Below are 45,644 nucleotides of genomic sequence, written 5' to 3' on the forward strand. Positions count from 1 at the left end.
CTGGTTCCTGCACGAGATTGGTTCGTGCTCTGACTACGAGGTTGGTCCCTTCGAGCTCCCCAATAATCCTCGCTCACCGATCCGGAGGACCAGTTCCTACCGCGGTTTCCCCTCCGACAAACAACGCGAGCAGTATCGCAAGCAAGAGGAAGCCGAGGCACGCGCTCACTGGAACTAATCCTGCCCAAGAAAGGGCCGCAGTTTATATGAATAGGCGAACTTCTATTCTTGCACAGCAGGCGCTTTCAGTGCTACCTCCAAGAAAAGGAGATAGGCTTGTACATGTTTGGGTTCTTCATCTTCATGCTCATGGCATTCCCCGGCACAATGGGAAAGCTTGCGGCTGAGTTTGTCCATGAATTCGATAAGAAGCGCGCAGCTCTCCGAGAAGAGGACCAGGGGGAGGACGCATCTTGAGCACCAAAATCTACAACGGCTTCAAGCTCACCACGAGTGACTTTGCCGAAATCTACGAACTCGCCGAAACTTGGAGGGCCATCTTCATCGATGCCTGCCAGGTAAAGATCGAGAAACACGCAGCCCAGCGCATTGTTCGCCTGATCGACATGCCGGCTGCCCTTGCCCATGAACGACCGGACGGCGCTCAAAAGATGATTGAGGAGCGCAGCCACAGCAGCCCTCTTTCGAAGATCTGGTTCGACATCAGTGATGAAGTGCGTGAGAGCATGCACAAGGGCACTCGGGCACCGCTGGTAGACGTCGACGTGCGCTTGCATCTGTTCCCGTTCGAGGGGGCGGTCTACGGCATCCTGCATGCCGAAGGCTCTGACTTCAGGGAGAAGTTCTTCTCCCAAGAGCAGGTTGAGGACTTCAGCTACTGGAACAATACCGATCGCAATGAGGATGTTCCCGAACAAGAGTGGTCTGAGCGTGATCGTGTGTGGGATGGGATCTTCGATCGCCGCCGTCACCGGTCCTTCCTCGGAAACCATGGCTTCGAGATCAAGCTCACCGACGGCTATGCTCCCGTCTTCGATCCTGAACGCGTCGTCAGCTTTATTCCTTCACACGTCGACCGCTGCCGTGAGACTGCCGGGCATGTACTTGGCGACAAATGGTACACGGAATGGGTAGGTGACCGAGATCGCCAGAAGATGTCCGGCGGTGAGCTGATGGAAGGTATTTGGCAGGCCCAGTCCAAAGCCAAGACCGATGAGGGGAAGGCCGAGATCGAGGCCCTTGCCGAGCGTCTTCAGGACATCCTGCAGCCCGAGATCACTGTCGACGACATCCGGAGCTGGCCCGAAGTCGAATTCCCGACCGCGCCAGCCCCCTGAAATTCACAAAAGGAAGATTTCCATGACCAAAGTAATGACCCCCTCCAAGATCGGGCCGCGTGCGGTGACCAGCCTCCGGCAGACCGTGGTTCTGCCCGGTGAGCCAGTTCCAGAACCGGAGTTCTATAATACGCTGGCTCCCGGCGAGACCATGGACGTGACCTCGGGCTCTTGCCTCATCGTGCGCAATGGCGATGACCTCCAGGAGGTGCTGTTCCTCGAGGATGAGATCATCCGAGGTCCCCTGGCGTACGTGAACCACGGGGAACGCGATCACACGTATAGCGCGCGCAAGGCCGTCCAGAGAAGCAAAGGCGAGGCGCTCTTTATCGCCGCCGTTTTTGGCGTGATCACCTTGGTTCTGGTCGCCGGGGAACTGCTCTTCTCTTGGCCAGCAGACCTCAGCGTCCTCAGGAACCTGTCCGTTGTCTTTGTTGGCGCATTCTCGTGGATCGCCCTGTACATCGACCAGTACGCGAAACGCAGGCCCGCATCGGCCCTCCGGCGCAACTATCGTACCGGTCCCCTGACGGTGAAGTTCCCAGCGAACGCGCAGCCCGTCGACTAAGACCCACTGCTCGATTGAGATGGCAACAGGCTGGAAACCGTCGGCCTGCTGCCTTGCCCCGCGGACCAAGAGACCGCTGCAAGACAATCCGCTTACACGACTGCCTCAGGTGGTCCCGATCAACTCGGCAACGCTGCCGCACCAATTTTGAAAGATAGAATATTGCCCGAACTCAAGCTCCCTCCCCTCAAACAAACCCTCTTTGAGACTCAAAGGACCCCAATCATGCCCCATCGACAAGACCCCGCCCCGGGCGCCCCAAGCAACCTGTTCCATCACCGCGGCGCCGCAGAGGCGCTTGGCGTCACCACCGACGAACTCGAGAACATGTCCATGCGCGAGCTTTCCGACCGGTGCTACGACCTCGGGCTCGAGCCGGTTTTCAGGATCGGTGGCGGCGTCGACGTTGGCCTCACGATGAGAGCGGACCCCGAAGGTGACGTACACAAAAAGTAGAGAACTATGATCGCAAAGAGATCACTACCCCACGTTGTATTGCTTCGTTGCCCAACCGGGTCAGTCTGTGAGGTAGCCTAGTAGAGAGGATGGGATATCCCGAGAAGTGTGTAGAACTCTCCAGAGGTCTACAAAGTCCTCTTCTACATAGTAGAACGCCAGGTATCCGAAGCCTTGAACCGGCCATACTCGCAAACCTGGTCGGTCTAGCTCCCACCCGAACCTTGGTGAACCCGACTCCGGGTGTGTTGAGATATGAAGGCAGGCATCTTCGAATGCCTCGATGAATCTCAAAGCCACCTCGAGACCTGCCTCGCGCACGAGGTAGTCGACGGCATCCGCGGCATCTTGGTTGGCAGCCTGTCTAGGAATTAGGGTCTTCACACGGTCGGTCAAGTTTCCTTGCTCGCCGCCCGATGGGCCCGTGCTCGGAGGTTTTCGAAGGTTTTCGCCGTAATGGGTTCAGCTTGAGAGCTCTTGCGTCCTTCGTCAAGCAGGACACGGAGTGCCTGGCGATCCAGGTCGCGGCGGATAAGGTCGCGGATATATTCGCTCGACGTGCTGAACCCGCGCGCCTCAGTCTGGGCATCTACTGCGGAGCGCATGTCGTCGGGAAGAGAGATGTTCATGGTCGCCATGAGTTACATGGTCGTACCGATGGCATAATTTGTCAATATGGAGCCATATTCCCTCAGTTACCCGTGCCGAACCGTCTCAGGAAGCAGCTCAATGTAGAAGTAAGGCCACTGAATCCCGACTTCGGCTTCTGCCCCTCGTAGAAGGCCTCAATCTTGGCCATCTCGCGCTCGTAGGCCGGCCCCACGCCATCCTCGAGCGTTACCGGCTCATTGGGCAGGTTGAAGTCTGGCAGCGCCCATGGATCGGACATCTCGAACTTCTGCTGAGGGAGCCAGGCTTCGAAGTCTCGCACGCGTTCGAGCAGATCCACCGTCAGGCGATCCTCCATCAGTGCATAGAGCTCGTCGGGGATTATGCCATAGTACGCGCCGGCGATCCCGCCTGCGATGCATGCCATCGTGTCAGCGTCGCCGCCCATCGAAATCGCCAGACGGATTGCATCCTCATAGCTGTAGCTGTCCAGGAAGGCGATGATGGATTCAGGAACGGACTCCTGGCAGGAGACTCTGAATTCGTAGTCCTGCCTCATGTCCTCGATGCGGCGATCGAGATCGTAGCCGTATGTCTTTGATATCTTGCTTCTGCCAGCCCTCGAGAGCCATGCGGATGGCCACGGCCGTCGCCTGGGCCCCTCGAATTCCCTGCCAGTGATTGTGGGTCACCTCCGCGGTGCGCTGGGCGATCTCCGCCGCCTCCTTGATCGAGGACGCGAAATAGGCGGCCGGCGACACCCGCATGGCAGAGCCGTTGCCCCAACTCCCGTAGGGCCCAGCGTCTGGGTCACACAACCACCCGAGGAAATTCAGACCGTAGCCGCGCGTGAAGTAGTCCGTGCCGAGCTCGCGCAGAGCCTCGACAATTGGCTTGCCCCCATGGAGGTGATCGAAAACCGCCAGCGTGCAGACGGTGTCGTCCGTGAAGGTGTTATCTCCATGATCGAGCCTGATCGCCTCCGGGTCCTTGAGTGGGTCCCACTCGTATCGCGAGCCACAAATGTCCCCAATTATTGCACCGATCATGCCTACATCCTCTTCATCAGCCTCTTGGGAGCTGAGAGCGATATGTTCAGAGCGCGTTAACCCGGGCGACGACGTCCTCGTATATCAGTAACCAACAATTTTCAGAGTCTTCGATGCCCGTCATCTATCAGAAATGGATCACCAGAAAGCACCTCCAGGACAACCCGGATCAGCTCTACCTGTTCGGCGACAACCTCATCAAACGGGGCTACGGCGGCCAGGCCAAGCAGATGCGTGGGGAGCCAAACGCCGTGGGCATTCCAACCAAGAAGCTGCCCAGCATGGAGCCGGGGTCATTCCTCTCCGACGACGATTACGAAACCAACAAGGCGGCTATCCTGAAGGCTGTCGAACCTGTGGTGGAAGCTCTGCGTGACGGCCGAACCGTAGTCATGCCAGAGGCCGGTATAGGCACCTTCCTAGCCCGCCTAGATGAGGAAGCCCCCAGAACCGGGGAATTCCTGAAAAGGGTCATGGCCCGCATTGTGGCACTTGGCGAGGAACACGCTCCGCCGAGTGGTCCGAACCACAGGTAGTGGCCAAGCCCCATATAGCTTGATTGCTATGGAGGTTGCACTGCAGGGCGCGCTGGGCATTGACCTGGGGGTTCAGGAGTCTGGGGACTTTAAACGGTTCGCCCCGGATGCTCACGACGTTGGATTTTGACGATTTACCTCGCTTGCCACCGCTCTGCCATATCCCCCTCTACAGCACAAAGGATCTGAGATGGCACACCGATATAACCACGGCTTCGACATGAACATGGAGATCGCCTCCAACGAGGAAGACGCCTCCGATGTCACCGCAGAGCAGATCAGAGACATCCTGAAAAAACGCCTCGCGATGTCAGACGACGAGCTGATGACCCTCGTGAACAACTTCGACACCAAGGAACTGGAGCCGGGCGACAACGTCGACGCAGAGGTTCCTGCAGCACCCGCGCCGGCTGGACTCTGAAATGCTTCTGATCGGCAACCGAGAATATCCACATCCCGGCGTGCCAGACGATCTCCGGAACAGAATTCATCTGCGTCGACAAGCACGCTCACCTGACCATCTGACCAGTTGCGACCGGAACCTATACTTGCTAGGGTACTCTAAAGAATAAAGGCGAGCGCCATGCTCTTCATTGGAGACGTTCACGGGAAGTGGACGCGATACAGAGACCTGATCGACGGTCAGACCGATACAGTTCAGCTTGGGGACTTCATGGTCGGCTACAAGATGTCGAACCACGCCGCCGAAGCTCGAATCCTGGAGAGAATGGAGGACGGCAACCACCGCTTCATCCGAGGCAACCACGACAATCCGGCAGCCTGCAAAGCGACGAGCCGCTGGATCCCCGATGGTACGGTCGAGGGTGCCTACATGTTCATGGGAGGCGCCTATTCAATTGACCGGGCTGCCCTCATCGAGGGCGCGGATTGGTGGGCTGACGAGGAGCTCTCAACCGGAGAGCTTGGGGAAATGATCGACATCTACGAGGAGACCAAGCCCAGCATCATGGTCACCCACGATGCTCCCGAGAAGGTCGCCCGACAGCTCTTCTCTTTGCACCCCTCTGGCGTCAGCGCGAGCCGTACCCGGCGCGCTCTCGACATCATGCTCGATATCCACCGACCCGATGCCTGGGTCTTCGGTCACTGGCACAAAAGTCGGCGCCAAATCATCGAGGGCACCGAATTCATCTGCCTGCGTGAACTGGAGATCGCCAATGTTTAAGGTGACCGTCCACCGCAGCAACTGGCGCGCCTACAAAGCCTGTCCGGAGATCCGTCACCACATTCGCAAGCAATACGCCTGGGGTTTCGTGCAGAAGCTCCTCTGTGTGGTCGTTCTCCCCCTTCTTATCGTTCCGGTGAGCATCACGATCGTCGGCGAGCTGCTGAAAACCCCAACCGAGCGCTTGCTGGTCGGCACACTCGGGCTGGCAAGCCAAAAGAGACGGCACTGGAAATCCGAGGCCTACGAAGTTCTCTCGCTTGAGGAAATTCAGGAGCGCACCGGCAGGCGGAAGTCCAGCGCTTAAGCCTCTCCTCACTCTGAAGTCGCTCACCATGTCGATCAGTTCCCACGCGCATCTCCGCGGGAACTGATTTCCAGCTCTGGACAAATGCTCTATGAGTTCTCCTGATTTTTGCAGGAGAACCGGCCATCGACACTCTCACTGAAATTGCCAACGAGCTAGCTACCATGGACGTGGCCCAGCACCCGATCCACAGGTGCTATCAGGAATGGCAAGAAACCGGGACAGCGCCATGTGATCCAGTGGTTGCCTTGCGAGAGAACCAGCCGGAAGGCCGGGAGCACATCTACTACTTCATCAGCGAGTTCGGACTGCGTGACGCTTTGATCCCCCATTGGGGGTTCTGCTTCCCGCGGCCAGCCCTCATCGACTACCTCCTGGCCCACGGCCCTGTGCTCGAACTTGGGGCTGGCAAGGGCCTCGTCAGCAAGCTTGTGATGGCAGCAGGCGGGGACATTGTAGCAACCGACATCGCACCGTCGGCCCATCACGTGCTCGAACTCGATGCAGAAACCGCGGTAAAGCAGGACCAGGGGAAGTCTCTGATTTTTTGTTCGTGGCCGAGCTTGGCTGGAGACTGGTTCGGCGATGCCCTGCAGTTCATGCAGCCGGGCCAGAAGGTGGTCTTCATCGGAGAGCCGGGCTCGACCGCCTCGCACACATTCTTCGACCAGATTGGGCACACCCTAGTTCCCGAGCGATTGGAGAACTCCGAAGACTTCAATGTTCGGTTCCAGGGGCTCAACGACCGAGCACACCTGCTTCGCCGAGTGGAGTAGTTCTTGGGCGCCGAGCATATGGTGAAGCCCAGCGCCCGAGGATCGTCAGGTTACTTCGACCCGAGTAGCTTGAGACCACCCTCTGAGATCTCGCGAAGCGTGGTCTCGATGTTCTCCGGGGCCACAAACTTCGAAAGGGTCTTGGTGAGGTCGCGCAATTTCTCGGCGAAGGCCTCCAGAGCGGCTTCGTTGGCATCGGTTGCCTGCACGCAGGCGACGGTTTTGCCGTTGTTGTCGCGATAGACCTCCGGCCAGGCACTGATCCGCCACGGACTGCTAAATTCTCGGCGCACTTCGATCTCCCGCATCAGAACGCTGCCATCCAGCGTCACGCCGCGCCAGACATCCTGCCAAGAGAGCGTGCACCCTGCTCCAACGCCTCGACCATAAAGTCGGGCAGGATCGACTTTGACGAGGAACCAGCGCTCCCACTTGATCGCGAACCTCGCGTCGAGCTTGGCCAGCATTGCTTTCAAGCACAGGTCGAGGTCAGAGCCATACTCTTTCTCGCCTTCGCACTCGAGCTGGAACATGGTGGCCACAACCGGCCTGGGCGCCGTGTCGCTGTCCCCATACTTGGACTGCATGTAGACCACGATCTCGACCTTCTTGGTCACGATCCGACCATCTGCCTCCTGCTGCACGTCGTAGGGGAAAACAGCGATCTTCTTGCCCTTACCCGGGCTTTGCGAAATTGATCCGCGAGGCATGACTAATCCTTATTCATCCTTGCTGAAATCCTATCCTTTATCATATATACAAGCAACAGCATTTACCTGCCGCTAGTGGATCTCGCGGCTTGCTTCGGGTCGCGTACATTCACACGAATAGATTTCAGGATTTCTCATGACCATCGATTACCCCTTCCAAGATGTTCTCGCCGACCACGACGTTGGGCCCTTTCTCCGCCAATACATGATGGATGAGGACGGTGAGCCGGGCGATGACTGGCTGGACACTCTGGAGCAATGCATCGAACCGGTTCTCCGCGACTTCCTGACTCAAGCGTCGCTCACAGGCCAACTCTCGTCCACTCCCGACGACATTGGGGAATGGAACCCCTTCATTCAGTCATGGAACGAGTTCGTGGATGAGGGCGCCGGCAGCAAGAGTCCCGTTGAAATGGAGAACCGGCTCAACGAAATCATGGAGGTCCTGCGCATGCCGAGCGGGCCGATCTTCGGTCCTCTACACGGTGTCTGCCGAGACATGAGCGAATGCTCGGCCAGAATGATGCTCGCTGCTCACCTCAGGTCAGGTATCTTTACGATCGACGACAAGAAGCCTGACGAACCCGAACAGGCTCCCTACTGCCGCTTTGACTTCAAAGGCTGGAAGTCCGAGCCCCCAAAGCCGCTCGATCACTCTGAAGAGGCTTCCCAATGGTCTGAATTCGGAGAGCCCAACGAAATCATCCAAGACAGCGCCACCTTCCCCAGTGGGGACCTCATCATCGCTGACTACATCGACATCGACTTCCTGCTGGACCACATCGAGACGCACACCGTTCACGGTATCGATGGCATGGTGGCGACATCCGCTGTGACCCATAGAAGCGCAATCGTCCCCCTGGAGGGCGGTGGCTTCGCCATTGGGAATATTGAGAGTTCAGACGCCCCCTACATCGAGCAGGCGCACCAGGTGCTTATGGTCATTGATCGTCAGTCTCTCCGTGAGGTTCTGAAAACGGAGGACCCCACACTCACCGACGCCGACGCTCAACAGCTCATTGAAGACTTCCTGAGTGATAACCCCCGGGCTGTGATCTTCTCGGTCGAGCCAGGCGAGTACCACTTCTACAGAGGAGAGGACCCCTTCGAACTTCTGGGTGAGTACGCGATCGAGGATGGCCGTCTGGAGGGCATGGACCTGCATATGGTCGCCAGTCCCGAAGAGCTCGAGTTCACTCTCAAGGCCGCACAGGCGCCCGCGCTGGGCATGTCGTGAGACCTGCCGCAGGAATGTGACGCAGTCCGCATGAACATTTTCAGAGAATCCCACAGGAGAAAACGATGACCCAACCACGCGATGAGAAGAGCTACGCATTCCTGATGCCCTTTGGGCCAGATGGGGAGATGGCTGCCATGGATCTGCATGACACCCGGTGGAAGGTGGCGGTGGCACGCCCGAAAGAGGGCTCTACCACAGAGCGCGACCTGAGCGAGGTGCAGGAATTCGGTGACGCAGGTGAGGCCGCCCGGGCCTTCTTTGCTCTCATGGGTGAGGGGCTGCAAGGCGTCGTGGATTCCCCTAATCTTCGCGTCTATGCCAAGTCTCCCGAAAGCATCTTCGATGACATGACCGACGCCACGCATGAGGTCTGCGACGCAATCCCAGAAGAAGACCAACGAGATGACGACTGGGACAACACTGAGTTCACCGAACTGCGCGACGCGATGCAGGACATCCTGGAAGCCGCCAACAACTCCCCTGCGCCCTGAAAGGACCCAGCTAAATGAGCATTTTCAGAGAACGTCTGACGATCGCAAACACGCGCCCGTTCCTGCGTCATTTCCTGATGAAAGAGCGCGATGGGAATTGGGACTGGAACGCCACCCTCGCCGGGCCGATCAATTCCGCCCTTAAGGCCTACCTGAGAGACCTAAGGAAAGGAGCCGGTATGGCCCCGTGCCCAGACAGCGAGGGGCATCGCGTTCGTTTCATCGACCTTTGGAACCGCTTGGCCACCAACAGCTACCGCAAAGGCTGGATGTCGACACTTCCAGTCAAGGACGTCACCTACACATTGCCTGCACAGGACATCAAACACTTGGCAGAAGTGATCGGCGGCATTTCCAATGGGCCTATCGAAGGCCTGCGGAGGCATGTTCAACTGAACGGACCCGCTGCAAGCGAGGAAGAAGCCTATGAGGCCCTCGTGAGTGCACTCGAGCGTGGACAGTTCGACTTCTTCGATCCATCTGACTGCCGATGTGACGTGGATGCACAAAGGTACCGAGTGACCTTCGATGGCTGGGCCCCCACAGCACACGAATTCCGAAGCCGGGCGCCCATGGAGGCGATCCCGCCTGAAGTTGGAATGGCGGCGGTCCACGCAGAGGTCGAATTCCCCTCCGGACACTTGCTGATCACCGATGTCTTCGCGCTCAAGGAATTCGTGGACCGTGTGCGGCCGAACCGAACATCACATGTGTCCGCTGACCTGCCCCGTGCCAAGCACGCAAAGGAGCTGGCCGAAGAGGAAGGGATCGTGCACGTTTTTCACGAGTTCGGGCCCAACATTCTTCCCATGGACAACGGCGGCCTGAACTTCGTGCAGTTCTCTGAAGTTGATGATCACAGGATGGATCTCACTGACCGCCCAAATTCCGACACATGGGCCGTGAGCGTGATCGATCGCGAAACCTTCGTGAACATGCTGTTCGAGGACCGCGGATGCGAACGAGAGGTCGCTGAAGCAGCCGTGGACGCCTTCTTGGAGGAGCATCAGGACATCATCCACCGGCAGGTCGAGCCGGGCACCTATCATCTCTATTTCGGGACCAACGATGAGGTAAACCTCGATGCCTACGACATTGCAGGCGTCGATCAGGATGGACTCGAGGAGATCCTGATTTTGTCGCCAGAGCCACTTGAGCTGACACCAAAGGAAGACGGGCCGCTTGCTCCGAAGACCGGTCATGATGCTTCTCCGTGCCTCCAAATGTGAGACTTTTCGCTTACTAAAGGTCTGTGGTCGTCGTGGCCGCAGACCTCGCTTTAGCGGCCTGTCGGCAATGACAAATATCATCTTAAAGTTATATTGGAGCCACGAGTATCAGCAACCAAAGGTCCGAAGTGATGCGAGCGGTAGAACCCGTTCTCGATTTCCACGACCAAGTTCTTAACGATTTTCGGGACGCGTCATCGCCATGTGTGGAGGGCGCGTACTTTCTCATAGAGGAACTCGAGACCCAGGACCCTGACTTGGATGAGAAGTGTGGGCTACTTGACGATCGGTATGAGGTATACGCCTTGAAGGTCCCGAAGTGCTCAAGCCTCTCGCTTATCGTATCCCTTGACACTTCTCAGGAAGAACCTTGGCCATGCACTCTTCACGGCCTTGTCCGAAAACGCGCGGACGCCTGAGAGTAACGAAACACTTGAAACTCCTAGACCCAACTTGGGAGCCGAACGATGCCAAATAAGAGCTTTAAAGATGAAATCCTCACCCTCCGCTCAGATGTGGCCGCCTCTGTCAAAGAGAACGATGAAAAACGACGCCTTGCTCTCGCGCTTCGAGCTCTCCGCAAAGACAAGGGTCTCACTCAGAAGGATGTTGAGAAAAGATCCAACCTGAGCCAACCGGTCATTTCGAAATTGGAATCGCCAACGGGTGCACTTCCAAATTGGAGCACCGTAACGCGGTATGTGGAGGCTTGCGAAGGCCACATGCTGGTTGGGTTTTCCGCGCACAAATTTAATGAAGCCGCCTTCATTGAATCTCAAAAGGAAGATGGCGACACTGTCGTGGCGATGACGATCTAATGACTTCAGACGTTGCCCATTGGTGGTTGAACCTAGCCTCTCTTGTCGGGATTGCAGTTCTAGCAATCCCGACCTGGTCACTAAATGTTATGAAGAAGAAGCTTCAGAGGATCCGGGAGATTTTACCTGAAGAACCCGCTGCCTTCAAAGGCCAAGTCAAAGTCATCTTGGAAAAGAAGAGGGATCGTGAGGCGTCTGATTGGCGGTCTATTGACGAAAAATGCCTGATGTTCGGCTATCTCTTACTTTTTGCGAGCGCCTTCCTGCGCCTTCTTGTACCAATCTCCTAGAAATAGGAATAAGAAGACCGGGCCGTAACAAGGCGACGAAGGCCAGGACAGGGGGCACCGGTAATAAAGCTATACGGAAATAGCAGTCTGGGAGGAGAAAACAACCCCTCCCAGTCTATTATTGCGAGCTGGTCTTCTTGGTCAGCCCACCATGGGCGTTGATACCGTCAACGGTTGCGAGCACAGTCGCGAGGCGTTTCTGATCCGGCGGGTGGGTTCCCCAGAAGCTCAGGTTCCCGTCCTGATTGGTCTTTTCCTCGGGACGCGCAAAGAACCGCGCGCCTTTGACTGGGTCATAACCTGCAGCCTTGGTAATTGCGGTGCCGATCACGTCGCTCTCGAGCTCGTAGGTCTGCGAATAGGCCATGTTTCCTACGCCGGCCCCCACCGCCATCGTGTCCTGCAATACGCGCTGGTCGACACCGACGTTGCTGTAGGCCGCCAGGGCGCCAACCACCAGCGCACCGGCCATGGCCTGCTGCTGTTTCTTGTGCATGTGCTGGCCGATGTGGTGCCCCATCTCGTGGCCCATCACGAAGGCAAGCTCATCGGGGTTCCGCGCATCCTGGATCATCGGAAGCGTGAAGGCGACGATCGGGCGGCCGCTCTCAGTATAGGTCTGGTAGGCATTCCGCACGGGCATGTTCTGGTCGACCACGATGTTAATGTCGCAGTCGAACCCCGGGCGGTCCGCGGTCTCCTGTTTGCAGAAGCGTTCTGCGACCGGCTCAACCCGAGACACCACCTGGAGGAACTGGCGTAGGGCCGCGGCCTCGGATAGCCGTCCGCCAGCCTTTGCAGTCGCCGGGTTGTGCTCCTCGGCAAACATGCTGGCTGCCACCTGAGTGTGATTGGCCGAAGCCTCCGGCACGTTGTAGGTGGTCCCGCATGCAGACACCGCTGCCAGAAGACCAAACAACAGGCCTCCGCGCAGTGCCGTCTTGAAACTCCTCATCTTCACTTCACTCCCCTGATTGAACTCATATAGCCTGCCGTCCGCCTGGCCTCTCAGCTGTCTATAGCGAGGCAAGCAATCTTGCTGTGAAACAAGGTACTGAAAAGCGCTCACGTACAGAGTGTGGCTTAGCAGCACCAATCTTCGCATGATGACATTGTACCGCGCGCCAGGGCAGAATTGAAGAATTAATTCTGTGGAAACCGAGAAAGAATAGTCATGCGCGAATGCGCCATTTATTCTTTCACTCCCCCGCCCTCCTCCGCGCTCTTGCGGCAACAGCAGTCCTCTCTACGGTCGCTTCCAGTCGGAGGAGATGTTCTCGAGAAATCCCGAACTCTACAGCTGCGATCGATTTCAGCAAGCCTACCTCGATCGAGGCTGGCCCACAGGCGATAGCATCTCGGTCATCAAGAAAATCGACCGGATGGTGCGAAGCCGTTTCCGGTATCGCAGGGACCGCGGCGATAAATGGGACGCCCATCCAGAAGTGCTCCTGCAGTCGAAGAGCACCCTGAAGGGCGACTGTGACGACCAGGCAGCGACCACCGTTGCCATGGCGCTTTGCGCGGGCGTACCCAGGGACAAGCTCGGCTTCGTCATCACCTCGCCGGATTTCGACAACATCAGCACCACCGAGAACCACATTCTCGGCTTCTATAGGGACGATGACGGCAACTTCTGGAGGCTGGGGGACACCAAGTATGCGGTGACACCACTGAACAAGGGATTGGGCCGCATCAGTCACTGGATGTACCTCGACGCCCCCCACCACTGGGTTGTAAACGACCCTGCCAACCCAGTTCCCATTCACCTCCCGACCGTGGCCTACGAACCACAACTGTGATCTTAGAGAGACGCGGAAAGCCGATTGCGCGACGACGCTATTGATCCTCGTCCTCTCCGCATCCATTTTTGTCGTCGAAACGACACTGACTGGGTAACACTCTGATTTTTCGAAGGGGAACCGATCTTCGCCTGAAGCATTATTGGACCAGCGAAACCCTTCAAGTGGGCTCAGAATGAGCGCCACAAAGAGAGGTAACATGGCTGACGAGACGCAGACATTGTTCGCCGACATGGCGCTTGCGGCTTTCCTGGAGTCTCCCGCGCCCCAGATGGTGCTGGAGAACCGACACATCACTGACATCAACCACGCAGGCGCGAGACTATTCGGCTCTCCTCGTGAGGAGCTGCTTGGACGGCCGACGATGGATCTGCATCCAACAGTCGCCGGATATGACAGCCTTGGCGAGGCCTATGCAGAGTCCTTCCTCGCCGACAAGAAGAACTACTTTGAGGACGAGCGTCTCCTAAAGACACTCAAGGGTGAAACCTTCTGGGCGCGCATCCGTGGCAAACCTCTTGCCGACGAAAAAACGGTGTGGAGCATCGAGCGGGTTCAGGCTGTCGGCGTCAACCTTGACTGCTTGACGGATCGTGAGCATCAGGTCGTCCGGCAACTCGCCCGTGGTCTCACCTCAAAGCAGGCCGCTGAACAGCTCGGTTGCTCTCATCGAACCGTAGAAACCCATCGGGGACGGATCATGAAGAAGCTCGACGCAAGAAATATCGCCGAGCTCCTTCAAAAGATATCGGCCTGACCGGGTCATGACGGTGCGGGGGAGCCCACAGAGAGGTCTCGCTCGATCCCGAGCATTAATTCCCCCCACCCAGCATGCCACACAATCCCCTCCGGGGACGTCGGCTTGAAATTCAGATTGTGGGGATACTCGAGCATCATGGAGCGATGGCCCACCTCGAGACCGACACAGGCGTTGTCGAAGTTGTCCTCGACCCAGAGTGACGGTGCGTATTTCGCCAGGGCGTCGAACTTGCTGATATGACGTGGAAGGCACGTCAGTTCCGAGAAGACGTCACCGAACTCGTTGATCAGGTTCCATTCCCGGCGCTCGATGCACGCCACTTCATCCGAGCACGATGTGATGACGACAAGCTCATGGCCCTCAGCGGAGAGTTTGCGGATACCCTCGACGGCCCCTGGAACCGGCTCAAGCTCGCCGAATGCTTCCGTTTGCTCGTTGAAATGTCCGATCGTCGCACCGATCCGCGACTTATCGAGCCCGGTCCATGCCTGCATGTTCCAGCTTGCGGGGCGTTCCCCCTTGGTCGAGACACCATGGTGATCGAGAAGGTATTTCCTGTATCCAGCCGCCCAGTTCAGCAGAACGTCGTCACAATCGAATAGAATAGTAGCCATCAGGCCTCCTTAAGAACTCTCTGAAAAAGCTCCGCCCGCGACCGGAAGGTCTCGATGATTTCGTAGACGGAGTGACAATTGCTGAGGCGCACGCAGTCAAAGAGACGACCCGCTTGCTTGGCGCTGAGACACGTAGGCGCAAGTGCGGAAATGACATCGGACTTCAACGCCAGACGACGTAAAACTCGCATTTCATCACTGTCTTCGCGATGCCCAATGTAGGCCGCGAAGCTCCTCTTGAGCCGGACGCCTAGCATCCGCTCCAGAGACTGCTGAACGTTGCGTTCCCAGGTCGGGTCCGCCCATTCCTTCGTGTCTTCAATTTTATCCAATGTCGGGCACATGAATGCCGGCACCTCATACTTGTGAGATGCTTCTACAGGGCTACTCTTTCGACGACGTTAATCCTCAAAGGACAAGCTATGACGAAGCCTGGCACCTACTACCACGTGACAACGGCCGACAACCTCGAGAGCATTCAGGCGGCCGGCCTCGAGCCTCGCTTAGGTGAGCGCGCTCAGAAGTGGGAAGACGAGAAAGGCGTCTGGCTCTACGAAGACCTGGAGACCACGGAAGATGCCCTGACCAATTGGATGGGCGACGATCTGCCCGATGACCAGGACGTCGCCATCCTCGAGATCACCCTCGACGAGACCCAACGCGAAAACCTCACTCAGAAGGAAGACGAGTTCGATCTCCGGTACGACGGAGTGATCCCGCCCAGCGCCATCAAGGTGCACTCCATCGACCCCGCGGTTGTGCCCCCCAAACCCTAAGAGCACAGTTGCTCTCTACGAAAGATCGGAAATCTCGTTGAGCTCAATGAGCTCAACATATCTACCGTCAACTCTTATCCGGCCTTCAGATTCCAGCCCTCGAAGGCTGCGGCTTACTGTCTCCAATGTTAGTCCAAGGTAGTTCCCGATGGCTTGCCGAGACATGAGAGTATCCAACACCACCGCACCTCTACCAGCTCTGCTCCGGGCCGGCAGCTTGCTCTTCAAGAGAAGCAGATAGCTTGCTACGCGTTCTCGAGCGGACATTTTCCCCAAGACCGTCATCCATTGACGCATGGCACGAAGGTCGTCGCTTGCGCGCTCGAGGTACATAGATCTCAGTCCGACATTGCTCTCAACAAACCTAGAGAAGACGTCTGCGTCGAATGTGCAGACTTGGCAGTCCTGCACCGCCCGCAGTTCAGATGGCGCCTTGCCATTGTTGGAGCCACCGATGATGTCTCCGGGAAAATGGAGGGCCAAGATCTGAGTCCTTCCATCGCGCAACCTTCCAACACTCGCCGCAACGCCTGCTCCGATACAAACCACCGGCACAGAAGAGCTTCCCCTATCAACTATGATCCGCTCGGCCGAGACAATCTGAATTTTTCGACCTTGATACTCCCCAGGCCGGCGGCGAGCGAATGCGACCCTGCAAAGCGTCCTCGCCCCGACCAAGCACCGTGCGCACTCGCCGCTTTCCATCTCTATTCCAGCCACGCGGCTTCCCTTTTCAGTCTCACTGCGCCGCAGCACTCGAGCGGCATCAAGCAGTATAACCGACATCGGAGATTCATGAATTTCCATTTCGATTACTACGGCGTGCTCGGCAAGCTTGCGCTCCCGAACCTTCGTTCAGCGAAGGCGCCGCATTGTTCCGTTTCAGTAGTCGCTGACGCTGGAAGGGGGCTGTGGTATGATCCCTCAATTGGATGAGCGCATTTAGAGGGAGAGGTTTCAGATGTCGGACCAAAACCAGTCTGACCGCAACATGGATTTCTATCTGGCGAGCGGGATTGCGCTCGATGGTACGACCCAGAACCTGAAGGAAGCCGACGAAAGGTCCAGGCAGCCAATACCTGGTGTGAGGACGCCTTCTTCGAGCCGGTCTTCAGGCGGCGGCATGCCTATGGATGGCGTAGAGCTCCTCGTTGCTGGCCTCTACGACGCAATTCCCAAGTGGGTGTACTTCCTGCTCGCGATCGCAGGAGGCGCCTATGGCTACCTCGTCGGTTTCGACTGGGCGCGGCATAGCGCCTTCGATCAACCCGAGATCGCATCTGCCATCACAGGGGCTCTGGCCGGCTTTTTCGTGGTTCCTCTGAGCTTTGCGGCATTCCGGATCGGCTGGTTCGCCCTCAAGGCTGCACTGCTGCTGGGCGGCCTATACTTGCTGTGGAAATTCGTCGTCTACCCGTTTCTGGTGAGCCAGCAGATCATCTGAAAGCAAACAAGTGGCGAAACGCTGCCGATGCGTTCGTCGTCATCTGGACCGAAGCCTTCCACACCCTAGCTGTGGCGTAACGAGATTGAGAGAGGGAGAATACTGTGACTCACGACAAGAGCATCCCACCAACCACGACCGACGCCGGCATTCGTGTACAAAGCGACGAACACTCACTGACTGTGGGGCCGGACGGGCCGATCGTTCTCAACGACCACTACCTTCTCGAGCAAATGGCGAACTTCAATCGGGAGCGCATTCCGGAACGTCAGCCTCATGCCAAAGGCTCAGGTGCATTTGGCACCTTCGAGACCACTCAGGATGTCTCCAAATACACGAAGGCCAAGATCTTCCAGCCCGGCGCCAAATGCGACACCGTCGTCCGCTTCTCGACAGTTGCCGGAGAACGCGGCAGTCCAGACACTTGGCGAGACCCCCGTGGCTTTTCTGTGAAGATGTATACCGAAGATGGCAACTTCGACATGGTCGGAAACAACACCCCCATCTTCTTCGTGCGCGACCCGCTCAAGTTCCAGCACTTCATTCGCAGCCAGAAGCGAAGAGCTGACAACGACATGCGCGACCATGACATGCAGTGGGACTTCTGGACGCTGTCCCCAGAAAGCGCACACCAGGTTACCTACCTTATGGGGGATCGCGGCATCCCGAAGACATGGCGGGAGATGAACGGCTATTCCAGTCACACCTACTCTCTCGTGAACGCCGAGGGAGAGAAATTCTGGGTGAAGTTTCACTTCCATACCGACCAAGGCGACGGCAATGCATATCTAAGCCAGGAGGAGGCGGACAAACTTGCTGGAAGCGATGGGGACTTTCACCGTCGGGACCTTTTCACTTCCATTCAGGAAGGGGACTTCCCGAGCTGGACTCTGAAATGGCAGATTATGCCTTACGAGGACGCCAAGACCTACCGCATCAACCCCTTTGATCTGACCAAGGTTTGGCCACACGCGGACTATCCCCTCATCGAGGTAGGCAAGCTCACGTTGAACCGGAACCCGACTGATTTCCACACGGAAATCGAACAGGCCGCCTTCGAACCAAACAACATGGTGCCGGGGGTGGGCTTATCTCCGGATAAAATGCTTCTGGCCCGAGGTTTTTCATATGCCGATGCCCATCGTGCCCGTCTCGGCGTCAACTACAAGCACATCCCTGTCAACGCGCCCAAGACCGACGTTCACAGCTACTCAAAGGACGGCGCAGGGCGGACGGTGAATGTCTCGGATCCGGTCTATGCTCCCAACTCCTATGGGGGCCCGGCCGCCCAACCTGACACCCGCGGTGAAGCCGGCCTTTGGTATGCGGACGGAGACATGGTTCGCCAAGCCTACACTCTGCGCCCAGACGACGACGACTGGAGCCAGGCTGGGACTCTGGTCCGCGACGTCATGGATGACGCCGCCCGCAAGCGTCTGGTTTCCAATGTTGTCGGCCACCTCTGTGACGGAGTCAGTGAGAAGGTTCTCCAGCGAGCGTTCGAATACTGGCGCAACATCGATAAAGACACCGGCGATGCAATCGAGAAAGGTGTCCGTGACAAGCTGGGCGGAGCGTCGACCGCACCCGGCTTGGCTTCTGCGAAAAGCATTTCTGGTTAGGCAGCAGTTCGGAGGAGGGCGACCACGCCCTCCTTCCAACGGCCACACGTTCTCACACGACCGCTTTGATGGCCGCGTCACGCTCGCTCGGCGCCCGCGCCTCAACGATATCCCATGCCATGGTGTTTCGAGAGCTACAGGACGGGCACTTGAGGCCCTCCACAATCCGACGGAGAAACTCACTCGAAGAGTGCCGCTGACGAAGCCAAAAGCCGTGTAAATACCAAGGCCCAGCGCCACAGAGGCACTTCACGCGAACGGCATGGCCGGCGCCTATGTCGTCAACGTGGAGAGTGTACAAGGGGCCTATGAACGAGTCGTGGATCATGCGAGAACATTACGCGAACACGCATTCGGCAGGAAGAGCTCTTCGGTAGCGTCGTGCAGTAGTTTTCAGAGAGAACCCTACCTGCTTTTCAGGTGCCAATCAGGGGACGACATGAAAATTCAGGATCTATACCCAGAGGAAGACCTCGACGACGAAATTGAGCTTCTCTTCTCAGAACTCAGCGATGACGCTCTGGAGTTCGAGTTTGAGGTCCGCAGCCTGACGCATGCACAGACGGCACGAGCCCTCACGCCGATCGGCGACCTCACTGTCGCGGAGGCCATGCACTCTCTTGCCGACGCCGATCAGTGGGAGATCATCTGCCACAAGCAGGAGAACTTCGACGCCCAGCGCGTGATCGTCATGCGCGGTGAGAGCGTAATCGATGGAAACCATCACCTCATGGCAGCCCACCTCTCTGGACGAGGCGTCAACTACATCCAGCTTGAGGACGTGCCTGAGCCCGCGCTGAAACCCTAGAGAGGCTCAGAGTTAGGACACCATTCTGTGGTCTAACCGCCGCGCGCAGGCGAGATTAGGTTCGGTTGAGCAGACGCAGCAGGATACGCGCCTCGTGATCCTGCCCCCCGAAGAAAACGGCAAGAACACGAACGCGTCGTCGAACATCGTCCACGTCGAAATAGAGAACGGCTCGGCCTTTGGTGACACTCCTGATTTGCGTTCCGAGATGCGGTCGAAGTGTGCCCTGGTGTGGAACTCCGCCGAGGCTGCGCATACTCCTTTCGATCTCCACCAATCTGAACTCGGCGAGTCTCCACGCATCTTGCTCGTCTTCTCCGAAATCTTGTGCCGCCTCGAGCAGAAAATCGAAGATCAGGTCAAGATCGTGATCTACGCCCTCGCCCCGTTCAATCTCATAGACCACGTTCAGCTTTCTTGCGCTCGATCATGTCCCGTGTGCGGCGTTCACCTTCATCGAGTGACACGAAAGTTCCGGCCTGACGCTCCGCAAGGAGTTCACGCAGCGCATCAGTCGCTTGAGATTGTTCTCTGAGAAGTTCAAGCCCCTCCTGTACGACCGCGCTTAGACTGGCGTATCGCCCCTGTGCAACGAGGTCGCGGGCGTAGGCTTCCTGCGCTTCGCTAAGAGATACAGATGCTTTCACGCTCATTCGAGTCATCCCAGAGTATATACTACTAAGTAGTATACATGCCATCTGCTCAGCTGTCGAGAAGGCCAAATCACCCAACAAGAAAAATACCCGTCGACCGGTATGAGCTGAACAATAGCCCTGCTGAGTTCACCACCTTGTACGTTCGCCCGTCGAACTATACGTCACCGACATGCCTTCGAAGACCTTCACTATACACGCCGGTGATGACGGCACCGCTCACTTCTCACTGACCTACCGGGATCCTCGACAAAGTGGCATCTCGCGCCTCTCCTGCGATCTCTCCGCTGTGGACGTCGTAAAGCTCGTGCTCTTTTCCGAGGCTGCCAGCCTCCACAGCGAGATGGCTGCAAATGGACAATCTGAAGTGGAGCTCGAGGGCCTTTTCCTGAGCCACGATCCGTCACGTGACGCACTCTGGATTGAGCGCAAGGTTGGCTTCAGCACGCAAACCACCGAAATGCCCTTTTCAGAGTTCCACACCAGCATGGCGGAGGTCACCGACATTTGTCTCACACGAGCGCGGGACTCCAAGCATGGTGAGGCGATCGCCGAGTTCCTCAATCAGAGCACACGCATTGAGGCTCTCGAGTTTACGCATGCTCCGGACGATGCGGACCAGGTTCATCACAGAATCAACGAGATTGCCCTCATTCTGCTGGCTGATGATGCCTGTCGGAGAGGGTCAGATCTCGGCCGAAAACTCCGCGGCAAGAAGACTCTCGAGGAGGCACGATCACACGTCATAAGCCTTGTCGAAACTCTCGCCGCAGAGTTGCTTCCAGCCAACGGCCTGAGCGAAGCCGAGCGCGCTTAGACCGCGTTCCCCGGCACGTTCACATTGCCAGCTCCAGGGCCGCATCCTGAGACCATCCATTTTCAGGATGCCACCTGCCCGGGCACGGTCCCTGCCCGTTCATGAAGTCGATGACAGGACCGAGGAACTCTCTGATTTCGATCTGGCACTGCTCAAAGGATGATGCCTCGAGACCATTCTTCTTGGTGAACGAAATCCATTGCCTTCTGAAGACCTCTGCATTTTCAGGATCCGTGTCGAGCGCTGGGATGTATGCCAATGGCGGCACCTTGAAGCCGAACTTGTCGCACGACCTCTCCAAGGCCATTGCGACGACCTCCCCGTCCATCTCCGCAAGGGTGCGGAACATCTGGATGTCGTAGAAGTCCTTGAGCCGGCTGTTGGCGCGGCCGTAATAGACCATCGCCCTGAACTTCTCGGCGATCGACGTTTCGATCGGGTACATCATGACGCGAACGTCACCTTCATCCTTGAGCTGGGCAGGCACCGATGCAGGGCGCAGCTCTGGGGTCACGACATTCTCGAAGCCGACATCGATTTTCAGCCCCAGTGATGCCTTCCCAAGCCGCGCCGGCAGCGTAACCTTCGCTCCTGAGATCAGTCCCTCCGCGGTGCGATCCTTATCCACCTTGATCTCATCGAGATCGAAGGTCAGCCCATCATCCTCATCACCGATGTCGGTCGTCGCAATATCCCGGATAGCGGCCTTGAGTTCCTCGAGCGAGAGCGCCCGTGGACCGTCGAGATCCACGTCTTTCGTAGGCCTACTGCACTCTCCAGTGAGCACCAGCATCATCATGCCGCCCTTGAGCGAGAAGAACTCTCCCCACTCTGATTTTGAAAGCCGCCGGAGTAGTCCCGTGAACGCATACTGATCGACCAGCGACATGAAGGGCTTCTTCTCCGCCCGGGCCTTGTTCTTGAGCTTGTCGTACCTGGACGCACCCAGGTTGCTGTTGGGCTTGCCCATTGAAACCTCCTGAAACAAGCCAGGAGGTGCGCGAGAGGACGCAAGAATGATGGGTGCCGCTGGTCCAATGCCGGTGATCGGCCACCTTGGGTGAGACGCAGGACATGGAGAAGAGCATGCGGAGGTTCGACAGCTCACCGGACGAACAATTTGTCTACTCAGAGGGTGAGTGCGCTGCCTTTGCCATAGCGGCTGTCAGGCGAGACGGAGGGAGCTTCCTGATCGTCGAGGATGGGGAGCAGGTCTTCGAAACGGCAGATGTCGACGACTACCGCTTCGTGGTCGTCCACGTCTACGCTCTAGTCGAAGGTCCCGACGGCCTTGTCGCTCGAGACATCTTCGGTGAACGGCCCGAGACGAAGGTCCCCGACGATATGTCGGAGGAATTCTATGTTGGCGAGCACTTGCAAGAGTATTTCGACACCGAAGAGCAGCTTCGGGAATACTGCATCGATGACATCGGTGATGGCTTAAAGCCTCTAGCTGCGGTCACTGAGGAGGACATCGCCCGTGCAACCGAGGTGCTTGATCGAATATGCCCGCGGGGGCCAGAGCCAGTGACGATTGCGTTTCGATAAACGAAGGCCCCGCCGGTCTCTCGGCGGGGCCTAGACATCAACCCTTGGACGTCTGCGGTTCGAGTTTGTAGAGCGAGTCCGGCAGAGAGACCATGAAGCTCTTTGTCAGAGACCTGGCGGTCCTTCTGTCGACACCCATTTTTCGATAGAACTCAAAGAGGGTCCGTTCGATAACGCCCTTCTCTTTTGCCGCCGTGATCCCCCGAAGGAGACGGAAAGATGGGGCTTCAGCCCGCTCCGTTGCATAGTAGCTGAGAAAGTCATCACTCAGCCCCTTGGACACACTACGGTCGAGGCCTTGAAGTGCGCTGGATTTAATGACCGCTTTTGGTCCGACGTCCATACCCACGTAGAACGTTCCTTCACTGAGCGGGACGTACAATGCATCAACCTTGCTCGTGTCAGGGTCCGGGTAAATCAACGGACCATGGACAGCCGGGCTTTGAGCGGCACCCATGTCCATGTAACGGCGAGCGGTCCGTTCCCAAGATGTCATTCCGATCATGGGGTCGGCATAGTAGAAGGCGTTGTCCTCCTCGCCGAGGCAATCCCCGTGAAACACCGACACCAAGGCACCCGGCTTCTTCAGCTCATGGCTAATCCGCATGAGTTTTTGGACGGCGCCAGATCCCCTGAAGCTCTTGACCCTCTCAGTGAGGTACTCGAGTGGGCGATCCCTCTCGATCGTGGCCAGTGCTCCGTAAACTGCATCAAGCTCGCGCGACATTCCGCTATCCGAAGCCAGAACAATCGCGTCGTGGAAAAGGACACCACGGTCTGGCGAGGAGGCCCATTCCGAGAGGCTAAGCATCTTTAGCCTCAACTCCTCGCGCGCGGCTTCGACCTCTTCTGTGGTGGCGCGGAGAGCATTGATAGGCAAGGTGGCTTGGTCTTGCCTGTCCTCTTCGGCGAGGGCAGCAATAACCTCCTCAGGAGTAAGTGCCCGATTGTAGGCCTTCTTCAGGTCGTCCTTCCGATGACGAACCAATGCGCTGTAGTACTTTGCCGTCGCAGTCGCGTGTCTCACGGAAGCCTCGACAAGTTCCCGAAGTTGCATCTCACACTCAACGAGGTCCTTTCGCAAAGCGGCCATCGGGGCAGAAGACAGATCCATGGTCGTCAGCATAGTCTGCGTCTTAGACAGCTGGACGCTCCTCCAGGCAACGACAAGCGCAGTCGCGCCTAGAACTAAGGTCGAGGCAATCCCGACAGAGTTCTGCATGAAGGAGAAGGTGTTCTCTTTCACACCCGTGATTGCCTCCGAATACTCAACATTCAGGTAGGGGATTGCCATCCACAGGCCTACGCTGACGGCGCCCAAAAGAGCTACTACGAATAGAAACATTCCGACGATAATCAATTCACGCACGCTTTCTAAACTCCAAAAGCTTCCTGATAGCTGTTCAATGCGGAGCAGCACGGAGAACCGCAAGTCACTATCATATCTGAAATAATTGACCCGGAGGCACCTGTGGCATCTCCGGGACAGTTTGATTTCAGATTGTGGTGCGCTTCGACTAAGCGGCTTACGGCGCCATCGCGGCCACCTCATCATCGGTCTTCTTGAATTTCAGCGTCCGGAGGCGGCAGGCCTCTTCATCGACATCGGTCCGCGGACCTTTGAAGACCGGCTGGAACAGCGATCCGCCTTCGTAGGCATAGAGGTATTCGACCTCGATCAGATTGCCGGCTTCGGGAAATTGCTCGACACCCTGGGGAACGGTCACGTTGCCGACCTCGATCCAGTCGTCACCATCCAGCATCTCCAGGCGCACCGAGGACTTCACCCCGTTGCGGGCCTTCACCCGCGCGGTGCAGCTCTCGACGTACTTCATCTTGCACGCAGTCGGTTGCCGACCAGCCAGATAGACGCTGTCTGCCTCGATCAGCACGTAGCCTTCCGCTCCGGCCTCACGCATGCTGGGCTCTCTGGTGGCGAAGAACACATCCTCCGGGATGGGAACGTCGACCTTGATCGCGGTTAGACCCGCGGTTTCGACATAGCTTGCGAGAGCCTCCAGTACTTTGGCGCGCTTAGCGAAGGTGGTCTCCCCCTTCACCACCAGCGGGTGACTGATGACGTCGAAAACGACCACATGATCGCCCATGTCTTCGCTGTCGAGCACAAAGCCCTCAGGGAGGTCCATGGCCAGTTTCTGGACGTCTGCCAAGATCGTCTCACGCACACCGACCTCGAGGCCCTTGCGGTTGGCGAACTGAATGCCATCCGGCCCCGACAGGATCCCGCGGCGCTCGCCGTCGTGCTTTTGCTGAGCGAAGCGCCTGCCGCTACGAGCGATGGCCTCCTCGTGGGAGATCGCGGTCAGAAGCATCGGCTCGAAATCAGTCTTCCGGCCCGCATTCTCACCCCCAGAGAAGGCAGCGCCAGTCTGGTCTTCAGTGTAACCTTTGCTGGTCTTGGACTTCACGGTCTTGTCGTAGAGCTTTTCCGCTGCCGCATAGTCCATGCCGCCGGTGGACTTTTCTGCCGACTTCAAAGCCTTCCCCCGGCGCCCGTTCTGCGCATAGACATGCCAGCCGTCTGCCTCTTGAGTAAGCTGGACACGGTACTCCTTGTCCGAGCTGCCTTGAGTGAAGAACAGCGCGATCGATTTCTCTTCCATAATCGTCTCCTCGGTATGTGAATATAGTATTGAACAAACGCAGAACGTTCAAGGACAAATGCCCCTGGGAGCCTCGCACTCGGCCCCTATCCCAATGTCCTTCTGACTGCTTTTTATGATGAGATCGACGGGCTCGCGGACGTTGAAACGTTCCGCCATCGCAATCAAACGCGCAGGGTTCGCGCGCGGGTCTTTGAAGTATAGCGCAAAGGCTTCGGTAACAGACTCTTCGTCGATCAGCAGACCACTGTTGTCGCCCAGGTTCGCCAATGGGCTGTAGCGCAATAGGTCAACCAACGTCCGTTCAGCGTCTGTAACCCTGATTTCCACCCCTTTGTAGGTCGCCGCAACTCCCACCCCGACATGCAGAGCTTCCTGGGCGCGCCATCGCACAAACTGGACGAGTTCGAGTTCGGCTCTTTGCGGCCCCCGTGAGCGGGGCACTCCCACCTGCACCTGAGGGACCATGTCTATGCTGAGATCATGCCACTGCGCAGCTGAGTAGAGGCAGATCACGGACCCTTCGCCCCCGGTCAGTGCCGCTCTGGCGAAATCTTCGAGAAGATGGTCCTTGTCGTGATCATCGGTGCGGCCGGTGACGTACTCCTCATCCAGGAAGTACCGCCCGCGGCCGATCTCGTGGACGTATCCACCTTCCTTCAGCCTTGCCAGAACCCGTTTGTTGACACCCTTGTTTCGGAGCTCCCGAGAGGTGTAGACCTTCCCGTCGCTCATGACCTCTATCCCCTCACGCATCTTTGGGCCCATCACTTCCTCGTTCACTGGTGTTGGAGAGGAGATAATCCGTGGACAGCAAGAAAGATTGACAAAAAATACAACACGATCATTCCGCCGCGACGTCACCGATCACAATTTCAGAAATCTATCCATCTGCGCCTTGCTTCTTTCGAAAGGTGGTATTTAAAAAATCATCGGCACGCGCATCTTGATTGAGAGGGCTTAATGTTCAAGGACAGAAAGGCCTCATGGATAGGGGGTTTCCCGGAGGATCATTATGTCCAAGTCAATCGATTTGCGCGAGAACATGCGCGCCGAACTCATCAAGCAAGAAGCCATTATCAGCAGCTCGATGACCCGGCTGGAAGAACTTTCTGAAAGCGGAGCCGATCATTCGGACTCTGAACACCTGACCGCGGCGGAGGCCAGTCTTGGTCACGCTGAGATCCACCTCAAGCGGGCGCAGAAAGCCCTGCGAAGCAAGTCCACGACGGAGGTCGTTATGGTGCGGCGCCACCTCATTGGTGTCGTGCGTACCATGCAAAAGGTTGCCAAGGCACTCGACTCCTACGAAGAAGAGATAGCCCCATCCAACCGTTTTGGAATGTAACCTCTCGGATGAAAAGGCGCTGGTAGAAACCGCCAGATCAATCTATCCTATGGAGAACCAAAGGATGATCGATGGCTCAGAAAAAGCACGCCCCAACCGAGAGCGAGACCCACGAAGACTGCCCAACCTCTGACGAGCGTATCGAGAACGCCATGCAGGCGGCCTCCGAAACCCATTCAAGCTGGATGCATCGTTGCCAGGCAATTCTGACCGCGCTGGGCGCTGACTTTGGTGACCCCGAGTGGGAAATGCCGGACGTGGCCAAGAAGAAGGACATGCTGATCTCGAGCCTCATGTTCGCGCTCGATCGACCGCCCCAGAACGACCTCGCATGGCCGGAGAAGCCTGAAAACTACTTCGCCGAACACGATCGCCTGCCTGCACGAGGGAAGATCGTCCCCTTCTACGGTGAGATTACTCTGAATTCCGAGGTGGGCTACAAGTGCTACGCCGAAGGCGACACCGACCCGACCTCCTACCGACCGACCCTTTCGGATGCGATGGCCGAACTCGAGGGAAAGTATCGCGTGAGGGTCAAGTCGGCCCTCATAGAGCGCCTCGAGGACAATGGCGGAATGCGCCGGCCTCACCTCGCCTGGGACGCCGATAGCGTCGCCAGGACTCCCATGGGCGTCTTTCGCATCCACCGCGGCGAAGAGCCTGGAACCTTCCAGTGGGAACTCACGACCCACGAAGGAGTTCAGCACAGCTGTGAAGACTTTGAAGGCAAGCGGGCTGCACGCCTCGCAGCCGAGAAGCATTTCTCCAAACTCGTTGCCCAATGCTTTGCGCTGGGCGATGGACCTCTGTTCATGTGAGGTGAGGGAGAACCATGGTTGATCTGACAGATTCTGAAATCCTGACAGCTCTACAACGCGGCATGATCGCGGCGCAGTCGGAGCCCCGGGCGCTGAGCGTCCGCTATGATCCCCACGAGGATCGAGTCATCGTTGAGCTCAACAACGGCTGCACCATCATGTGCCCGTCAGCTCTCATTCCAGGCCTGGAAGATGCCAGTGTTGACGAGCTGAAATCCGGCGAACTCCTCGGTGTAGGCTATGGCTTGCATTGGGAGATCCTCGACGTGGACGTTTCCGTGCCGGGATTGCTGGCAAGCCTGCTCGGCCAGACATCTGTCCAGGAAGAAAGCGCTCTTCAATCCGGCGGCCAGTAGTCCTCGCATCTGCCCGAGAAATCCTGAAAACTCATCGGCAGCCCCATCTCCTTGGCTGCCGCCTTCTCCTCGTCAGTCGGGAAGCGAGAGCAAGCGGTTTGAGTGCAGTCGCTTTGGCAATAGGCCCGATCTCGATAGCAGATCATCGCGGGTCCTCCTCCGGCTTTCGAGAGCCCTTGGTGCCCTGCTCCTTCTTTCGCTCGAAGTGCTCCTTCAGACGAATGGCCGGGTCATACTTTGGCGGACACAGCACGAGCGCCACGATGATCACGAGCAGAAACCAATCGAAAGATGTCATAGCGGAAGACCTCACCTTGCTTGCCGCAAGCATCTCACACTGCGGTTAAGGGAACATTTGCCTAAGTGGCCGCTTGAGCAGAGCTGCCCAATGTGCTCAATGCCCGCCCAGCGCTTAGAACGTTATCAGAGATTCCTGACCCGATGAAGCACGAACGCCTTTTTCAAACCAAGTCGAGAACCGCAGGTCACTGGGCCGAGTGCCAGACCTGCGGCTTCACCTGGGAGGTCGACGCAAAGAAAATGGCCAGCCTCCACACGTCGGAGACCGGCCATCAAACCGTCTTGCATGTCACCCACCTCATCGACGTGAAGGCGAATGACTAGCCCTCAGTGGTCGGGGACGTACCTACCTATGACTGCTTACTGTGCTTTTTGTCCAGCTTTCGACCTACATGCCGAACCCAGAGCAGCGCTCCGTAACTCAAGGCAAGAAGGAGAAGCGGGACGACCAGATCGAACGTCATCAGCTCTTGAAGCGTTTGCATCTTCGGCCTCCTTTCTGATCTCGAAGACAATATAGCCCGCGAAGAAGTGCATTGCGAGCCCACATCAGATGTGGGGCCTCGAACTCACGGCCCGGGAACGTAGCGCATGCCGGTGTCGACGTCTGGTTCGGTCGCCGGATATCTTTCCTGCAGATAGGCGATGACGTCATCGAGCGTTGCGGGGTCACGGTCGTCGATCTCCTCGACCATCGTGTGCTCGCTGAGCGTAAGCGGATAGGTGATCTTCACTGTCGCGTCGAAGCAGGTCGCGTCATGCTCGCCATCGGACTGGATGAGATTTTCAGGATCTTCCGGGTCCGGCTTGCGGTGGATCACATCGATCTCGAGGTTCGAGAACTCCTCCACCCGGTAGTATCCGGGCATGCAGGCTCCAAGGTGACCAGCCGAGCGCTGGCGGGGATCCCGCTTTCCGGCTCGCAGCGCTTCCGCCTCCTCCTTGGTGAACCAGCACTCAGCTGTCGGATGCGTGCGCTCACAATCCCGCGTCACCGAATAGTAGCCGCCCTGCTTGCCCACCAGGACATAGGTCGGCCCATTGAGGCGTATGTCCTCGTAGTGCTTCGCCCAGGTGACATCCAACGTCTTCCCCTTCAGCTCCAGGATGCTGTCGAGCATGAAGCGTTCCCGATCAGTCCAGAGGTCTGGAGCCTCGGCGGCGCTGACATCCACACCCGACCCGTTGAGCTCAATTTTCAGGAAGTTTCCCTCAGCGTCCCTAGGCGCCCAACTATAGCTATACTCGCTCACTCATCTTTCCTTTTCAGAATTCTATCTCGGCGCGAAGCCAGCATCGTTCGACGGGAACTCCGTCAGCCATTTCGCGCCCGGGTAGGTGCACTGGATGGTCACCTGAACGTCTTCGACCTGATCGGGAATATAGGGAGAGAACCTGCGGACTTCCGTCAGCCCTCCCTCCCCGTCGGCATCATCCCGCCGCACCCCCACGACGACATCGACCTGGCTGAATTCATGAATTCGGTCAGGCTCAAGCGTCATGGTCGTTTCAGGCTCGAAGATGTCGACTTCCAATACGGTGTGCGCCCGGACGGAGGCACTTTTCAGAGTCTCCAAGGCGACCCGCTTGAGGCCTGCTCCAGTGACCATCTCTGCCTGCGTCCTTTGAAGCAGCGGAAGCAGCCTCACCCATCCGGGTGACCCCCCGCGAACCTCACCATCCAGGTCCCACGCATTGAAAAGGGAGCTGACATTGATCTCCGAGGAAAAAGTACCGACTGAGGTGTCGAAGTATCCGCCCGGCCCCTCGATGACAAAGGTGTCCCCGTTGATACGCGCCCCATGTGACGCCGAGATCCAAGCTATGAGCCCTGGCGAGACGCTTGATCAAATGGTACTCACGCGTCGAGTGGATATCCGGAAACGGGGCGGGCTCAACCACCACGCCCTTGTTGAAGTTCGACTCCATTTTCACGAAGTCTCCCTCGGCGTTGCGCGGCACGTAGAACACGCCAAGCCTGATCATTTGCGCACCTCATCCGAGCCTAGGGGCGCTGGGCTCGGGTTCCGGCTCCACATCGGGCGCAGCCACCAGAGACGAGCTCGCGCCCGGATATGACTGCTTCACCGATTGCAGGTACATATCCGCGTATTCGAGATCGAGGCCTTCCTTGGCCTCCAGAACGTCGCTCTCACCTGCTCGAGCCCAACGACCGGGCATGTAGTCCACCCGGACGATGACGTTGAACTTCGTCGCCTCCAGTGGAAGCTCCACGGGAACGAGCTCTCCCTCCGCGTCCGGATCCTCTTTCATCAGGAAGAGGTCGATCTGCAAGCTTGAGAACTGGTGCATCTGCGCGGACTCGTCGTTCGCAAACACACTGCCCAGCGCGTCGGTCGCCTCATCCTGGGTCATGATGCAGTGCTCGTCGACCTCCGGAACGAAGCAATCGCTCTCGGGGTTGTAGAACATCCCATCTCCGTCTTCCCAGATGAAGGTCGGCCCGTTCAGGCGCTTGTCCGAGAAATGGCGCCCGAACGAGTAGCTGGGGTCAGATCCCAGCTTGTGAACCTCCGAGAAGTCGTGGAGCACCGGCCTGCCATCCTTTGACCGCGTGACCGACAACGTGTTCTCAACCTCTCCTGGAGAGACCTGATAATACTGGTTGGCGCTATCGTAGACGACGTAGTTCTGATCACTCTGCCCCTTCGGGCGCTGGGCGGGCTTTAGCATACGGATGCTCCTGTGGCTTCTTCGAGGTTAGATGTGGATGGCGACGCAATTCACGACGCCAGGAACCGCTCCGCCTCGAGCGCCGCCATGCAGCCCATGCCCGCGGAGGTGATCGCCTGGCGGTACTGGTGGTCGGTCACATCCCCGGCCGCAAACAGACCCGGAATAGAGGTCGCCGTGCTGCCGGGTTTGGTGACCACGTATCCACCGTGGTGGGTCTCGACGTCTTCAGAAACCAGCTCGCTCGCCGGCAGATGCCCGATGGCAATGAAGACGGCACCAGCGGGGACCTCGGTAATCTCCCCGGTCTTCGAATGACGAAGTCTGACGCCCTCTACGGCCTCCTCCCCCACGATCTCGTCGGTCTCGTGGTTCCAGATAACTTCGATCCCCGGCGTCTTGAACAGGCGCTCCTGCAGGACCATTTCCGCTTTCAGGGCGTCCCCGCGGTTCACGAGGGTCACCTTAGAAGCGATGCTCGACATGTAGAGCGCCTCTTCGACCGCGGTATTGCCGCCGCCAACGACAACGACCTCCTGATCTCTGAAAAAGAAGCCGTCGCAGGTTGCGCAGGCCGATACGCCGTATCCCTTCAACCTTTCTTCGCTCGGCAGCCCCAGCCATCGCGCCCGGGCGCCTGTGGCAAGGATGACAGCGTCCGCCTCGTAGACGCAGCCGCTGGCGCCCAGCGCTCGGAACGGACGCTCACCAAGCTCGAGGCTCTCGATGCGTTCCGTGATAATTTCGGTTCCCATGGCTTCAGCGTGGGCCCGCATGTCCTCCATCATCTCCGGCCCCTGAGCTGAGATCAGCCCCGGCCAGTTCTCGACGTCTGTGGTGGTGGTGAGCTGTCCGCCAGGATGGTCCCCTTCGACCAAAACAGGCTCGAGCATTGCTCTGCCAGCGTAGATGGCTGCAGTGTATCCGGCGGGCCCCGATCCGATGATCAGGACGCGGGTCTTCTTGGTGTCAGTCATGAGGTCTCCAGAAAATACTCTCCGGAGACCTACTGGTCGATGGTTAAAGGGACGCTTGCGCGGGCGCTGCGTTGGCCTCCTGCGTGCGCTGGAACGGGCTCTTGACGCGCTTCACACCCGGATAGGTCTCGGCCACGAACCGGACGGCGGCTGGCCACTTGTCCATAGTGCGATTTGGCTCCTCGTGGAGGATCTGCAGCGGTAGACCAAAATCAGGATATTCAACGTAGACGGCAAGACCATAGTATTTGGCCTCCGACATGTCACAGAAGTCGCAATCCTCCGTGAAGAAATCGATCTGCATGGAGAGCTTGGAGAACTGACTGATGTCGACCTCATCCGGATCGCGCTCCGTAGCCTCCTCTACGATCATCTTTCCGGGCAGTGCTTTGATAGCCTCCCTGGCATCCTTCTCCGAAGAGAACAAGGCATCAGGGGAGTAGCCTTCCTGCCATTCCTTTGTCGCCGGATTGAAGACCAGCCCGAGGCCGTTCATCGCCACGTAGGTCGGACCGTTCTCACGCGGGTCGTTGTGGTGTTGGGCAAAGAAAAAGTCGCCCTTGGACGTGTCGTACCCGCCCGCCCGATGAGCCTTGATCAGTTGGGGCTCATCTCGCTCCTCCGTCGGGACCTGCGCACCTGGCTCGCCGACGTAGACAAACTTGCCGCTCGGGCTCCTTGGTGCCACCAGCCCCGAGCTCTTGGACTGGTCGATTGGTTCAATATCCACTGGTTTCTATCCTCTTTCTGAATTTACAGGCTCGGAGCCGGCGCATGACATGGCTCTGCTTGCCGAATGCGAGCCGTGTACTCCGGGAAGGTCCTCGACCATTCTTTCATGACCGTTGACAGCTCTCCGACAGGGACGTCCACAATCTTTGTCACCACCTCGTCCGGGACCTCGGAATCCGCATAGCTGACTGCCAAGGTGGTGTCCGCCTTGGAGGCTTCGTTGATGTTCTTCGCCGGCTCTCCGCTCTCATCCCAAAGGGTTACTTCACCCACCAGCGTGGAGAACAGCCCAGCATTGGCTGTCCCCTTGTCCAAGCGCCTCCTTAGGACGTCATGAGTTGCATAGAGGGTCTCCAGCGCATCGTTCGTGAAGAGAAAGTCGGCCTGGATCTCGGGCACGCGTACAAAGACGTCCGCCACCGGGTCGAAGACCCGCCCTTGCAGGTCTCGGATCACGAATGTCGTCCCATTGAGCCGGGGGTCCCGATGATGCGCACGCCAGTCGTGATCCTCGTCACCGACAAGAACACGAAGCTCTTCCTCAAGTACGATTGCCACTTCGCTCCTCGTCTCGACGAGCTGCCCATTGGTGCCGCGGCCGAACCCCACGAAGTATCCTCCCTCACGGTTCCGGACCGTGTAGAGCCTTTCGTTCTCTTCAAAATCAGAGAGTTTAGCTACCTGCATCACACCTACCTGCGTCTTCTCTGCAGTGAGATTGCGTGCTCCGTGCATTTTCAAAGAGCCGGCTGGCCAAACATCGTCGGCAGTGCATTGAAAAGCGCTGAGACGTCCATGCCCTCGTAGAACCCGGCCGTGGAGAGGCCATTGAGCTCTACCAGCTTGATGCCATCGTCGGTCTCCACCATGTCGATCACCAGGCTGTCTTCGTAGCCTTCCAGACGACCGATCACCCTTTCGACCTGCTCGAGCATTCCCTGAGGCATGCGCTGGGCGCTGGGCTCCATATCCCGCCAGCTATAGGGTGCCCATGTTACCACCTTACCGGCGACGACCCAGAAACGCCACTCGATGTTCGAGATCTCTTTGATCGGGAAGACCACGCAGATTTCACCTGGCTCGATGGACTCGAGGCTCTCGTAGCTGTTAATATTGTACTCGTAGCCATCCCAGGTCGTAGGGAACCCGGCGAAGGGCTTCCATGGACTATTCGGCCGAATGAAGACGCCCTTGTCCCCAAAGGAGCCGCGGAGGCAAGAAATCGCATCCTTGGTTTTCAGATGCTGCCAGGGGAAGAGGATGCCAAAGGGGTTCAGAAGCACATCGTTAGGGAGCACTGCGGCGTAGTTGCTCCATGTCAGCTTCCACTTCGATGCAATGATCCCCCTCTGAAGGGTTGGCAGCTTGAGATGGGGCGCCTGCATGGCCAGCCGGATCGCAGTGAGGCAAACCACTGGCTCTCCCTTTCCGAGAACGCTCTTGAACAGAGTTCGCTCGATTTCCTGTGTTGCATCCTGAAAATGCATCGGGTCGAGGTGATGTGCCTGCCATCCGCGGTCTGCGCACAGTTGCTCGATGGGGTGACCGCGGACGATCGCGTCCTGGTAGACGATATGCATGACGTAAACTTTCTGAACTTTAATGGATAAATAGCAATATCTTACCGAGGTTTCAAAGAAAAAGCCGCGCCAGCAGAACGCCGATCGCGACTTTCCAGATCGAATAGCTGGAGATCAGACTGAGGGCCCGGGCCGGGTATCCTTGAACTTGCTGGCCCACTTCGCGGTCTTGGTCGTCAGAATTTCCTGAAAACGTTCCAGTGTGATCGACGGATCGCCAGAACGTGCGGTAGCCAGGAGGTCCTTTACCACATCGGCGAGGGTCGAAGAGAAGCCTGCGATAACCTCCCAGGTGTCATCGTGCCCTCCTGAATGGCTTTGGATCGCCAGGTCGGACACCAACTTCGCAGCCCGTGAGACCGCTTGTTCGGCCTCAAGCCAAGTCGCCGGATTGATATCCGAGAAGCCTGAAAGGTCGAAGCCCCGCATTTCCACGTAGGTTCGGTCCTCTTCGTCAGGGAAAGTGGTCCACACAAGGTCTCCGAGGCAGATCAGGACATCGGCGACCTCGCCCACGACGCCGTCTACGTCCGGCTCTTTCGGGCAGTATCCGGTCTGAATGTTCACCTCTTCTGCCAACTCGCCGAGCTCCGACAGAGTGGCCAGAGCAACGTTGGGCACGCTCCGGGCCGGAACAAATCTGGAAACCCAGTTGGTGGTGTGGGCAAGGTTGGTTTCGGGCGGGTGCGACATTCTCGTTCCTTTCAGTTCGCTCAATAGAAAAGGGCCGCCGGTTTGTCCGTAGCGGCCCTTTTGATGTTGATTAGGGAAGGCTTACATGGCCATGGCGGGCGCCGAGGCCAACTCCTTCACCTTGTCCTCGATCGCATCGACCATCTCGCGGGGCGTGTCATCCGACAGCTTCATACCGTCGTAGTGCACCAGGTCGGCGACCATCTCGACAGCTTCGTCGTAGTTGCTCGTGGTCTCGGTCTTGCCGTCGGCCGTCACCTCATAGGTCGAGGCGTGCTGGATTGCGTCGATCGGGACCATATCGCCACGGAAGTTCTTGGTCAGGCCACGTGCAGAAACAGTTTTCATGTCTGAATTTTCCATCAGTTTTCGTGTGTACATGAAGCCGGGCTATCCTTCTGGTGCGCCGACCGCTCTGACTGTTCATCTATAGAACAGATAAGAACGACGCAAGCTATTCTTTGCCTCTATCCTTATATTTCTTCATATTGCTAACCGCCCGCAAGGAACATTCAGTTTTCTTGCGCGTTGAGCTGATTACCCAACGAAAAGCCCGGCAACGCCACGCGCCGCCGGGCCTGATCCTGTCGTGACCTCGCGCCTTACCGAGCACCCATGCTCATTCCCATGCCGCGCGGTTTCATCGCCAGCCGCGGCCGCTTGGATGCGTTCGCAACCGGTGGCTGAGGTTTGGGCTCTTCTTTGGGCTCGAGCCCGAAGTCAGCACGAAGACCTGCGAGAAGGCCCGTCTTTCGGAAGGTCGACTTGGTTTTGCGGATTGCTGCCTGCAGTGCGGGTTTTTGCCCGATGTAGTGACACTCACCTTTCGGGCGCGTCCCGCCGGTGTACACCAGGCAGCGCTCCAGCATGAACTTGTGGTCCTTCGTCGTCAGCATCATCGCGACAGGCGCCTCGGAGCCTTGAACCTTGTGAATGGTCGAGGCCCAGGCGTGCGCCAGCTCACCCAAAGCATCGTCTTTGTACTCGATGGCATTCTCGCGATCCGGATACTTGATCCAGATCCGACTGGAGGATTTCTCCCCCTGCTCTACGCCCACGATGTCGCCGATTTCGCCGTTGAACACCATCTTGTCATAGCAGTTGCGCAACTGCATGACCCGATCACCCACGCTCCAGATGGCACGCTTGGTGGTGATCGTATGGCTGGGTTCATCGGGCTGTGCCGGGTTCAAATGCTCCTTGATGATCTCGTTCAGCCGTGTGGAGCCAACATCCCCCTTCCTTTGAGGCGAGAGCACCATGATATCGTTGGGATCGGAGAACCCATGTTCCGGCAACGTCTCATAGAGCTTGATGACCCGCTGATAGATTTCTTCCGCCGTCTCCGCCTCCCAGAAGAAGGTGTCCTTGTTGTTGAACTCGGGCATGTCGCCGTTCAGCATTGCATGCGCCGCAGAGATGATCCCGCTTTCCTCGGCCTGTCGGTGGATCACATTCAACCGCGAAAGTGCGATGACCTCACTGTTGATGAGATCTGCAAGCACCTGCCCCTGGCCAACACTCGGTAGCTGTTTGTCGTCCCCGACAATGATCAGCCGACCACCGCTCTGGATCGCCTCGATGAGACTGCGACACAGGCTGGTATCCACCATCGAATACTCGTCTGCGATGATCGTCGTAGCTTCGAGCGGGTTGAAGCGGTTGTGGATGAAACCACCGCCTTCGGGATCGACCACAAGCAGGCGGTGGATCGTCATGCCCTCACTGCCAGTCGCCACACCAAGGCGCTGGGCAGCGCGCCCGGTCGGTGCCGTAAGGGAGACGACTTCCTGCCGGTCCATGCGCAGCGCACGGAGAATGACCGCCTGAGTGGTCGACTTACCGGTGCCCGGACCGCCGGTGATGATGGAGATCGGATGCTGCAGGCTCCGCAGAGCAGCATCCCTCTGGGACGTGTCAAGCGTCAACCCGAGTTCCCGCTCGGCCTGCTCGATCCGCGCGAGATATTCCTCGGCATCAACTTCACCTGTTCTGGAGGTTTCGTGCAGGCGACGAATATTCCGCATGATCTGTTGCTCGTCGGCATGGAGCGACCGATGAGAGATGCGATCGGTCAGCCGATCACGAACGAGCGGCCCGTTCGGGTCTTCGATTGCCTTTTCAATCTCGGCCTTGACCCGATCCTGATCATTGAACCCATAGTATCGGGCCTTGCTGATGATGAAGTGGTCCTTCGCCTGGGTGTGGCCTTCACCAGACAGTTCAACCGACATGATGTGGTCCAGAAGCGCTTGGTAGCGGTTTTCAGAGTCCATATCGACACCGAGCGTTTGGGCGATGTTGTCCATGGTCTTGAAGCCGACACCATGAACGGTCTTCGCAATGCCCCAGGGATCAGTATGCAGCTTTTCAGTGATGCCGGTACCATAAGTCTTCACAATCCGACTGATCGTGGAGACCTTCAGACCTTCGATCGCGAAGGTTTCCAGGATCTCGTTCGGAATCGTCAGGCTTCCCCACGCCGAGGAGAGGTCTTCCGCCACCCTCTCCGACAGACCAGCCTCGATGAGTTTGTCGACCTCTCCCAGAACTTCATGCAGGTTGTCGGGGAAGGCCTTGAACAGGTTCTCTGCGGACTTCGGGCCGAACCCGTCGACCGGCAGTGTCCGAATCCAGCCTCGCGCTCCCCTGGCGGAGACATCCACATAGGGGCTGATCATGATTGCGTTGATCTGGGGCTCTCCCTGGTAAGTCTCCTCCGACCCACTAAAGGAAATCCGTCCACCTTCCGAGAGGCGCGCGTTGCTGTTCCCCTTTACGGAGATCAGCCCCTTTCCTTCAACATCGGCCATCAGGATGTAGAACGGATTCGCCGAGTCGTGTTTCTGAAAGATGATCTTGCGGATCTCGCCCTGATAGTGCTGCATGAGGTCTCCTGACTGGCCGTTCTTTTGGATAGATTACCGTTTATCCTATATGTTGACAACCAGATTCCATAATTATTGCATGCCGCGCCACGCGGCGGCTTATATCGTTTATGGATAGGTGGCTGCGAGGTGCGGCATGCAGCCACCTATCCTGCTTCAGAGCACGAAGTCGTCAGCGCCCAGCGCGGACAGCTCAACACCAGAGAGAATGGCTACCAAGTGATCCCCCGGCGCATCTCCCGCATAGGCATCCTCTGAAATCGAAACGCGCACGTCACTGCCGTCCTGTGACAGGATGAGACTTCCGGAATCCCAGGGGTCTGCGATGTCCGGCGCCATGATGGCACTGATGTCGATCAGGTCCTGCCCCGTCTGGAAATCTACCACGGTATCGTAGGCGTCCGACGTGTCCCGGAACATGAAGACATCTGAGCCATCTCCACCGCACAGCGTATCATGGCCGGCACCGCCGCTGAGCACGTTGTCCGAGGAGTTTCCCCATACCGAGTTGTCCCCGGCACCACCATGGAGGTCCGAGGCGCCAACATTCTCCATCAGTCGCCCGGTTTCGACATTGTCAGAGATCCTGAAAACACTGCCGGCAGGATCACTCGTTGAGACCCTGAAGTCTCCGCTCGCGACGTAGTAGGCGGCATCATTTCCGGCCCCCTCCTCTTCGATCACCACGTCATCCACATCGTCGATGATGTAGACATCATCCCCCGCGCCGCCGCTCATGGTATCCGCACCGGAACCGCCATCGAGACGGTCGTTGTCGGCCCCGCCGAAAAGGATGTCATCGCCCTGGCCACCAGAAAGGGAATCTGCCCCGTCCCCGCCAGAGAGCCAGTCGTTGCCAGCTTCCCCCCAAATCCGGTCAGAGCCTTCATCTCCGAGGATGGTGTCGTTCCCATGACCAGCATAGATGGTGTCATCCCCTGCGCCGCCGGCCACGCTGTCGGAGTTGAACCATGAAAAGATGAGATCGTCTCCGTCATCCCCGCCGATCCAGTCTTCACCGTCCCCGCCGAAGAGGGTGTCCGCACCTTCGCCACCGAAGACGGTATCGTTGCCGCTCTGAGCAACAATGCGATCGTCGCCGGTGCCGCCATGGATCACATCATCTCCAGCACCGGTGACCAGGTAATCATCGCCGCCATTTCCGTTCACCGTATCGGCGCCGTAGTCCGAGAAAACTGTATTGGCGCCCTCGTTTCCACTGATGCTGTCGTCTCCAACGCCCGAGATAACGTGCTCGATGCCGTGAACGGTCAACTCACCACCCCCGACGGAGCTTGCTGAACCATCCCGGATATCGATGACATTGTTTCTCGAGCTTGCCGCAGAATTCAGAATGTCTCGATCCCCTGCAGAATCCGAGAGTTCACCGCGCGTGGGATCGCCTGCGACCAGCTCCGCAAAGTCATCCGTGAAGAAGTACTGGTCATCGTCTGACGCATCATCGCCGAGGAACTCGAGCCCGATGGAGTTCACTCCGACATCGAGGGCCTCGCCCGTATCCTGATGAACTACTGAGATCGTCCAAAGGCCGGCGGAACTTTCTGACCAGAAGGCGTTGCTCGAGTATTCGTATGTCATCACACTGCTGCCGTAGGATCGCCCCTCGACCAGGATTGATTTTGTACCTTCCGGCGAGGTCAGTTTCAGCACGACGTCATCCCAGGACGAGCTCACCCAGTCCATGGAAATCAGAACTTGCTGAATTTCGATCTCGTCCGAGACCGAGACGGTGAACGACGATCCGGTCTGGCGGCTGCTCGGAGTGTAGCTCGCGCTGGCGCTGTCCTGGGTACCGCTCGTGCCGACGTCCAGCCAGGTGCGCGCAAGAGATGTTGCAGCGGCCGCATCCACCGCGCCAAAGCCATAGTAGTTGCTGAAGGTCAGGCCACCTCCATTCCAGGTGCTTGCCCCGTTCGTCTCCCAGCTATCATGGCCGCTGTCGATCATCCGCGAGGACAACGCAAAGATGTCCTGAACGTCTCTCCAGCCGAGATCAGAATTCGCCTCCAGCATGAGAGCAGCGACCCCCGAAACGACCGGCGCCGAGAACGACGTGCCCGTTGCAAAGCGGGTTTCGTCTCCGTTCTGGACAGGTATGCCCGTCCCTGGAGCACTCACGAGGACGTTGGCGCCGTACTCGCTGTTGTAATAGACTTCTCCGGTGCCGTCATAGTTCCCCACGACGATCGTGCCGGGGTCCGCCTTGAGACTGATGGTAGGAACGTTTGCGCCTTCCATTGACCCATCGTTCCCTGCTGAGACCACGATAATGGTCCCCAGTCCACCACGCCCCTCCGCGGTCGCCTGATCCACAACGTCGCCGTAGTAGGTCTGGTAATAAGGAGACTCGTAACTTCCGCCGTAGGGGTCGGTGAAGCTCCAAGAGTTGTTGAACACGTCTGAATTCATTGCGCCGGCCGCAAATGCGTCTTCCAGCCCCGCGCTGCTCGAGCCGAAGGCTACCCTCTGGCCAGACCACTCTGCCTCATAGGCGACGCCTTGTCCTCCATATCCATTGAGCGCACCCACTGCGACCTGCGAGGTCATTGTCCCGTGCCACAGCGTACCGCTTCCGGGATTGATGTCGGTCCCGCCAGTCGCGTGGTCGTAGGACAGATCGGCGCGGTAGCCAGGAGCGAGATCGAGGTCCTCATAGTCGAACCCATTGTCCATGAAGCTGATGAGAACCCCTTGTCCAGAATACAGTTCCCAGGCGGCCTCGACGTTGATCCCCTCCTCGCCAAAGAGGTGCCAGGCATAGCTTTCGTTTGGCTCCGCATCCGGCGATGTCGATGCCATTCCCTCCATGACAGACACGACTTCATTCTGAATTTCTTCCCTGCTCATGCTGAGCTCCCTACATCTATCCTAGGGGGAGATATGCAGTTGCAGATGAAAATGCTGGAAACTTGCCGCTCTGAAAAAATGAATAGATCGTAAAATTCCCGTTGACGGCAAAGAATAGAACGCCTATCAGCGTACCCAAGACAAGAATAGAAGGATAGCCTCTTGCCCGGCATCGAAGATTTCCGCCCGACCGCCTGTGAGTACGTCGACATCGACGAAGTCATCAAAGGCGGCACCGCCGAAGATATACTGGCCAACCTGAAGCAGATCGAAGCGACCCTCCGGGAAGAGCGCGGCATCACCGGTGAAATCCGCTATGACATGACCCCCAATTCCCTCTGCGCAATGTGGACCCCAGAACCCGTGGTCGTCTCCCTTGACGGTCAGGAAACACACCAGCAAAAGATCGAACGCCGGCGCCGCGCAGTCTATCAGCGAAACCTGACCAACCTCAGCCGCGCACAGCGTGGCCTTGAGAGCGCCCTGTGCACCGGCAGCCCGGCGTGAGGCAAGCAAGGTGAACCGCAACCGCAAACTCATGCTTTCTACCGTCTTCGCATTGGTTGCTATCGGTGCCATGGCGATGTTCGGAGCACCTCCATCGGCTGCCATCATCATGGGACTGACCACATTCGGCATCACCATGGCGTCTATCGCTATGACAGAACCCAAGGCCGGCGAAGACTCTGGGCGTCGGAACAGAGAAAGCGTGATCTGACGATCTCTATGACGCCGTTCCGCTGGTATCGCCCAACACTCGAGGTTTTCAGCACATCGGTGGCAATCAGATTGGGTCCCATGCACTTCGTCGCCATTGAGAGACCCGACAGCCCCTACGTGACGACGAGGAAGTTCAAGCTCTGAGAGCACCCAGGTGAGATGGCAGCGCATTGTTGCATGCCTTTCGCCACATCCCCGGCAGAGAACAAAGGAGAAAAGGCATGGCAGAAGATTGGTCCGAACGTCCGGATGAACTCAAACCCGGGATTGTGTTTAAATCCTACAACGGGATCCTGGACGACGGCAACGAGGTCCTGCTCAGGTTGGACCGCCCTGTCCCGGGGGATGCCTCCAAATGGTATGTTGAGGAGTTTCTGTTGGGGAGCTGGATTCGCAGGACTGAAGTCATCGAGTCGTGTGACCTCATTGAAAAGGTCGATGATCCGGCGCCGCCGCCGCCAGAAGATTGGTACGAGCGCCGGCACGAGCTCCGCTCTGGGATGGTATTCAAGGACTACCAAGGGGACCTTGTCCAACTCGACCGTACCGTCCCCGGCGATGGTACGAAATGGTATGTCGGGGTGTTTTCGAACGGCAGCTGGGCGTGGATGGATGACACGATCGAACCGGGGGACCTCGTTGAGCAGGTGGATGATCCCGCGCCACCGCAGACTTTTTCCCCTCTCTGAAGCGTCAGTAGGGGGTCCGTTTCGTACGGGCCCCTTATGCTTTCAACTTGGCGGGTGTTAGGCGATGCCCAGGCAAATGGGTGCCAGAATTACCACTGCTGACCCCGCAAAAAGAGTCGTAGACCGAGAGGACACCGCCAGCTCCGGTGAAGCCTTGGCTGCCCTATAGATGCCGAGGAAGCCGCTCATCGCCAGGCCGATCCCTATGACGAGCGACAGCAGATTGATGGCGTAGATCCAGTCTTCCACCTCACTCGACCCCTTGCTCAGCGAGAACCTTCTCGATGATCGCTGTGTCCGACGGGTTGTTGAGCTCCCAGAAGTCGCCTCTTTCTTCGACCTCGACGCAACGGATGGTCCCACCGTTTTCGAGGAACCGCAGCTGCTCGAGCCCTTCGAACATCTCCAGCGGCCCCCGCTTCATGGTGAGGTAGCTCTCTAGCGCGGCTCTCCGGTACCCGTAGAGCCCGACGTGGTGGAAAACCGGGAGCTCAACAAGCTCTGAGGGCTCGTCAGACGTGTGCGGAAGGACCTCTTTCGAGAAATAGAGCGCGTCGGCCGAGTGATTGAAGACCACCGTGGTGCCACCGACCCGGCCGTTCCTGCGATCGTTCTTCAGGCGATATAGGGCGTCGCCAGTGCATCGAAGAGCCGGCGTTGCGACCTGCACAGCGACGTCGTCGAAAGCACCAATGAGGGCCTCGCAGAAGTTTGGAGGCGTCAGCGGGGCGTCCCCCTGAAAATTGATGAAGAGGTCGTACTCAGGGCACTGGGATGCGACCCATGCACAGCGCTCGGTGCCGTTTCCGCAGCTCTCGGGCGTCATGATCACCTCCGCGCCGAACCGCGTGCACTCACGGGCAATGCGATCATCATCGGTAGCGACGACGACGCGGTCGACCCCTCGCACCTTCATGGCGGCCTCCCAGGTGCGTTGCACCAGCGGCTTTGCAATGCCGCTGGCGCCTTTCAGTGGTGAAAGCGGTTTTCCGGGAAAACGTGTCGACGCATAGCGCGCCGGGATGACGATCATTGTCTTGGACATGGGTGAATTCAACTTTCCGTTCTAGAAACGGGCTCTGAATACCAACCGATGTTTGCCGCCTGATTAAAGGCTCACTCCGCTTCCTCATCCCAAGACACGGACATATTCCAGAGCACCATCCGATCGTCACCTTCGTACCGCGGGAAAGCAAGCATGCCGATCACATGGGCGAACATCTCGTACTGCTCGTCCACACCGTCCCTCGAGACCAACAACGTCAGCGGCACCACGAGTTCTACCCACTTGCGGCCTTGTGCCGAGACCAACCCTTCCTTGACCTTGCGGACATCGTCACCAGCCTTTGCAGTGACATAGACGGCGCCCATGTCGGCGTTCAAGAAGCCCAGCTGCTTGAGGACATTGCCGATATCTTTTCCTGCATCCTCCGCAGCGATCTTGAGTAGATAGTGATCTCCGGCTCTCTCGGACATGGCGAGCTTGAGTTCTTGAATATGCGCTTCGACCTGAGGGCGCCAGAAGCTCATGACCTCTTCAACGGTTTCTCGGGCCCACGCCATTGCATCCTGAATATCGACGTCCCTGAGGTCGTACTCGCTCAACACCGTGTCACCATCAGTATCCATTGACTGAAACAGCGGCAGCCTCTCCCTGGCCCACTTGGCGTGAGACATGTCACTGGGCAGATTGTCCAGTTCGCCATCCAGATAGAGTTGGCGGCCGGCATCCTGCACTCGAGGGGTACTCGACGAGTATGTGCTTCCGCCACCTTTTTCATATTGAAGGAGTTGCTGAGAATGGGCAGCGCCGGCGATCAACAGACCGGCAGAAAAAATCAGGATCTTATCTCTTTTCACAGAGGCCTCTGCATTTTGTCTTCTATTCTTGTTCTCTTGCCGAGATCAGTCTGAAGCCACCGCACCCCGTCTTGATGAACCGAAGCCCGGAGCGGCCAATGATGATGGAGCCCCTAGTGGACGTATGTGCCCGCCGTCTGCCCGCCCCATACTCCTCGCTCTCCAGCTCCGATCTCTGGCCAAGTTCGCAGCATCCGACCTCGTCGGCGATCGACCGAAATCTGTTCAGAAATCTCGCCCCGGCTTCGGTTGCGAAGTTCCTCCCCGAGACATCTCCAATGAAGCGAGTTGTCAGGTCTGGAAGAGCGCTTTCCACTTCCGGACTACGTGCCTCGATCAGCAGGCGTCGACTGAGTTCCAACGTCATGGGAGCATCGATCGCGATGGAGTAGAACAGGTCAGCATCTGAGAGCGCCGCGGCCGCCAGGACCCCCAATCTATTTTCAGAGAATCCTGACGGAAGCGCGGTTGGCAGCTGGCAGTCCTCCGCCGTGAGCGGCGCGCCAAGCTCAAGCCCGTCCATCAACCGGATCAGGGGCCGACGAACACTGGAAAAGCTGGACAGGATAATCAGAGAAACGAAATCGCATTCCGACTGGGGCAGACCATGTTTCCTCATGATGTTGGTCGTGAGGGCTGCAGATCGCCTTTCAATGTCGAAAAGACCGTACTCACCAGCGGAGGACCCTGGGTGATCGAGGTCATGACCCAATGCAGATATCGCGACCAATGGCACCCCTCTTGGGGCGCATCTGAGCTCGGCCTGGTTCTGCGCCAAGAGTACCGCGACCATTGCAACCAGGAAGGCATGCTGAGGGGAGTGGAATGCATTGTGCTGCATACTCCGATCCGCTTCCCGAGCGAGGGAATAGAGTACCGCGCAATCGATGCTGTCCAGGTCGGGAAGGGCGACAGAAATCAGGATTTCCACTGCGGGAGCCAAAGGGATCGCTTGAGTCCGAGAGAACACGGCCCTGAGCGCATCCCGTTGAGCGTCGCTTGCAAGCGGGGTCTTGAACACCCGCTCGACCTCTCTCCTGAGAAACTCCAATTCACCACCCGACATACACTTGCCAGGTAAGTGAGAAGGATTTCTTAAGATAGCTTCAACCCACATTTCCCAAGTAAGGCGCTGATTTCGCTGTCCTGACCATTATATTTCCTATATAAAACATGGTGTTGAAGGCTGCGAGGGGCGCGTTTCATGGATCACCCAGAGGGTGCGGGCTTGCAACGGGCAGATCGGGTGGATTTCGACCCTCGCGTGCGGCTGGAATTTCGCGGCACGCAGCTCAGTTCCGACGGCGGCCTTCTGGTGATGCGCGAGCTTGATGACGCGCTCGGGTTGTCCGATTTGGCGTCAGCGGCGCTGCGCGATACTCGCTCTGGCAAGAACACGGTCCATCGGCTCGACGGCCTGTTCCGGCAATCAGTCTTTGGGCGGCTGGCCGGATACGAGGATGTCAACGACGCCAACCGTCTCGCCTGCGATCCGGTCATGCGCCAAGTTGTCGGCGGCAGAGCGGTCGATGCACAAGCGGCCTCGGCATCGCAGATGGGACGGTTCGAGACCGAGACGCTGGCTCTGGCCGGGAACCGTGCCGCGCTGGCCGACCTGAACGGGCAATGGATCGACCGGTTCCATGACCGTAACGGGCTGAAGTACATCGTTCTGGACATGGACAGCTCGGTCAGCCCGACCCATGGCGACCAGGAAGGGTCCGCCTGGAATGGCCATTTCGACTGTAGCTGCTATCACCCCAACTTTCTGTTCAACCAGTTCGGGATGCTGGAACGCTGCGCCCTGCGCCATGGCAACGTCCACAGCGCCGATGGCTGGCGTGATGTTCTCGACCCCGTCATTGCGCGCTACGCGGAGCGCGACCTTGGTGGCAGGTTCTTCCGGGCCGATGCTGCCTACGCGATCCCGGCGATCTATGAGCGATTGGAAGAAGCGCGGTTCTTCTACGCCATCCGGCTGCCCGCAAACGCGGTCCTCAAGGACAAGATCGCGCATCGGCTAACGCGCCCTGTCGGGCGGCCGTCACTGACCAAGGTCAAGCGGTTCTTCGAGGAATTCGAGTATCAGG

Annotated in this window: 59 protein-coding genes and 1 pseudogene (1 of these 60 cut by a window edge); 30 read left to right on the top strand and 30 right to left on the bottom strand. The window is 57.9% G+C overall.

Going from position 1 to position 45,644, the window contains the following annotated elements; translation table 11 throughout:
- The 4 genes from G0D83_RS13420 to G0D83_RS13435 form a co-directional block, all read left to right on the top strand.
- Positions 1-178 carry the 3' portion of a hypothetical protein gene (locus G0D83_RS13420; protein ID WP_164194835.1) on the top strand. It extends 167 nt beyond the left edge of the window, so only the last 178 of its 345 coding nucleotides appear in the window; its start codon lies beyond the left edge, outside the window; the stop codon is at positions 176-178.
- 235 nt (positions 179-413) lie between these two features.
- Positions 414-1,298, top strand: a complete 885-nt coding sequence (locus G0D83_RS13425; RefSeq protein ID WP_164194838.1) for a hypothetical protein — start codon at positions 414-416, stop codon at positions 1,296-1,298.
- A 22-nt stretch (positions 1,299-1,320) separates the two neighbouring features.
- Entirely contained in the window at positions 1,321-1,866 is a 546-nt protein-coding gene (locus G0D83_RS13430; RefSeq protein ID WP_164194842.1) for a hypothetical protein, read from the top strand.
- A 225-nt stretch (positions 1,867-2,091) separates the two neighbouring features.
- Complete coding sequence (locus G0D83_RS13435; protein WP_164194845.1) at positions 2,092-2,322, top strand: hypothetical protein; 231 nt, start codon at positions 2,092-2,094, stop codon at positions 2,320-2,322.
- 60 nt (positions 2,323-2,382) lie between these two features.
- On the opposite strand, the gene G0D83_RS13440 is transcribed toward G0D83_RS13435, so the two are convergent.
- From G0D83_RS13440 to G0D83_RS32765, 3 genes and pseudogenes are all read right to left on the bottom strand, one after another.
- Positions 2,383-2,718 carry a type II toxin-antitoxin system RelE/ParE family toxin gene (locus tag G0D83_RS13440; RefSeq protein WP_164194848.1) on the bottom strand — a complete coding sequence of 112 codons (336 nt, stop codon included), beginning with the start codon at positions 2,716-2,718 and terminating at the stop codon, positions 2,383-2,385.
- A complete protein-coding gene (locus tag G0D83_RS13445; RefSeq protein ID WP_164194852.1) occupies positions 2,715-2,960 on the bottom strand; it encodes a ribbon-helix-helix domain-containing protein in 246 nt (81 codons plus the stop codon). Before G0D83_RS13445 ends, G0D83_RS13440 begins: the two co-directional genes overlap by 4 nt.
- A 53-nt stretch (positions 2,961-3,013) precedes the next feature.
- Positions 3,014-3,980 (bottom strand): annotated as a pseudogene (locus G0D83_RS32765) (ADP-ribosylglycohydrolase family protein).
- Positions 3,981-4,093: 113 nt separating this feature from the next.
- Here G0D83_RS32765 and G0D83_RS13460 point away from each other — a divergent pair.
- The 5 genes from G0D83_RS13460 to G0D83_RS13480 all read left to right on the top strand — a co-directional run bounded on the left by G0D83_RS13460 (position 4,094) and on the right by G0D83_RS13480 (position 6,785).
- On the top strand, positions 4,094-4,516 hold the full coding sequence (locus G0D83_RS13460) for a hypothetical protein (protein WP_203595605.1): 423 nt from the start codon (positions 4,094-4,096) through the stop codon (positions 4,514-4,516).
- Positions 4,517-4,706: 190 nt separating this feature from the next.
- A complete protein-coding gene (locus tag G0D83_RS13465) occupies positions 4,707-4,937 on the top strand; it encodes a hypothetical protein (RefSeq protein WP_164194859.1) in 231 nt (76 codons plus the stop codon).
- A 162-nt stretch (positions 4,938-5,099) separates the two neighbouring features.
- Complete coding sequence (locus G0D83_RS13470; protein ID WP_164194861.1) at positions 5,100-5,702, top strand: metallophosphoesterase; 603 nt, start codon at positions 5,100-5,102, stop codon at positions 5,700-5,702.
- On the top strand, positions 5,695-6,009 hold the full coding sequence (locus tag G0D83_RS13475; protein ID WP_164194862.1) for a hypothetical protein: 315 nt from the start codon (positions 5,695-5,697) through the stop codon (positions 6,007-6,009). The genes G0D83_RS13470 and G0D83_RS13475 overlap by 8 nt, the downstream gene beginning before the upstream one ends.
- Positions 6,010-6,173: 164 nt before the next feature.
- On the top strand, positions 6,174-6,785 hold the full coding sequence (locus tag G0D83_RS13480) for a hypothetical protein (protein ID WP_164194865.1): 612 nt from the start codon (positions 6,174-6,176) through the stop codon (positions 6,783-6,785).
- Positions 6,786-6,835: 50 nt separating this feature from the next.
- On the opposite strand, the gene G0D83_RS13485 is transcribed toward G0D83_RS13480, so the two are convergent.
- Positions 6,836-7,402 (bottom strand): hypothetical protein, encoded by a 567-nt coding sequence (locus G0D83_RS13485; protein WP_164194867.1) that lies wholly within the window; start codon positions 7,400-7,402, stop codon positions 6,836-6,838.
- 229 nt (positions 7,403-7,631) lie between these two features.
- On the opposite strand from G0D83_RS13485, the gene G0D83_RS13490 reads away from it, so the two are divergent.
- From G0D83_RS13490 to G0D83_RS13510, 5 genes are all read left to right on the top strand, one after another.
- Positions 7,632-8,732, top strand: coding sequence for a hypothetical protein (locus G0D83_RS13490; protein WP_164194869.1), 1,101 nt, complete (start codon positions 7,632-7,634; stop codon positions 8,730-8,732).
- A gap of 65 nt (positions 8,733-8,797) precedes the next feature.
- Positions 8,798-9,226, top strand: coding sequence for a hypothetical protein (locus G0D83_RS13495; RefSeq protein WP_164194871.1), 429 nt, complete (start codon positions 8,798-8,800; stop codon positions 9,224-9,226).
- A gap of 14 nt (positions 9,227-9,240) precedes the next feature.
- Positions 9,241-10,455, top strand: a complete 1,215-nt coding sequence (locus tag G0D83_RS13500) for a hypothetical protein (protein WP_164194873.1) — start codon at positions 9,241-9,243, stop codon at positions 10,453-10,455.
- A 467-nt stretch (positions 10,456-10,922) separates the two neighbouring features.
- Positions 10,923-11,273: a helix-turn-helix transcriptional regulator gene (locus G0D83_RS13505; protein ID WP_164194876.1), complete on the top strand. Its 351-nt coding sequence runs from the start codon at positions 10,923-10,925 to the stop codon at positions 11,271-11,273.
- Complete coding sequence (locus G0D83_RS13510; protein ID WP_164194878.1) at positions 11,273-11,563, top strand: hypothetical protein; 291 nt, start codon at positions 11,273-11,275, stop codon at positions 11,561-11,563. Before G0D83_RS13505 ends, G0D83_RS13510 begins: the two co-directional genes overlap by 1 nt.
- A 118-nt stretch (positions 11,564-11,681) precedes the next feature.
- Here G0D83_RS13510 and G0D83_RS13515 read toward each other — a convergent pair whose 3' ends face one another.
- Positions 11,682-12,518 (bottom strand): M48 family metalloprotease, encoded by an 837-nt coding sequence (locus tag G0D83_RS13515; RefSeq protein ID WP_164194880.1) that lies wholly within the window; start codon positions 12,516-12,518, stop codon positions 11,682-11,684.
- Between the two features lie 316 nt (positions 12,519-12,834).
- Between G0D83_RS13515 and G0D83_RS13520 the strand changes: the two genes are divergently transcribed.
- Both G0D83_RS13520 and G0D83_RS13525 read left to right on the top strand, forming a co-directional pair.
- Positions 12,835-13,365 carry a transglutaminase domain-containing protein gene (locus G0D83_RS13520; protein WP_164194883.1) on the top strand — a complete coding sequence of 177 codons (531 nt, stop codon included), beginning with the start codon at positions 12,835-12,837 and terminating at the stop codon, positions 13,363-13,365.
- Positions 13,366-13,564: 199 nt separating this feature from the next.
- The gene (locus tag G0D83_RS13525) at positions 13,565-14,122 is read left to right on the top strand and encodes a PAS and helix-turn-helix domain-containing protein (RefSeq protein ID WP_164194885.1); all 558 of its coding nucleotides are present in this window, start codon (positions 13,565-13,567) and stop codon (positions 14,120-14,122) included.
- A gap of 5 nt (positions 14,123-14,127) precedes the next feature.
- Here the strand turns inward: G0D83_RS13525 and G0D83_RS13530 are convergent, their stop codons facing one another.
- Complete coding sequence (locus G0D83_RS13530) at positions 14,128-14,739, bottom strand: hypothetical protein (protein ID WP_164194887.1); 612 nt, start codon at positions 14,737-14,739, stop codon at positions 14,128-14,130.
- Positions 14,739-15,095, bottom strand: coding sequence for a hypothetical protein (locus tag G0D83_RS13535; RefSeq protein ID WP_164194889.1), 357 nt, complete (start codon positions 15,093-15,095; stop codon positions 14,739-14,741). The genes G0D83_RS13530 and G0D83_RS13535 overlap by 1 nt, the downstream gene beginning before the upstream one ends.
- A 66-nt stretch (positions 15,096-15,161) precedes the next feature.
- On the opposite strand from G0D83_RS13535, the gene G0D83_RS13540 reads away from it, so the two are divergent.
- Positions 15,162-15,515: a hypothetical protein gene (locus tag G0D83_RS13540; RefSeq protein ID WP_164194891.1), complete on the top strand. Its 354-nt coding sequence runs from the start codon at positions 15,162-15,164 to the stop codon at positions 15,513-15,515.
- Between the two features lie 15 nt (positions 15,516-15,530).
- Here G0D83_RS13540 and G0D83_RS32770 read toward each other — a convergent pair whose 3' ends face one another.
- Positions 15,531-16,322 carry a Crp/Fnr family transcriptional regulator gene (locus G0D83_RS32770; RefSeq protein WP_370457237.1) on the bottom strand — a complete coding sequence of 264 codons (792 nt, stop codon included), beginning with the start codon at positions 16,320-16,322 and terminating at the stop codon, positions 15,531-15,533.
- A gap of 154 nt (positions 16,323-16,476) precedes the next feature.
- Between G0D83_RS32770 and G0D83_RS13550 the strand changes: the two genes are divergently transcribed.
- The 3 genes from G0D83_RS13550 (at position 16,477) to G0D83_RS13560 (ending at position 19,389) form a co-directional block, all read left to right on the top strand.
- On the top strand, positions 16,477-16,959 hold the full coding sequence (locus G0D83_RS13550) for a hypothetical protein (RefSeq protein ID WP_164194896.1): 483 nt from the start codon (positions 16,477-16,479) through the stop codon (positions 16,957-16,959).
- 104 nt (positions 16,960-17,063) lie between these two features.
- A complete protein-coding gene (locus G0D83_RS13555) occupies positions 17,064-18,581 on the top strand; it encodes a catalase (protein WP_164194898.1) in 1,518 nt (505 codons plus the stop codon).
- A gap of 439 nt (positions 18,582-19,020) precedes the next feature.
- The gene (locus tag G0D83_RS13560) at positions 19,021-19,389 is read left to right on the top strand and encodes a hypothetical protein (protein WP_164194901.1); all 369 of its coding nucleotides are present in this window, start codon (positions 19,021-19,023) and stop codon (positions 19,387-19,389) included.
- 55 nt (positions 19,390-19,444) lie between these two features.
- On the opposite strand, the gene G0D83_RS13565 is transcribed toward G0D83_RS13560, so the two are convergent.
- A complete protein-coding gene (locus G0D83_RS13565; RefSeq protein WP_164194903.1) occupies positions 19,445-19,795 on the bottom strand; it encodes a type II toxin-antitoxin system RelE/ParE family toxin in 351 nt (116 codons plus the stop codon).
- A complete protein-coding gene (locus G0D83_RS13570; RefSeq protein WP_164194905.1) occupies positions 19,785-20,042 on the bottom strand; it encodes a type II toxin-antitoxin system ParD family antitoxin in 258 nt (85 codons plus the stop codon). The genes G0D83_RS13565 and G0D83_RS13570 overlap by 11 nt, the downstream gene beginning before the upstream one ends.
- A 172-nt stretch (positions 20,043-20,214) precedes the next feature.
- Here G0D83_RS13570 and G0D83_RS13575 point away from each other — a divergent pair, with 172 nt between their 5' ends.
- The gene (locus G0D83_RS13575; protein ID WP_164194908.1) at positions 20,215-20,859 is read left to right on the top strand and encodes a hypothetical protein; all 645 of its coding nucleotides are present in this window, start codon (positions 20,215-20,217) and stop codon (positions 20,857-20,859) included.
- A gap of 19 nt (positions 20,860-20,878) precedes the next feature.
- Here G0D83_RS13575 and G0D83_RS13580 read toward each other — a convergent pair whose 3' ends face one another.
- Entirely contained in the window at positions 20,879-21,829 is a 951-nt protein-coding gene (locus G0D83_RS13580) for a nucleotidyl transferase AbiEii/AbiGii toxin family protein (RefSeq protein WP_164194910.1), read from the bottom strand.
- A 104-nt stretch (positions 21,830-21,933) separates the two neighbouring features.
- On the opposite strand from G0D83_RS13580, the gene G0D83_RS13585 reads away from it, so the two are divergent.
- Positions 21,934-22,407 carry a hypothetical protein gene (locus G0D83_RS13585; RefSeq protein ID WP_164194912.1) on the top strand — a complete coding sequence of 158 codons (474 nt, stop codon included), beginning with the start codon at positions 21,934-21,936 and terminating at the stop codon, positions 22,405-22,407.
- 37 nt (positions 22,408-22,444) lie between these two features.
- Here the strand turns inward: G0D83_RS13585 and G0D83_RS13590 are convergent, their stop codons facing one another.
- The 3 genes from G0D83_RS13590 to G0D83_RS13600 all read right to left on the bottom strand — a co-directional run bounded on the left by G0D83_RS13590 (position 22,445) and on the right by G0D83_RS13600 (position 25,799).
- Positions 22,445-23,776, bottom strand: a complete 1,332-nt coding sequence (locus G0D83_RS13590; protein WP_164194914.1) for a hypothetical protein — start codon at positions 23,774-23,776, stop codon at positions 22,445-22,447.
- 157 nt (positions 23,777-23,933) lie between these two features.
- Positions 23,934-25,031, bottom strand: coding sequence for a WGR domain-containing protein (locus G0D83_RS13595; RefSeq protein WP_164194916.1), 1,098 nt, complete (start codon positions 25,029-25,031; stop codon positions 23,934-23,936).
- Between the two features lie 48 nt (positions 25,032-25,079).
- The gene (locus G0D83_RS13600) at positions 25,080-25,799 is read right to left on the bottom strand and encodes a hypothetical protein (RefSeq protein ID WP_164194919.1); all 720 of its coding nucleotides are present in this window, start codon (positions 25,797-25,799) and stop codon (positions 25,080-25,082) included.
- Positions 25,800-26,046: 247 nt separating this feature from the next.
- Between G0D83_RS13600 and G0D83_RS13605 the strand changes: the two genes are divergently transcribed.
- The 3 genes from G0D83_RS13605 to G0D83_RS13615 all read left to right on the top strand — a co-directional run bounded on the left by G0D83_RS13605 (position 26,047) and on the right by G0D83_RS13615 (position 27,553).
- Entirely contained in the window at positions 26,047-26,379 is a 333-nt protein-coding gene (locus G0D83_RS13605; RefSeq protein WP_164194921.1) for a hypothetical protein, read from the top strand.
- Positions 26,380-26,450: 71 nt separating this feature from the next.
- On the top strand, positions 26,451-27,197 hold the full coding sequence (locus tag G0D83_RS13610) for a hypothetical protein (RefSeq protein ID WP_164194923.1): 747 nt from the start codon (positions 26,451-26,453) through the stop codon (positions 27,195-27,197).
- A gap of 14 nt (positions 27,198-27,211) precedes the next feature.
- A complete protein-coding gene (locus tag G0D83_RS13615; protein WP_164194925.1) occupies positions 27,212-27,553 on the top strand; it encodes a DUF2442 domain-containing protein in 342 nt (113 codons plus the stop codon).
- 142 nt (positions 27,554-27,695) lie between these two features.
- Here G0D83_RS13615 and G0D83_RS13620 read toward each other — a convergent pair whose 3' ends face one another.
- On the bottom strand, positions 27,696-27,851 hold the full coding sequence (locus G0D83_RS13620; protein ID WP_164194928.1) for a hypothetical protein: 156 nt from the start codon (positions 27,849-27,851) through the stop codon (positions 27,696-27,698).
- A 143-nt stretch (positions 27,852-27,994) separates the two neighbouring features.
- Between G0D83_RS13620 and G0D83_RS13625 the strand changes: the two genes are divergently transcribed.
- Entirely contained in the window at positions 27,995-28,177 is a 183-nt protein-coding gene (locus G0D83_RS13625; RefSeq protein ID WP_164194930.1) for a hypothetical protein, read from the top strand.
- A gap of 245 nt (positions 28,178-28,422) precedes the next feature.
- Here G0D83_RS13625 and G0D83_RS13630 read toward each other — a convergent pair whose 3' ends face one another.
- The 11 genes from G0D83_RS13630 to G0D83_RS13680 form a co-directional block, all read right to left on the bottom strand.
- Positions 28,423-29,106: a hypothetical protein gene (locus G0D83_RS13630; RefSeq protein ID WP_164194932.1), complete on the bottom strand. Its 684-nt coding sequence runs from the start codon at positions 29,104-29,106 to the stop codon at positions 28,423-28,425.
- 21 nt (positions 29,107-29,127) lie between these two features.
- Positions 29,128-29,463, bottom strand: a complete 336-nt coding sequence (locus tag G0D83_RS13635) for a hypothetical protein (RefSeq protein WP_164194934.1) — start codon at positions 29,461-29,463, stop codon at positions 29,128-29,130.
- Positions 29,464-29,848: 385 nt separating this feature from the next.
- Entirely contained in the window at positions 29,849-30,547 is a 699-nt protein-coding gene (locus tag G0D83_RS13640; RefSeq protein WP_164194936.1) for a hypothetical protein, read from the bottom strand.
- 50 nt (positions 30,548-30,597) lie between these two features.
- Positions 30,598-31,524, bottom strand: coding sequence for a thioredoxin-disulfide reductase (trxB, locus tag G0D83_RS13645; RefSeq protein ID WP_164194938.1), 927 nt, complete (start codon positions 31,522-31,524; stop codon positions 30,598-30,600).
- 43 nt (positions 31,525-31,567) lie between these two features.
- Positions 31,568-32,254 (bottom strand): hypothetical protein, encoded by a 687-nt coding sequence (locus G0D83_RS13650; RefSeq protein ID WP_164194940.1) that lies wholly within the window; start codon positions 32,252-32,254, stop codon positions 31,568-31,570.
- A gap of 23 nt (positions 32,255-32,277) precedes the next feature.
- Positions 32,278-32,943: a hypothetical protein gene (locus G0D83_RS13655; protein ID WP_164194942.1), complete on the bottom strand. Its 666-nt coding sequence runs from the start codon at positions 32,941-32,943 to the stop codon at positions 32,278-32,280.
- A gap of 50 nt (positions 32,944-32,993) precedes the next feature.
- Positions 32,994-33,836, bottom strand: coding sequence for an ATP-grasp domain-containing protein (locus G0D83_RS13660; protein ID WP_164194944.1), 843 nt, complete (start codon positions 33,834-33,836; stop codon positions 32,994-32,996).
- 114 nt (positions 33,837-33,950) lie between these two features.
- Positions 33,951-34,529 (bottom strand): hypothetical protein, encoded by a 579-nt coding sequence (locus G0D83_RS13665; RefSeq protein WP_164194946.1) that lies wholly within the window; start codon positions 34,527-34,529, stop codon positions 33,951-33,953.
- Between the two features lie 81 nt (positions 34,530-34,610).
- Positions 34,611-34,877 (bottom strand): hypothetical protein, encoded by a 267-nt coding sequence (locus tag G0D83_RS13670; protein ID WP_164194948.1) that lies wholly within the window; start codon positions 34,875-34,877, stop codon positions 34,611-34,613.
- Between the two features lie 254 nt (positions 34,878-35,131).
- On the bottom strand, positions 35,132-37,417 hold the full coding sequence (locus G0D83_RS13675; protein ID WP_164194950.1) for an AAA family ATPase: 2,286 nt from the start codon (positions 37,415-37,417) through the stop codon (positions 35,132-35,134).
- A gap of 156 nt (positions 37,418-37,573) precedes the next feature.
- Complete coding sequence (locus tag G0D83_RS13680) at positions 37,574-40,285, bottom strand: S8 family serine peptidase (RefSeq protein ID WP_164194952.1); 2,712 nt, start codon at positions 40,283-40,285, stop codon at positions 37,574-37,576.
- A 162-nt stretch (positions 40,286-40,447) separates the two neighbouring features.
- Between G0D83_RS13680 and G0D83_RS13685 the strand changes: the two genes are divergently transcribed.
- The 3 genes from G0D83_RS13685 (at position 40,448) to G0D83_RS13695 (ending at position 41,694) form a co-directional block, all read left to right on the top strand.
- Entirely contained in the window at positions 40,448-40,792 is a 345-nt protein-coding gene (locus tag G0D83_RS13685; protein WP_164194955.1) for a hypothetical protein, read from the top strand.
- Between the two features lie 10 nt (positions 40,793-40,802).
- Entirely contained in the window at positions 40,803-41,003 is a 201-nt protein-coding gene (locus G0D83_RS13690) for a hypothetical protein (RefSeq protein WP_164194958.1), read from the top strand.
- A 223-nt stretch (positions 41,004-41,226) separates the two neighbouring features.
- On the top strand, positions 41,227-41,694 hold the full coding sequence (locus tag G0D83_RS13695; protein ID WP_164194960.1) for a hypothetical protein: 468 nt from the start codon (positions 41,227-41,229) through the stop codon (positions 41,692-41,694).
- Positions 41,695-41,751: 57 nt separating this feature from the next.
- Here G0D83_RS13695 and G0D83_RS13700 read toward each other — a convergent pair whose 3' ends face one another.
- From G0D83_RS13700 to G0D83_RS13715, 4 genes are all read right to left on the bottom strand, one after another.
- Positions 41,752-41,943 (bottom strand): hypothetical protein, encoded by a 192-nt coding sequence (locus G0D83_RS13700; protein WP_164194962.1) that lies wholly within the window; start codon positions 41,941-41,943, stop codon positions 41,752-41,754.
- A 1-nt stretch (position 41,944) separates the two neighbouring features.
- Entirely contained in the window at positions 41,945-42,739 is a 795-nt protein-coding gene (locus tag G0D83_RS13705) for a manno-octulosonate cytidylyltransferase (RefSeq protein WP_164194964.1), read from the bottom strand.
- 71 nt (positions 42,740-42,810) lie between these two features.
- Positions 42,811-43,554: a hypothetical protein gene (locus G0D83_RS13710; RefSeq protein WP_164194966.1), complete on the bottom strand. Its 744-nt coding sequence runs from the start codon at positions 43,552-43,554 to the stop codon at positions 42,811-42,813.
- Between the two features lie 22 nt (positions 43,555-43,576).
- Positions 43,577-44,575 carry an HD domain-containing protein gene (locus G0D83_RS13715; protein ID WP_164194967.1) on the bottom strand — a complete coding sequence of 333 codons (999 nt, stop codon included), beginning with the start codon at positions 44,573-44,575 and terminating at the stop codon, positions 43,577-43,579.
- A gap of 183 nt (positions 44,576-44,758) precedes the next feature.
- Between G0D83_RS13715 and G0D83_RS13720 the strand changes: the two genes are divergently transcribed.
- On the top strand, positions 44,759-45,644 hold an 886-nt coding region (locus G0D83_RS13720; RefSeq protein WP_164194968.1), incomplete at its 3' end, for an IS1380-like element IS1247 family transposase.

Source organism: Salipiger sp. PrR003, from assembly GCF_010500785.1.
GTDB classification, from domain to species: Bacteria; Pseudomonadota; Alphaproteobacteria; order Rhodobacterales; family Rhodobacteraceae; genus Salipiger; species Salipiger pacificus_A.

Bases quoted from the DNA above. Each gene is read 5' to 3' on its own strand.
- G0D83_RS13430 (WP_164194842.1), top strand. From the start codon at position 1,321: ATGACCAAAGTAATGACCCCCTCCAAGATCGGGCCGCGTGCGGTGACC.
- G0D83_RS13435 (WP_164194845.1), top strand. From the start codon at position 2,092: ATGCCCCATCGACAAGACCCCGCCCCGGGCGCCCCAAGCAACCTGTTC.
- G0D83_RS13445 (WP_164194852.1), bottom strand. From the start codon at position 2,960: ATGGCGACCATGAACATCTCTCTTCCCGACGACATGCGCTCCGCAGTA.
- G0D83_RS13460 (WP_203595605.1), top strand. From the start codon at position 4,094: ATGCCCGTCATCTATCAGAAATGGATCACCAGAAAGCACCTCCAGGAC.
- G0D83_RS13465 (WP_164194859.1), top strand. From the start codon at position 4,707: ATGGCACACCGATATAACCACGGCTTCGACATGAACATGGAGATCGCC.
- G0D83_RS13470 (WP_164194861.1), top strand. From the start codon at position 5,100: ATGCTCTTCATTGGAGACGTTCACGGGAAGTGGACGCGATACAGAGAC.
- G0D83_RS13475 (WP_164194862.1), top strand. From the start codon at position 5,695: ATGTTTAAGGTGACCGTCCACCGCAGCAACTGGCGCGCCTACAAAGCC.
- G0D83_RS13480 (WP_164194865.1), top strand. From the start codon at position 6,174: ATGGACGTGGCCCAGCACCCGATCCACAGGTGCTATCAGGAATGGCAA.
- G0D83_RS13490 (WP_164194869.1), top strand. From the start codon at position 7,632: ATGACCATCGATTACCCCTTCCAAGATGTTCTCGCCGACCACGACGTT.
- G0D83_RS13495 (WP_164194871.1), top strand. From the start codon at position 8,798: ATGACCCAACCACGCGATGAGAAGAGCTACGCATTCCTGATGCCCTTT.
- G0D83_RS13500 (WP_164194873.1), top strand. From the start codon at position 9,241: ATGAGCATTTTCAGAGAACGTCTGACGATCGCAAACACGCGCCCGTTC.
- G0D83_RS13505 (WP_164194876.1), top strand. From the start codon at position 10,923: ATGCCAAATAAGAGCTTTAAAGATGAAATCCTCACCCTCCGCTCAGAT.
- G0D83_RS13510 (WP_164194878.1), top strand. From the start codon at position 11,273: ATGACTTCAGACGTTGCCCATTGGTGGTTGAACCTAGCCTCTCTTGTC.
- G0D83_RS13515 (WP_164194880.1), bottom strand. From the start codon at position 12,518: ATGAGGAGTTTCAAGACGGCACTGCGCGGAGGCCTGTTGTTTGGTCTT.
- G0D83_RS13520 (WP_164194883.1), top strand. From the start codon at position 12,835: ATGTTCTCGAGAAATCCCGAACTCTACAGCTGCGATCGATTTCAGCAA.
- G0D83_RS13525 (WP_164194885.1), top strand. From the start codon at position 13,565: ATGGCTGACGAGACGCAGACATTGTTCGCCGACATGGCGCTTGCGGCT.
- G0D83_RS13530 (WP_164194887.1), bottom strand. From the start codon at position 14,739: ATGGCTACTATTCTATTCGATTGTGACGACGTTCTGCTGAACTGGGCG.
- G0D83_RS13540 (WP_164194891.1), top strand. From the start codon at position 15,162: ATGACGAAGCCTGGCACCTACTACCACGTGACAACGGCCGACAACCTC.
- G0D83_RS32770 (WP_370457237.1), bottom strand. From the start codon at position 16,322: ATGGAAATTCATGAATCTCCGATGTCGGTTATACTGCTTGATGCCGCT.
- G0D83_RS13550 (WP_164194896.1), top strand. From the start codon at position 16,477: ATGTCGGACCAAAACCAGTCTGACCGCAACATGGATTTCTATCTGGCG.
- G0D83_RS13560 (WP_164194901.1), top strand. From the start codon at position 19,021: ATGAAAATTCAGGATCTATACCCAGAGGAAGACCTCGACGACGAAATT.
- G0D83_RS13570 (WP_164194905.1), bottom strand. From the start codon at position 20,042: ATGAGCGTGAAAGCATCTGTATCTCTTAGCGAAGCGCAGGAAGCCTAC.
- G0D83_RS13575 (WP_164194908.1), top strand. From the start codon at position 20,215: ATGCCTTCGAAGACCTTCACTATACACGCCGGTGATGACGGCACCGCT.
- G0D83_RS13580 (WP_164194910.1), bottom strand. From the start codon at position 21,829: ATGGGCAAGCCCAACAGCAACCTGGGTGCGTCCAGGTACGACAAGCTC.
- G0D83_RS13585 (WP_164194912.1), top strand. From the start codon at position 21,934: ATGGAGAAGAGCATGCGGAGGTTCGACAGCTCACCGGACGAACAATTT.
- G0D83_RS13595 (WP_164194916.1), bottom strand. From the start codon at position 25,031: ATGGAAGAGAAATCGATCGCGCTGTTCTTCACTCAAGGCAGCTCGGAC.
- G0D83_RS13600 (WP_164194919.1), bottom strand. From the start codon at position 25,799: ATGGGCCCAAAGATGCGTGAGGGGATAGAGGTCATGAGCGACGGGAAG.
- G0D83_RS13605 (WP_164194921.1), top strand. From the start codon at position 26,047: ATGTCCAAGTCAATCGATTTGCGCGAGAACATGCGCGCCGAACTCATC.
- G0D83_RS13610 (WP_164194923.1), top strand. From the start codon at position 26,451: ATGGCTCAGAAAAAGCACGCCCCAACCGAGAGCGAGACCCACGAAGAC.
- G0D83_RS13615 (WP_164194925.1), top strand. From the start codon at position 27,212: ATGGTTGATCTGACAGATTCTGAAATCCTGACAGCTCTACAACGCGGC.
- G0D83_RS13620 (WP_164194928.1), bottom strand. From the start codon at position 27,851: ATGACATCTTTCGATTGGTTTCTGCTCGTGATCATCGTGGCGCTCGTG.
- G0D83_RS13625 (WP_164194930.1), top strand. From the start codon at position 27,995: ATGAAGCACGAACGCCTTTTTCAAACCAAGTCGAGAACCGCAGGTCAC.
- G0D83_RS13635 (WP_164194934.1), bottom strand. From the start codon at position 29,463: ATGGTCACTGGAGCAGGCCTCAAGCGGGTCGCCTTGGAGACTCTGAAA.
- G0D83_RS13640 (WP_164194936.1), bottom strand. From the start codon at position 30,547: ATGCTAAAGCCCGCCCAGCGCCCGAAGGGGCAGAGTGATCAGAACTAC.
- trxB (WP_164194938.1), bottom strand. From the start codon at position 31,524: ATGACTGACACCAAGAAGACCCGCGTCCTGATCATCGGATCGGGGCCC.
- G0D83_RS13655 (WP_164194942.1), bottom strand. From the start codon at position 32,943: ATGCAGGTAGCTAAACTCTCTGATTTTGAAGAGAACGAAAGGCTCTAC.
- G0D83_RS13660 (WP_164194944.1), bottom strand. From the start codon at position 33,836: ATGCATATCGTCTACCAGGACGCGATCGTCCGCGGTCACCCCATCGAG.
- G0D83_RS13665 (WP_164194946.1), bottom strand. From the start codon at position 34,529: ATGTCGCACCCGCCCGAAACCAACCTTGCCCACACCACCAACTGGGTT.
- G0D83_RS13670 (WP_164194948.1), bottom strand. From the start codon at position 34,877: ATGAAAACTGTTTCTGCACGTGGCCTGACCAAGAACTTCCGTGGCGAT.
- G0D83_RS13675 (WP_164194950.1), bottom strand. From the start codon at position 37,417: ATGCAGCACTATCAGGGCGAGATCCGCAAGATCATCTTTCAGAAACAC.
- G0D83_RS13680 (WP_164194952.1), bottom strand. From the start codon at position 40,285: ATGAGCAGGGAAGAAATTCAGAATGAAGTCGTGTCTGTCATGGAGGGA.
- G0D83_RS13695 (WP_164194960.1), top strand. From the start codon at position 41,227: ATGGCAGAAGATTGGTCCGAACGTCCGGATGAACTCAAACCCGGGATT.
- G0D83_RS13705 (WP_164194964.1), bottom strand. From the start codon at position 42,739: ATGTCCAAGACAATGATCGTCATCCCGGCGCGCTATGCGTCGACACGT.